Here is a 57,671-nt window from a genome sequence, read left to right on the forward strand (position 1 = left end):
GGGTGAGAGCACAATGATTGGTGAAGAGTAGGTGTGGCTGCGACATGAGATATCAACGGCATGGAGAGAGCGAGGGCAAGCGGCCGAGAGAGCGGCAGAGCCAGAGCAAGAGCCAGAGCCAGAGCCAGAGCCAGAGCCAGAGCCAGAGCCAGAGCCAGAGCCAGAGCCAGAGCCAGAGCCAGAGCCAGAGCCAGAGCCAGAGCCAGAATTGCAGTTTCAATACTCGGAGCCGGAAACTTACCAGTGTCAAGAAGCGTACCCGCCAGAATTGGAAGCCCCAAATCTGGAAGATGTGCAAAGGTTATTAAGTCAGCTTGAAGCAAGCAACCCTGTAGCCGAGTTAGATATTGATAGTATTCTTGAACAAAATACGATTGATATTGCAGCAGAAATAAAAGCGGCTGAGCCAGACGTACAAACCGTTAGTGAGGCGCCCGAGTTACAAACAGTTGAAGAGATACAAGACTGGGTGATTGATGCGCCAGTTTTTGAGGAAACTCAGCCAGAACTGGTTGAACCTCAATCGGTGATTGAGCATGATGTCAATATAGAATCGAACGTTGATACCGAGCTCGAGACACAAACAGGTTCCGAAATACCAACTGACTGGGAAAGCACGAAGCGAAGTGAAGATTTTCAAGTGCTTTACTTTGATGTGAATGATGTCACGTTTGCCGTACCGCTTGATGAGTTAGGTGGTATTCATCGCATCAGCGAGCTTAACCATTTGATAGGAAAGCCCGCCTGGTATTTGGGGCTACAAACAAATCGTGAGCAACAGTTTGATGTCGTCGATACCGCGAAGTGGGTGATGGCAGATAAGCTTCGCGATGACAGTTACAAAGATAATTACCAATACGTTGTCATGCTTGGAGAGAGCATGTGGGGGCTGGCCAGTAACCAACTAATGGGGACGGAAACGCTCAATATCGACAAGGTTCGCTGGCGTGAACAGGCGGGTAAGCGCCCTTGGCTAGCGGGCATGGTAAAAGAAAAAATGTGCGCCTTAATTCATGTCCAGGCGCTCATTGACATGCTAAACGCCGGTTTAGATGTCAAATCACTGAATTAGATTTAAGTCGGGAACGACATTAACGAGGATTAACTATGTCTCAAGCTTTTGAAGTAGAAGTGAAGAAAGATGCATCGAATGACGAAGTTCTTCAGTGGGTGACGTTCCAGCTAGAAGAAGAAACGTACGGCATCAACGTAATGCAAGTTCGTGAAGTACTTCGTTATACTGAAATTGCACCCGTTCCAGGTGCGCCAGATTATGTTCTGGGTATCATCAACCTGCGTGGTAACGTGGTTACTGTTATCGACACGCGTTCGCGTTTCGGCCTGATGGAAGGCGAAGTTACAGATAATACTCGTATTATTGTGATCGAGTCTGAGCGTCAAGTGATTGGTATTTTGGTAGATAGTGTGGCAGAAGTGGTTTACCTACGTTCTTCTGAAATTGACACGACGCCTTCTGTCGGTACTGATGAAAGCGCGAAGTTCATCCAAGGTGTGAGCAACCGTGACGGCAAACTTCTTATCCTTGTGGATTTGAACAAGCTCCTAACGGATGACGAATGGGACGAGATGGCTCACCTATAATGGGCTGAATAATGATGGCTGAAGAGACTCTTTTATCTGTTCCATTCCTTGCGGGTGGCGTCGCTTTTATCGTGTTGGTGTTGGTTGTTTTGCAACTGCGCATTCGCTCGGGGTTGCAAAAGCAAGTAGACCAGCAACGAGCACAGTCTCGACATGTAGATAAAGAAGTACAAAAGTTGAGTAGGCAGTTACTCGAAGTGCGTTCGGTTGTCGTTGGTCTTGGACAAAAAGTAACGGAACAACAAGACATTATTCAGCACCTAAACGAGAGAATTCGTGAACTCGAGCACGCTGATACTGATGGTCGCTTGTACAGTCGAGCTTCTAAAATGGTACAGCTTGGTGCAGATATCAATGAGCTCATTGAAGAGTGTGAACTGCCAAAAGCTGAAGCGGAATTGATGCTTTCACTACAGAAAAAACTGGCGGGAAAAGAGAAAATTCCACCACTAAGCGGTCAGCCATCAGATGATGCAGAATACCCGGCGCGTGGACGTCGTCGCCGTTAAAGGTTTTAAAACGATAAAAAGAGGCGATAAGCCTCTTTTTTTGTATTCGGTTACTAATTATCTTTTTGCAATACAGCCCTAGATTACCTTAAGCTATTTTCATTCTTAGCACTCGCTCCCCAAGTTAAAATGAAAGCTTATAACTACTTATAGTTAATTTTATTAAAGTGTGACGATTAATTAACAAAAATACATGAACTTACATACATCCCAGCCCTCTTATCCTGTTTTGTCATAACTAAGCTGTGCTAATATAGCGCTTCGTTCATTTTTTAGTTGAAGCTCTATGTTAGAAGTATCTAACCTGACAGCGATCCGTGATGAGAGGGTCCTGTTTGAAAACCTGCAGTTTGAAATAAAGCCTGGTGAATTGGTCCAGATAGAAGGGCGCAATGGTACTGGCAAAACTACGTTACTACGTATTGTGACAGGTTTAGGTGATAGAGAAGAAGGCATCATTAAGTGGAAAGGAGAAGAGGTTGAAAAATCTCGTGATGTTTTCCATCAAGATCTGCTGTTCTTAGGGCATCAAACTGGAGTGAAACGAGAGCTTACCGCACTAGAAAACTTACGTTTTTACCAATCTATTCAAAATAACCGCTCTTCTGACGAAGAAATCTTCACTGCTTTAACTCAAGTTGGTTTAGCCGGTCGAGAAGATGTGCCTGTAGCACAGCTTTCCGCAGGTCAGCAACGACGAGTGGCACTAGCAAGGTTATGGCTCAGTAAGCAAATTTTATGGATTTTAGATGAACCGTTGACCGCCATCGATAAGCAAGGCGTCAAAGTGCTTGAATCTTTGTTCGCAAGTCACGCTGATAATGGTGGTATTGTCGTGTTGACGACGCATCAAGATATGTTTTCGGACAGCCCGAAACTTAGAAAAATAAAGTTGGGTGATTGATATGATTCCATCTATGACCACCATCATTCGCCGCGAGCTATTGATAGCATTTCGCCGTCAGGCAGACATTCTGAACCCGCTTTGGTTCTTTATTATTGTTATTACTCTTTTTCCTCTTAGTATCGGGCCTGAACCAAATTTGTTAGCACGTATTGCAGCGGGCATTGTTTGGGTTGCCGCATTGCTATCCGCCTTATTATCATTAGAGCGTCTATTTCGTGATGATTTTCAAGACGGTGCATTGGAACAAATGATGCTAATGCCGATTCCATTGCAACTTGTAGTGGTTTCAAAGGTCATAGCACATTGGTTGTTAACAGGGTTACCTCTGATCCTAATTAGCCCATTATTGGCGGTTTTACTTTCGCTCGATTTCAATACTTGGCTATCTGTTGTACTAACCTTGATGATCGGTACACCGACACTAAGTTTTATTGGAGCTATTGGTGTGGCTTTGACGGTTGGGTTGCAAAAGGGTGGCGTTCTTTTGAGTTTGCTTATTCTTCCGCTCTACATCCCAATTTTGATTTTCGCAACATCAGCAATTGATGCCGCCGCGCTTGGTATGGCGTATAACGGTCAACTAGCAATTTTAGGTGCGATGCTAATGGGAGCGATGACGTTAACGCCTTTTGCCATTAGTGCCGCATTGAGAGTTAGTGTTAACTAACTCAATAAAGTGCCAATGAAGCGGCGCTTGATCAAAGAATTATTATTAAAGCACTGCTACGGTCTCAACCTTTTAGACAGTGTCCCTGAAGTAAGAGTGAGAACAAAACATGTGGAAATGGCTACATCCTTATGCCAAGCCAGAAACCGCTTACCGTTTGAGTGGTAAGTTTCTGCCTTGGTTTTCTGTATTGGCCCTCGTATGCTTATCGGTTGGTACGGTTTGGGGGCTTGCATTTGCGCCTTCAGATTACCAACAAGGTGACAGTTTCCGAATCATCTACATTCATGTCCCATCAGCTATTTGGTCTATGGGCGTTTATATGTCGATGGCGATTGCGGCATTTATTGGCTTAGTATGGCAAGTGCGTCTATCTGATATGGCGGCGCTTGCGATGGCGCCGATTGGTGCGGTATTTACCTTCATTGCTCTACTTACTGGTGCCATTTGGGGTAAGCCAATGTGGGGCACTTGGTGGGTATGGGACGCCCGTCTTACTTCAGAATTGATTCTTCTATTTCTCTACCTTGGTGTTATTGCGCTTTATCACGCGTTTGACGATCAGAAAACAGCCGCAAAAGCGGCGGGTATTTTAGCGATCGTAGGCGTCGTGAACCTACCTATCATTCACTTTTCCGTAGAATGGTGGAACACGCTTCACCAAGGCGCGACGATCACGAAATTTGAACAACCTTCTATTTCATCCGACATGCTTTGGCCGTTATTGCTAAACATCTTTGGCTTTGCGTTCTTCTTTGGTGCAGTGACGATGGTACGTTTTCGTAACGAAATCATCAGCAAAGAAAGTCACCGCCCTTGGGTGCGCAAACTCTCAACAGAACAAACTCAGTGAGGTAATTGATTATGCATTTTGAATCTCTGAGCGACTTTTTTACCATGGGTGGCTACGCATCATACGTATGGAGTGCGTTTGGTATTACTTTCTTATCCATGCTGATTCTTCTGATCACTAGCCTTCGCCGCGGTGATGCATTATTGAAAGAAGTGAAAGCAAAAATTGACCGTCAAGCTCGTATCGACGCAGCGAAGAACATGGAGAACACCTTATGAACCCGAGACGTAAAAAGAGGCTAGGTATCGTACTAGCGATCTTTATCGGTATTAGTGCCACCATTGGTTTGATACTTTATGCGCTTAACCAAAATATGGACCTTTTCTACACTCCAACGGAATTGGTTAATGGTAAGCCAGATGGCACCAAACCAGAAGTAGGCCAGCGTCTACGTATCGGTGGTATGGTGGTTGTGGGCTCGGTTCGTCGAGATCCTAATTCTTTGAAAGTGAGTTTTGACCTGCACGATGTCGGTCCTAAAGTGACGATTACTTATGACGGTATTCTTCCTGACTTGTTCCGTGAAGGGCAGGGTATTGTGGCTCAAGGTGTACTGAAAGATGCCACGACAGTTGAGGCATTTGAGGTCCTAGCGAAGCACGATGAAGAATACATGCCACCAGAAATTGCGGAAGCGATGAAGAAAACGCATGAACCGCTTCAATACAGCACCGAACAGAAACAAGGAAGCGGCCAATGATTGCTGAAATCGGTCACTTTGCTCTCATTCTTTCGCTTGCAATGGCAGTGCTGCTGAGCGTATTGCCATTGTGGGGAGCATCGAATAATAACACCATGCTCATGAACACAGCGCGACCGCTATCTTGGTCTATGTTCCTAATGCTGTTGTTCTCTTTCGCCATTTTATGTTGGGGATTTTATACCAACGACTTCACGTTACAGTATGTAGCGAGCAACTCGAATAGTCAGCTTCCTTGGTACTACCGTTTAACCGCAGTATGGGGTGCACACGAAGGTTCACTGTTGCTATGGGTGTTAATCCAAGCTGCTTGGACTGTCGCTGTAGCGACATTCAGTCGTGGTATGCCGCAAGAGTCGGTTGCACGTGTACTTGCCGTAATGGGCATGATCTCAGTGGGTTTCCTACTGTTTATCATCCTAACGTCAAACCCATTCCTACGTACGTTACCGTTCTTCCCGGTTGACGGACGTGATTTGAACCCTCTGCTTCAAGACCCTGGTTTGATTGTTCATCCGCCAATGCTTTACATGGGCTACGTTGGTTTCTCGGTTGCCTTCTCCTTTGCGATCGCATCCCTAATGACCGGACGCCTTGATACGGCTTGGGCCCGTTGGTCTCGTCCTTGGACAACCGCTGCATGGGTATTTTTAACACTCGGTATCGCACTAGGCTCTTGGTGGGCTTACTACGAACTTGGCTGGGGTGGCTGGTGGTTCTGGGATCCAGTAGAAAACGCATCATTCATGCCTTGGTTAGCGGGTACCGCATTAATGCACTCTCTTGCCGTGACAGAAAAACGCGGCACATTTAAGGCGTGGACGGTACTATTGGCAATCTCTGCATTTTCGTTGAGTTTGTTGGGCACATTCTTAGTCCGTTCCGGTATTTTAGTATCGGTGCACGCGTTCGCGTCTGACCCGTCGCGCGGTATGTTTATTCTAGGCTTCCTTGTTTTCGTTATCGGCGGCTCTTTATTGCTGTTTGCCGTAAAAGGGGCAGCAGTACGTGTACGTGGTAACTTCGACTTAGTCTCTCGTGAAAACGCGCTCCTAGCCAATAACGTATTACTTATCGCAGCACTTGTTGTGGTGTTAGTCGGGACATTATTGCCGCTCGTGCATAAGCAGCTTGGTTTGGGGTCGGTTTCTATCGGTGCGCCATTCTTCGACATGCTGTTTGCGTGGTTGATGATGCCATTTGCTTTCCTACTTGGTATTGGTCCACTTATCCGTTGGAAGCGAGACAATTTATCTAAACTTGTGAAACCAATGCTCGTTTCAGGTGTGCTTGCTTTTGCTTTGGCCGCGGTATGCATATACCTGTTTGCCGACTTCTTCTCAACTATGGCTTACATTGGCTGGGTAATGGCGATTTGGATTATTGCAATGCATGGCTTTGAACTATATGAGCGTGCAACGCACCGTCATAGCTTTAGTGAAGGCGTTCGCAAGCTGCAGCGTAGCCATTGGGCGATGATGTTGGGTCATGTTGGTCTGGCGGTATCTGTTATCGGTATTGCGATGGTACAGAACTACAGCATCGAGCGTGATGTACGTTTAGCACCTGGCGAACACTTCCAAATTCAAGGTTATGATTTCTACTTCTCAGGCCTGCGTGATAAAGATGGTCCAAACTACGATGGCTACATCGCGGATTTTGAAATTACACATGATGGCAAATACGTGAATACGCTTCACGCTGAGAAGCGCTTCTACCGTACGGCTAAGTCTATGATGACCGAAGCTGCCATTGACCGTGGAATTAGTCGTGACTTATACATTGCAATGGGTGAACGTTTAGACGACAACCGATCTTGGGCTGTTCGTATTTACTATAAACCGTTCGTTCGTTGGATTTGGGCTGGTTCTTTGATTATGGCGTTAGGCGGTGCATTAGCGATTTCAGATAAGCGTTATCGCTTCCGTAAATCTTCAAAGAAAAACGCGAAGTCAAAAGAGCAGGAGGCATAACATGAATAAGAAAATCTTATTTATTCCGCTCGTCGCTTTCATGATTTTGGCGGGCATTTTCGCAACCCAGTTAATGCGCAACCAAGAGGGCGATGATCCAACGAAATTGGAGTCGGTTTTGGTTGGTAAGCCAGTTCCTGAGTTTCACTTAGAAGACTTAGCTGAACCTGGAAAACAATACGACCAGTCAATTTTTAAAGGTGAGCCGTTGCTCTTGAACGTTTGGGCAACGTGGTGTCCAACATGTTATGCAGAGCATAAATACCTAAACGAATTGGCGGGTAAGGGCGTTAAGATCATCGGTATGAATTACAAAGATGATCGTAACAAAGCGGTAGTCTGGTTGAATGATCTCGGCAACCCGTACTTAATTAGCCTATTTGATGGTAGTGGTATGCTTGGTCTTGACCTTGGCGTTTATGGTGCACCAGAAACATTCATTATTGATGCAAATGGTGTAATTCGTTATCGCCATGTGGGGGATGTAAACCCACGTAATTGGCCACAAACACTGGAGCCGCTTTACAACAAATTGGTTGAGGAGGCGAAGCAATGAGAAAGCTGATCCTTGCAGTTTTTGCTGCCATGACATTATCTCTTGCTGCTCACGCTGCCATTGAAGTGTACGAGTTCGATAACTTGGAACAAGAACAGCAGTTCAAAGAGTTAAGCCATACGCTCCGTTGCCCTAAATGTCAGAACAACACGATTTCGGATTCTAACGCTGAACTTGCTCAAGACTTACGCCATAAGGTGTACGAAATGACCAAAGAAGGTAAGTCCAAAGATGAGATTGTTGATTACATGATCGCCCGTTACGGTAACTTCGTGACTTACAACCCGCCATTTACGGTTGCTACTGCGATCTTGTGGCTAGGGCCACTCGCTGTGGTATTGGGTGGTTTTGGTTTGATTGTGCTGCGTAGCCGTAAATCTAGAGTTAAGGCAAAAGCAAGCAGTGACGAGCAATGGGATGAGCAAAAAGAAGCTCGTTTAAAAGCATTGCTTGAAGAAGAGAACAACGGAGATAAGAAGTAATGACACTATTTTGGATTTCCACCGTTGTTCTTACGCTGATTGCTTGTGCGCTGGTGGCTTTGCCGCTGCTTAAACAAAAAGCGAACAATGATGATGTATTACGCGATGAGCTCAACAAGGCATTTTATAAAGACCGTCTATCTGAGCTTGCAGAAGAAACCGATGAAGGGCTGGTTGAAAGCGAAGACGAACTGATTTCTGATCTAAAGCAGTCTCTCCTTGACGATATTCCTGGTGATAAAGCGCAAAAAGAAACCAAGGTTTCACCAATCGCGGTTTTAGTCCCATCGGTAATTCTGACGGTGGCGTTGAGCTATGGCTTGTATTACAAATTTGGCGCGTCAGACGATATTGTTCAATGGCAAGAAGTGTCTGCAAATCTACCTGAGTTATCGAAAAAGCTGATGTCGGCTTCTTCTGAGCCGTTGAGTGACGATGAAATGGCGGATTTGACCCTTGCCCTTCGAACTCGCTTACATTACCAGCCGGAAGACTCGACAGGTTGGTTACTGCTAGGTCGTATTGCGTTAGCAAATCGTGATGTCACGACTGCTATCGATGCGATGGAAAAGTCATATCGCCTAGAGCCCCAAGATCCTGATGTGATGTTGGGTTATGCACAAGCTCTGATGCTGTCTCAAGAGGAAATGGAGCAAGCGACGGCTCGCTCATTACTCGGCAAGCTGATGCAGCAAGACTATGTCGATCTGCGTGTGTTTTCTTTGTTAGCGTTCGATGCGTTTGAGCGTCAAGACTTTCCGGCAGCCATCAAGTACTGGGGAATCATGCAGCAAATGATTGGTCCAGAAGATAGCCGCTACGAGATGTTGTCACGCAGTATTGAGAGTGCTCGTAAGCAAATGGGCGAAGCGGTTTCACCGGATAAGAGTGTAGCTGTGACAATTAATGTGGCACCAAATGCTCAGCTGGATCCAAATGCAGTTCTCATTGTATCGGTACATCGTGCAGATGGCTCACCAATGCCTGTTGCTGCAGCTCGCTATCCGCTAGGTACTTTCCCTCGTACAGTCGTATTAGATGATGGTAATGCTATGATGCAGGGGCAAAAACTATCTTCACTCGACAAGTTAATCGTCCGTGTGCGTGTGGACTCTGACGGTAACGTAGCAACGCGTGACCAAGATTGGCACGGAGAGAGTGACGTCGTTGAATTTGGCACGCCGGTTGAAGTGACCATTGACCAGCAATATTAATCGTTAGCGTCTGTCTCTGAAATATGACAACGGGGTAGAGTCTGTTGCCTTTAGTGGTATGACTTTAAACGATCGAGTAGAATACCGAAGGCCAGCGACTGCTGGCCTTTATTTATTCCCATATCTGAGTCATCTTTACTACGTATACTGCTCAACATACGTACAACTGTTCATTGGGTGACTTAGGTACATTAATAGTCGTTATGGAAAATAAAATGTATAACAAGGGTAAATCTACCTTCTTGTTACTGCTTGCAGTTGGACTGGTTGGCTGTTCAAGTGCGCCTGATGAAGCAGTAACAGGACAAGAAACAAATCAAACGACTTCTGATGTGTATGACCCGTTGGAAGGCTTTAACCGAACCATGTGGGAAATCAACTACGAATATTTAGATCCGTATTTGGTTCGTCCTGTATCACTTGCGTATGTGGAATACACGCCAGTTCCTATTCGTTCCGGTATCGCTAACTTCTTGTCGAACTTAGATGAGCCAGCCAGCATGGTTAATAACTTAGTCATGGGTAACGGCACGAAAGCCGTGGACCACTTTAACCGTTTTTGGATTAACTCGACGTTTGGTATTTTCGGTTTATTCGATATTGCAAGTGCCGCGGGTATTACGAAATACGACGAGAAAGCGTTCAGTGATGCAGTAGGCCACTATGGTGTTGGAAATGGCCCTTACTTCATGATTCCAGGTTATGGCCCGTATACCTTACGTGAAGTGACAGATACCGTAGATAGTACGTATTTACCCCTCTCTTACCTCAACTTCTGGGCGAGTTTGGGTAAGTGGGCGTTTGAAGGCATGGAGAAGCGTGCTTTATTAGTACCGCAAGAAGCACAGTTAGACTCGTCGCCGGATCCATATATTCTTACTCGCGATGTTTATATTCAGCGTCAAAACTTTAAAGCAGAAGTTGAAACCGTTGAAGAAGTGAACATCGAAGAAGAAGAGTATTTAGACGAATACCTAGAAGACTTTTAAGCGCTGTTCTTTACAATATACAAATAAAAAAGGCTTAGCTGTTGCTAAGCCTTTTTGTATTTTTGCTGTTTGGTTAGAAACGGTAGTTTGCTTGAACACCGATTAGCCAAACATTACCCGTAGTTTCGCCTACGAATTGGCCGCCGACTTGTTCTGCAGCGTCGTCTGACTTGTAACCACGAGACTCAACGATTGGTGCGTCTTTCGCGAAAATATAGGTGAAGCCAGCGTCTAGGCTGAAGTCTTTCGTCCAATCGTACGTTGCGCCAATACTTAGCCACGTACGGTCAGTTTCTGGAATAGTGATCGTACGGTTTTTGTCGCTTACCGCTGAAGTATCGTATGCAATACCAGTACGTAGCGCTAGCTTAGGATCAAGCTGGTAAGTAGCACCAACAGCAAAGCGGTAGTTATCTTCCCAGTTTTCTACTTTAACCATATGCGTGCCAGCGGTATCTAGACGTGCTTCCAATTTCTCGAAAGAGCTCCAATCCGTCCAGTTAAAGCTTGCGTGTAACGCAAGTTGGTCTGTTACTTGGTGGAAGCTTGCCAACTCAGCCGTTGCAGGCAGGTTTAGGTACATGTAGCCGTTGTCACGTAGTTGTGAAAGCTTAGTACCGAAGCCAAAACCTAGACCTTCAGCATGGCCTTCAAGCTTCAGTTCAACTTCAGATTTGTACCCGAAGCCGATACGGTTATTTTCATTGATCTGCCATGCAGTACCAACTTGCCAGCCCCAAGCGGTATCGTCACCTTCCATGTATTTTAGAGCGGTACCTTGAGGAACACTGATAGGATCGCCAGTGACAGGGTGCTGTCCTACAACGTTATTCTTAGGTGCTGCTGCGCCAAAGCTGCCTTCGCCGATGATGTAACGGATACCACCACCAACGCTGATTGATTCATTGACTTTGTAAGCTGCGTTTAAGTTCGCTTCCATTGTCGTTACGCTTGCTTCGTTACCGAAGTGTGATGCACCAAAGCCTTTACCTAAATCGGTTTCCATGCCGTAGTTGGTGCCAAATGCCAAACCAATCGCGAATTTCTCATTGTATTGGTGTGATAGGTAGAAGTTTGGAATGATTGCATCATGTGCGAAATCATCTGAAGATGCAGAAGAAGTACTACCGTGGAAGTTTACATCACCTTCAATATCAATATTTGGGTTCACATAGATTGCACCAACGGACACTTGAGTGCCTTCCAAATAAGTTAGCATTGCTGGGTTACGCCATTGTGCACTTGCGTTGTCAGCCATTGCTGCTTCACCAGCATATGCTCGACCTAGGCCTGTTGCAGAATATTCAGCAAGTTGGAAACCTGCAGCGTTAGCCATGCCCGTTGTGCCAAGTAGGCTTAATGCCACTGCTGTTGATAGAAGAGTCTTGTTGGTTTTCATTCGAATGTTCGCTGATTTGTTTATAACGTGGGACGAAAGTTTAAAGGTAGAGTTTTTACTTTAGAAATGAAAATCCAGCACAAGCAGTCATTTGGAATGTTATGCTTTCAAGTGTTGTTTGGGTGGTTTAATAATCTAACTGTGAAGGGCTTGTAAATGGAATTCAGCGAACAGCTGTGCGTCCTAATTGTGAGATTTAGATACACGTGTTCACTCAAATTGAGTGAGCAATAAATTGTAGATATGAAAAAAGGCTGGAAATCCAGCCTTTTATATAAAGTATTTTTCTACTAACTAACAGCGAAGCGTTTAGAAGCTACGGCTGTATTGTAAGCCGAATAGAATTGCGTCAGCATGAGTTGTTGCTGTTACACCGGTAGAAAGACCAGGAGCTAATTGAGTATTCTCATTAACTTTTACATCTTCACCTAACAAGTATGTGAAGCCAAAATCGATGTTTGAGCTATTATCAATATGGTAAGAGAAACCTGTTGAGAACCACTGGCGATCTGAATCTGGTACCGAGATAGACGTTACTTTATCTTGAGCGCTTGTATCGTACATGTAACCAGCACGAAGTGTCCAGTTGTTGTTTAGGTAGTAAGTACCACCAATTGCGTAGTGCCAGCCATCTTGCCATTGATAGTCTTTCGAGTAACCACCTTTAAGTAAACCCTGATTTAGGTTCTCAAAATCAATTTGGTCGAAATCTTTCCAACCGATGTATTGGATGCTGTAGTGTACAGCAAACTTAGTGTCTTGGATTTTGTGGAAACCAGAAAACTCGGCCATATCTGGTAGAGGTAGCGTGATTTCCTGACCTTTGTCGTCTTTCGCCGTAAATTCAGGGCTGTAACGATACGCTAGACCAAAACGGTTGTTTTCATCTAGTTCGTACACAGTACCAACGTTGAAACCAACAGCCCAACCATCAGCTTTATCTACGTCCAGAATTTTTTGACCGCCAACCCCTGGGACTGAAGAGCTAGTTGTACGCTTCATTGTGCCTTGGCCGTAGATTAAATCTAAACCAGCACCAAAGCTCCATTGTTCGTTTAAACGGTAAGAACCCGCAAAGCCAAAGTTGAAGCTTTTTACATCCGTAAGACCACCGTACTCGGTTGCGGTGTAGTTATCTGAAAATTCAGTTTTAGTGCCGAAATTAGAGTATGCGTTTACGCCCCATGCAAACTTGTCATTTACTGGAACGATTAGGTGAATGTTTGGAGCTATTGACGTATCACCCACATCATCAGTGTCAGCAACATTTACAGTACTGGAACCCAAAGGAGTATTAACGTTATATTTCGCATCTTTCACTTCAATCATTGAAGTAATGCTTTCGAAACCTAGCGAAAGCTCCATTTTGTCAAATAGAGCCATTGCTGCTGGGTTACGAGCCATTACTGCGGCGTTATCTGCGATTACTGCATCACCAGCAAATGCACGGCCGATGCCAGTTGCTGATTGAGCGTTGATTTGGAAACCCGCTGCCATCGATTGACCTGAGGCAAAAGCTACCGTTACTGCTAGGAGAGTCTTTTTAAACAGACGCGTGTTCTGAGTCATTTGTTTTTCCTTATTAGATTCGTCTCTTTGGACGATAAATTGAGCTTTTGCTCAGTGGCGCAGATAGTAGTATCAATAGTTGCTTGGACAAATCCGACCATTGGATAAAATTGAATAAAAATTGCAGAAATGATATCTAAAAGACGGGAAATTGCACTTAAAATGCATAATTTAGAGTTTAAGCTCTAAATGCCATAGCAATGGTGAATGTTTTGTGTTCTATTTATACAGAAATGCCGCTAAATAAGACCATTTAGCGGCATTTAACCTTTTGAAGGCTGGAAATCGTCGAAGTTGTTACATCGGCTTAATCATTGATGCAAGAGTCGTAGCGATCGCATCAATATTTTCACCTTCTTCTCCGACTAAAATCAGGCTTGAACTCCCGACGGGCTGAACGATTCCGGTCATGCCATCCTTATTAAAGTCGGTACTTTGTTCGCTCGGAATACCAGTAATAAATAACGTTACTTTACCTTTTGGACCTTGGAATACCATATGCACCGCATTGGATTCACCAAAACCGCAGTGGTTTAGGTAGTAAACGTGATATGGAAAGCTTTCACTAAACTGGTAATGAAATGGCGACATTTTCGCATTAATTTGCGAGCTCGGTACATCCTCATCAAGATGACGAACAAAAGGTTCTTCATGAATAACGTGTTTCATCGCGGTATCTGCTAAACTGGCTTGTGCTGGAGACACCAAAACATTTCCCCAGTTTACTTGACCAACTAATAACCCTGCGGTGAACGCAATAGAAGCGGCAAGTGCCATTGCTTTGCGGACAAAGTTTGGTCTGACGACCTTCTCTTCATCAAGTGCACTCGACGTCTGGCTAAATAAAATCTTATCTGCGAGATCTTCGGGTACATCCACATTCATGGCTTGTTTAATTTTTACATCGAGATCCAAAACGTCATCAACAAACTTATTGTTGGCGTCGCTACCAGCTAAAGCTTGCAGAATCTCTTCATCCTTTTGTTTTGGATCCGACAAAATACGACGACGAAATTCTAAATCATCCATTCTTTTGTCCTCTCTTAGTATCTTGAGAATCCAACATCTCTTTGAGTTGATTACGAGCGCGAAATAATCGAGTCATCACTGTATTTTTATTTAAATCAAGAATGTCGCCAATTTCTTCTCCGCTGAAACCACCGACAACTTGGAGAAATAAAGGTTCGCGGTATTCAACATCGAGTTTCATGATCTGTGCTTGCAGCCATTCTTGCTGATGATGTGGGTCATCGCTGACTTTAGCATCATTGCCGTAATCATCGATATCAACTAAATCAAATTGTTTACGTTCGAAGCGGCGCGCATTTTCTCGTCTCAATATGGTGATGAGCCAAGACTTGGCTGCTTTTTCATCCTGGAGACTATCGAGTGACTTCCAGGCTCTAAGACAGGTTTCCTGAACTAGATCTTCCGCTATCGCTTTATCTTTGCACAACCAGTATGCGTAGCGATATAAGTCACGATGGTACCCTCGGACGAGCGCTTCGTATTTTCTTTGCTTGTCCATATCAGAGTTGACCGGACTGTTGGAATTTTTCTTTCCAAACATTTTTAATATGGCCACAGGAGCCTCCATCCTCGCTCTGTGAGTTTCTTATTTGTTCTGAGCATGACTTTACTTTTCAATAGCCTCGCGGTTTCGGTTGAGCGTGTGTCGTAGATAACCTCTGACACAATAAGCTATGTGGTTACTTAAAAGTGTATACGCAAATGCCAAATATCATCGAACATGAATTGGTAAAGATTGTTAACAATATCATCATTAGTAATCAATGGTTTGGATAAGTTCATTCGATGGGACATAAAAAGAGACTGCTAGCGGTGAATTTTTGAATCGGTTTGCATCGCTGAGCCTTTTAGATGTGCTTAAAGCTCGTAAAATCACTATAAAATTGATCTATTTCAAAATATCAAGCAGTGAAGGGGTTATAGTACATCTTGTCATCTCGTTAGTCATTGCGACTAACATGTTGAGCAAGATGACACTTCCTTTTGAAGGCTGACTTTACTTTCTCCTAATCAGGAAACTGATTAATTTTCAATTGGCGTAAGTTAATTGTTTTATAGATATTCCGACCACACAGTTATGTGTGGTTTTTTTTTGCTTCGATTTTACCTTCCGTATACCTCTTACCGTTTTAACTCTCTATAGTTAATCATTATTAATCGCATAAGAATCAAAGAAGTAGAGTAATTGATCTACTTGCTTCACGTTTATTTAAACGCATGTTTGATAAATTTAACAAATTCATTACAATGCATCAGGTCAGACCTCTTGTATTTAAGGAGAAACAATGGGCAAGCAGGAAGTAAAAACACGCAATGGTGAGCGTGTCGCTATTGTCGCGGGGCTTCGAACTCCCTTTGCTCGTCAAAGCACGGAATTTAGCCAAGTGCCAGCGGTCGATTTAGGGAAAATGGTAGTAAGCGAAATGCTTGCTCGAACAGATATTGATCCGAAGCTAATCGAACAAGTGGTATTTGGACAAGTAGTACAAATGCCTGAAGCGCCAAACATCGCACGAGAAATCGTGTTAGGCACTGGTATGAACATCCATACTGATGCTTACAGTGTGACTCGTGCGTGTGCAACGAGTTTTCAAGCGGCGGTCAATGTCGCAGAAAGCATCATGGCGGGAACCATCGATATCGGTATTGCTGGTGGTGCAGACTCTTCTTCCGTCCTGCCTATTGGCGTATCAAAGAAACTGGCTGCTAATCTGCTTGCTCTTAGTAAGACAAAAACAATGGGTCAGAAGCTTAGTATCCTCAAAAACTTGAGCTTTAAAGACCTGATGCCAGTGCCACCAGCAGTAGCCGAGTACTCTACGGGTTTATCCATGGGACAAACTGCGGAGCAAATGGCAAAGACGCATGGTATTTCTCGTGCAGAGCAGGATGCGCTTGCACATCGCTCTCATACGCTGGCTTCCCAAGCTTGGAAAGAAGGTAAGATCCAAGGTGAAGTGATGACGGCTTTTCCCGAACCATACAAAAAATGGATTTCGGAAGACAACAATGTCCGTCACGACTCAACCGTAGAAGGGTACGCGAAACTTCGACCTGCCTTTGATCGCCAGTATGGCAGTGTTACGGCAGCTAACAGTACGCCACTGACTGATGGTGGTGCGGCAGTGATGTTGATGCGCGAAGGTAAAGCGAAAGAGCTTGGCATGGAGATTCTTGGCTACATACGTGGTTACGCATTTTCAGCGATCGGTGTGGAAAAGGACATGCTGATGGGACCGACTTATGCCACAGCGAAAGTGCTAGAAAATACAGGCTTGGAGCTGTCTGATCTGACGTTGATCGACATGCACGAAGCGTTTGCTGCGCAAGCATTGGCGAATGTGAAGATGTTTGCTTCAGATAAGTTTGCTCAAGAAAATCTAGGTCGTTCGAAAGCGATCGGTGAAATTGACATGGATAAGTTCAACGTGCTTGGCGGATCAATTGCTTATGGTCACCCATTTGCTGCGACTGGTGCACGTATGATGACGCAAACCCTACGAGAGCTAAAACGCCGTGGCGGTGGTATTGCATTGAATACCGCATGTGCAGCTGGCGGTCTTGGTGCGGCAATGATTCTGGAGGTTGAGTAATGAGCGAGCAAAAAGCATTTAGTCTAAAGGTTGATGAGCAAAATATTGCTTGGTTAGCGATTGATGTTCCTAATGAAAAAATGAATACGCTGCAGGCGGCTTTTGCTGATGAAATGAAAGAAATCTTTGCTCAGCTAAAAGACGCCAGTGGCATCAAAGGGATGATCATTCATTCCCTAAAACCGGACAACTTCGTCGCGGGGGCCGATGTTCGCATGCTAGAAGCGTGCACGACCGCAAGTGAAGCAGAAGCATTAGCGAGGCAAGGTCAAGAGCTATTCCAGCAGCTATCGGACTTACCATATCCTGTGATTGCCGCTATTCACGGTCCATGTTTAGGCGGTGGCTTAGAGCTTGCTCTTGCATGTGATTATCGCGTTTGTACGGATTCAGATAAAACGCGTTTAGGCCTACCAGAAGTACAGCTTGGATTGCTGCCAGGTTCTGGCGGTACGCAGCGTCTGCCGCGTTTGATTGGCCTGTTACCGTCGTTGGACTTGATCCTGACGGGTAAACAACTTCGTGCGAAGAAAGCTAAAAAACTGGGCGTTGTGGACACCTGTGTCCCTGACACCATTTTGCTCGACGTAGCCAAACAGTTTATCGACAAAGGTAAAAACAAGGGTACGAAAAAGCTATCGACGAAAGAAAAAGTGATGTCGGGTAGCGGGTTAGGGCGCAAGTTTGTGTTTGAACAGGCAGCGAAGAAAACCAATCAGAAAACCCGTGGTAACTATCCTGCAACGGTCGCGATTTTAGACGTTATTCAGCATGGTTTAGAGAAAGGTTTCGCCCAAGGACAAGAGCTTGAAGCGAAACGCTTCGGTGAGCTTGTGATGAGCTCTGAATCAAAAGCGCTCCGTTCTATCTTCTTTGCGACAACTGAAATGAAGAAAGAAAATGGTACGGATGCGAAACCCGCGCCAGTTCATAAAGTTGGCGTGCTTGGCGGTGGCTTGATGGGCGCAGGAATCAGCCATGTGTCTGTTGCAAAAGCGAAGGTGCCTGTCCGCATCAAAGACGTCAGCAACGATGGCGTTCTAAACGCACTCAACTATAACTACAAGTTATTCGAGAAACAGCGTAAACGTCGCATTCTATCAAAAGCCGATCTGCAAGCGAAAATGTTGCAACTGTCTGGCGGTGTCGACTTTACCAGCTTTAATCATATTGATGTCGTAATTGAAGCCGTTTTTGAAGACTTAGATCTTAAACAAAAAATGGTGGCGGATATTGAAGTGAATGCCAAGCCGGAAACCATCTTTGCGACTAATACTTCTTCGTTACCAATCCACAAAATTGCAGAAAAAGCGGAGCGTCCAGAAAACGTAGTGGGTTTGCATTACTTCAGCCCGGTAGAAAAAATGCCGTTGGTGGAAGTGATTCCGCATGAAACGACATCAGATGAAACCATTTCAACAGTCGTTGCACTTGCTAAAAAGCAAGGTAAAACCCCGATCGTAGTGAAAGACAAAGCGGGCTTTTACGTGAACCGCATTCTTGCGCCATACATGAACGAAGCGGCGCATATTCTGCTGGCTAACGAACCGATCGAAAAGATTGATACGGCGTTGCTTGATTTTGGTTTCCCTGTCGGCCCGATTACCTTACTGGATGAAGTCGGTGTCGACATTGGCGCGAAGATCATGCCGATTCTAGTCAACGAGTTAGGTGAGCGATTCAAAGGCCCGGACGTGTTCGATATCTTATTGAATGACGGTCGCAAAGGACGTAAGAGCGGGAAAGGTTTCTACACTTACAAAGGTAAGAAGAAAGAAGTCGATAAATCTATCTACAAGCTGCTTAAGCTCGATCCTGAATCTAAGCTGAGCGATAACGATATTGCGTTGCGCTGTGTACTACCAATGCTGAATGAAGCGGTACGTTGTTTGGATGACGGCATCATTCGCTCGCCACGTGATGGTGATATTGGTGCAATATTTGGCATTGGTTTCCCTCCATTCTTGGGCGGTCCATTCCGTTATATGGATCAGTTTGGCATTAAAGAACTGGTTGAGAAAATGAATGAGTTTGCATCGAAGTATGGCGATCGTTACGCACCGTGTGATGGTTTGCTTACTCGAGCTGGAGAAGGAACCACATTCTATTAAACGTTGCTTCGGTAAAGAAAAAGGCTTGCCAGTGGCAAGCCTTTTTCATAAATAAGAAATAGTTACTTCTTCTTGTCTTTCTTATCTTTATTGTGGCCTTTACCTGGGTTGTCGTCCCCGTGAACGCTGCTGTTGCCTTTGTTGTCTTTATCTTTCCACTGTTTTGAAGAGCAATCATCTGATTTGATAGAAACATTGTCTCCGCTTAGGCGGACACAGTCGTTACTTAGCTCAAAGCCATCACCTTTCACCGAGATTTCAGCGTGTGCAGATGCCAGTGGCAGTAAAATAGCCGCAAGTAGTAGTGCTTTTTTCATGATTACCTCATTAATTTATTTTTAGTGTGGTAATTAGAGCATAAGCCGCAATGGCGTAATTTCAATTTTCTGCCAATTATGGTGTCGATTCCATTTATGAGACCCACAACCTCATTGGTTTGTAGGTATATACTTACTAATCGATAATTTTATTACTGCGCAATTAGATCATCCTAAGCCGCAATCTTTTGGCCTAAGTTGGAACTCTTCAATCGATCCAATTTCTTGCCCTAAGTGGATGCGCGGAGCGTCCGAATGCGATTGCCCTTGAGAGTGCATGACCAATCGGTTTGCCGTGCGAGGTTTCAACTCATTAACGACAAAGCGAATCATGTCTGCTCGGGTCAATTTCTTCAGTTCAGCAAGTACCTTGTCACGTTGGTTAAACTCGGTGTCTTTGTTTCCTATTGCAACCCAAAGACGCTGAGCACGACCTCGCAGTGTGGTGTCCGGCGTCGCTATTTGATTCCACAAGCCGCGCTTACTGCTATGCCATTGGTAATCGTTCAGTTCTAACAGCACCATATAAAAGGCATTTAAGAACTCATCGATTGACGTAACCAGCTCGGCAGGCGCTGCATTGGGTGACTGCACATAAAGCACAATACCCGGATGACGATTAAGTGGCATATTGCCAGTGCCCACCATGTAACCTAATTGCTGTTTTGTGCGGATCTCGTGGAAAAATGTTGCCGACATGAGATGGTTCGCCAATGAGTATAGAGCAATGCTACGAGGCTCAATATCCTCACACTGGTGGTAAATAACGACCGCCGAATCTTGCTGGTTGCAATGTACTTCACGTTGAAAACTGCCGTTTTTTCCCAGCATGATGAGTGGGCGGAGCGCCTCTTCATAACGCTGCTCTTTTACTCTTAGGGCATCCTTTAAGGTCGTCGCCATGTCATGCGCTTGTTGACGCTGCCAATCTCCGTAAACAAACATTTCAACGTGCAGCTCTGCAAGAATTGATTCTACGAATACTGAGAGTTCATCGACTTCGATTTCTTCTAGCGCTTCGACTAAGGTTGCGAAAGGCGGGTTATTGGGTTGAAGTAGCCCTGTAAGTGCGTTAAACAGCTGCGAAATAGGACGATCTTGTGAAGCATTTCTCCAGTTACGTAACAGTTGCTGCTTGATGGTTTCAAAGCGTGCAGGGCTGAAATCTCGAGAAGCAAAACGGTGCAGGATCATTTCCAACAATTGAGGCAGTTTTTGGCTGAACCCTGAGAGGGTTAAGGTAACCCCGCCTTGGTGAGCGTACATGTTGTAACCCATCCCTGCGATTTCAGCTTGATAGGTTTCTTTTGCTAGCGAGTCGAGGAACATCTCGACACATAGGCGAGTTTTGACAATGTTCTTCGGTGATGCAACAGCATGAGAGCTGTCGATAGCGACATATACAACGCCTTTTGGCACGCGAAATTCATCATCTTGTAAATGCCAAAGTCGGAAGCCTTCGAGATCTTCAATTAACTCTGGTAGTGAACCACCATTTTCGAACGGCATGGGATCGAGATCGTAGCAAATATAAGGGTTCTTTTCTGGTAAGACGAACTGCCAGCTTGGATCGATTTGTTGATAGAAGCGGCGTTGCTCATCACTAAAAGGCGTGACGGAATACGGAGTAAAGTACCATTCGGCAGTACGATTGTATTCCAGTCCTTTTGCAATCAGGGTTACGCGGACATTATCGATGGTTAAGTATTGCAGCAACGAACGCTGCAGTTGTTCATCATAGCCCGCCATTTTGTAGTCGCCATAAATGGTATCGTCTGGCTGATAATGCTGCATATTGATAACAAGATGGCTAACCAAATCCATTGGTCGAGATGGTTCCTGGAAACGAAACGCCGACTCAAGCACCGCTTGTTTTTCGAGATAGCGCCATTCATCTAGCCCGTCTTGTTTGATCATCGAGAGGTATTGAAAAACCGCTTGGATGATGTTGTCAACGTGGTTGAGACCCAGCGGGGTGAGTGTGCAGCTAACCGTAAAATCTCGATAGTTGCTACCACTAGCGCCGCCTCCTGCAGAAAGTGACGTAATCCAGCCTTCATTTTTTAGCTGGAGCATTAAGCTGCCTTCGCCTTCATAGCCGAGTAAATGCGCGAAGTAAGAGAGTGGTTTAACGCCGTAGTGCTTATCCATTCCCGGCATTGGGAAGGTGAGAATGAGTTTTCGAAATTCTTTGATTGGTTCAACTTGAACTAAAATTCCGGTACTTTCTTTGGTGCTAATGGGGACATCAATCGATTTTCCACGAAGGTGGTGGTTTGGGATATTGGCAAACATGGCTTCTACCCACGCTTGCTGAGCATCGAGCGACTGCGGCCCAAAGAGCGTCAACGTCATGAGATCGGCAGAGTATTGAGAGTGGTGAAACTCGACAATTTCGTCGCGGATGGATTTACCCTCTCGGTCACCTAATGTATCTAGGTTGCCGACTGAGAACTTAGAGAAAGGGTGATCTGGATTGATGACTTCTTTGTTGACTTGATACAGGCGGCGAGAATCGTCATTAAGTTTGAGTTTGTATTCGGAGTCGACAGCCTGGCGTTCTTTGTCTAAAGCTTCTTCGTTAAACAATGGTGCGGTAAAAAATTGGCTAAATCGATCTAAGGCATTTTCAAAGGCATTCGGAGTAACATCAAAAAAGAAACAAGTGTGCTCAGTACCCGTCCAAGCGTTATTTGTTCCTCCATGCTGGCTAATATAACTTTGAAACTCGCCCACTTTAGGGTATTTTTCCGTACCCAAAAAAAGCATATGTTCTAAATAGTGTGCCAGACCTTGGCGATCGTTTGGGTCGTCGAAGTGTCCAACGTTCACTGCTAGAGCAGCTGCTGACTGTTGAGCTGTCTCGGAATGAATCAGCAGTACACGCAGATCATTGCTCAAGGTAATGTAGCGGTATTGATTTGAATCGTTAGGACTTAGATGCACGATGCGTCTCCAGATTTCGCATTACAGTAATTATGAACCCCTAGCTAGGGGGCGCAAAGTTTGCGTTTCGACAAATACTGCTTGCCGTATTTTTGTTATTCGTAGACTTCTGCACAGGCCCATCGCGTTTGCGTATGGGGAAGAACTGTTTGAATGAATGCTCTGAACTCATAGCACAGTTAAATACTGTGATGAACTGAGTACATTCTTTTTAATAGATTGTTAAGAAAGTCGCTATCTTTAGCAAGCGAATTGGTATAATGAACAGATAATTATATCAGTATTTTTGTTTCGTCATTATTAAAGTTAGCCCCGTCTATCTAATAAAGATAGCAGTCAACCTTTTGGTAGCGTTAGCTATCCCTAGGAAATAACATGAAAATATTCATCATGCGTCACGGCGAAGCCGAGCATTTTGCAGATTCAGACGCAGCACGACAATTGACCCCAAGAGGCAGAGTCGAATCAGAAGCGGTTGCGAGAGCCTGTAAAGAACAAGGTTTTGCGCAATTCGATAAAGTGTTGGTGAGTCCGTACATTAGAGCTCAACAAACTTGGCAAGAGATCAGCGAGTATTTTGCTGCAAAAAGCATCGAAACTTGTGAAGATATTACACCTTACGGCCAATCTGAGCATGTATTTGATTTTGCAAGTGCATTGATTGAAGTGGAAAAACTAGACTCGCTTCTGCTTGTCTCTCACTTGCCTTTGGTTGGTTATCTCACTTCAGAGTTTGTAAAAGACATGGCACCACCGATGTTTCCTACATCAGGTCTAGTGTGTATTGAATACGATCTACAAACGCAAAACGGTGAAGTGCTGTGGCATATTACGCCATAAGCGTCGAAACCAAATAAGCATTTAAACATTAGATATAGAATGAAGAAAGGCAGGAAATTTCCTGCCTTTTTGTTTAATTGCTTCTACAGTGAGCTAGTTACTTTTCTGGAATCGAGAGCAAAACTAACAACGCACCATCACCGCCGAATTCTAGTGGCGCTTGGTGGAAAGCCATTACGTCTGGGTGTTGTGCTAACCAAAGTGGCGCTTTCTGTTTCAGGATGTGTTTACCAATGCCATGTTGCACACACGCACAGTGAATCTCGTTTTTGACGCAGTAGGCGATCATCGCACCAAGTTCGCGTTTAGCTTCTTGTTGTGTCATGCCGTGCATATCGAGGAATACGTCCGGTACATACACGCCGCGACGTAGACGTTTAACTTCATAAGTGGAGACGTCGTCACGTGCATAACGAGTTGGGCCATCTTCATTTAAGAGAGGGACAAACTCGTCGGAGAAGTAAAACTCAGAATCACGCGCTTCACGGTTGGAGCGCTTGATTTCTTTTTGCTTAGTATTTTTTTTTGGTTGCTGGATTATGGTATCCTGTCGCAACTTTTTTACGCCCTGTACTGCTTCCTGAAACAAGGCGAAATCGTCATCGTGTTCGGTGTCTTTTTTGCTCATTAGGTAAACAATTTCATTAATAAACTTTTATTGGCAGTATTGTAGCGCTTTTCGGAGGCAATTTTGGATAAGATTTTTGTAGAAGAAGCGGTATCGGAGCTGCATACCCTTCAAGATATGATTCGTTGGACGGTAAGCCGCTTTAACGCAGCGAACCTGTTTTACGGTCATGGTACTGATAATGCGTGGGATGAAGCGGTTCAGCTTATCCTGCCAACCTTATACTTGCCGATTGATGTGCCTCCGCACGTATTAAACTCTCGCCTAACGACCAGCGAGCGTCTGCGTATTGTTGAGCGTGTAGTAAAACGTATCAATGAACGTACACCAACTGCATATCTAACCAACAAAGCGTGGTTCTGCGGTCTTGAATTCTTCGTTGATGAGCGCGTACTCGTGCCACGCTCTCCAATTGGTGAGTTGATTCAAGCAGAATTCCAACCTTGGTTGGTGGAAGAGCCTACGCGCATCATGGACCTATGTACGGGTTCTGGTTGTATCGCGATTGCTTGTGCGCACGCTTTCCCTGAAGCTGAAGTGGATGCGATCGACATCTCTACAGATGCTCTACAAGTGGCTGAGCAAAACGTACAAGATCATGGCATGGAGCAGCAAGTGTTCCCAATTCGCTCTGACTTGTTCCGCGACTTACCAAAAGAGAAGTACAACTTGATCGTGTCTAACCCACCATATGTGGATGAAGAAGACATGAACAGCCTGCCAGACGAGTTCACACACGAACCTGAGCTTGGTTTAGCAGCGGGTACGGATGGCCTAAAACTTGTGCGTCGTATTCTTGCAAATGCACCAGACTACCTAACAGATAACGGTATTCTTATCTGTGAAGTTGGCAACTCAATGATTCACATGATGGAACAGTACCCAGAGATTCCTTTCACTTGGATTGAGTTCGAGAACGGCGGTCACGGCGTATTCATGCTAACGCGTGACCAGCTGGTTGAGTGTGCAGAAGAGTTTAAACTGTACAAAGACTAATAGGGTCTTGCACTAAATGTCAAAACACCGAGCTTTATGCTCGGTGTTTTTTTATGCATACCTCGCCGATATTAACTCTTTACATCAAAACGTAATAAAGCCACTATGAATCCACGAAGAATTGGAAAGCAGTTGCGCTCTGGTTTGAGAGGGCGTAGCGATAAAAACTTGAGGAAGTAATGGCAGGAAACAGTATCGGACAACATTTCCGAGTGACGACATTCGGGGAAAGTCACGGTATCGCACTGGGATGTATCGTAGACGGATGTCCTCCGGGGTTAGAAATTACAGAAGCAGATCTGCAAATCGATCTCGACCGCCGTCGTCCAGGCACATCACGTTACACCACACAACGTCGTGAACCGGATGAAGTTAAAATTCTTTCTGGTGTTTTTGAAGGCAAAACCACAGGCACATCGATCGGTTTGCTAATTGAAAACACCGATCAGCGCTCAAAAGATTACTCGGACATCAAAGATAAATTCCGTCCGGGTCATGCTGATTATACTTACCACCAAAAGTATGGCATCCGTGACTATCGAGGTGGCGGCCGCTCGTCTGCTCGTGAAACCGCAATGCGTGTGGCGGCGGGTGCAATCGCGAAGAAATACTTGAAAGATGAGTTTGGTGTTGAGATTCGCGCGTACTTGTCACAAATGGGTGATGTTTCTATCGACAAGGTAGATTGGAACGAAATCGAAAACAACGCGTTCTTTTGCCCAGATGTGGACAAAGTAGAAGCGTTTGACCAACTTATCCGTGACCTGAAAAAAGAAGGCGACTCAATTGGCGCGAAAATTCAGGTTGTGGCAACTAACGTGCCTGTTGGTCTTGGTGAACCTGTATTTGATCGTCTTGATGCCGACATTGCACACGCGCTAATGAGCATTAATGCGGTGAAAGGCGTTGAGATTGGTGATGGCTTTGATGTGGTAAACCAAAAAGGCAGTCAACACCGTGATACGCTTGCTCCTGAAGGTTTTGGCAGTAATCACGCGGGCGGTATTCTTGGCGGTATCTCAACTGGTCAAGACATTGTGGCTAACATTGCGCTTAAGCCAACATCAAGCATCACAGTTCCGGGTGAGACCATCACAAAAGAAGGTGAGCCAACTCAGTTGATCACCAAAGGCCGTCATGATCCTTGTGTGGGTATTCGTGCCGTACCAATAGCTGAAGCGATGCTAGCGATTGTGGTGATGGATCATTTGCTGCGTCATCGTGGTCAAAACCATGGCGTAACAACTGAAACACCGAAGATTTAAGCTTAAAAATAAGCTTGATAAAGAGACAAAAGGCTGCTCAATGGGCAGCCTTTTTAATGTGTTTTCATTACGCGTTTAGATAAGTTAATGGAGTGAGCCTTCCGTTTCCAAATTGAAAGAAGGGAGACGCCACTTAAAACGTACCGCAGCCATACGCAGCATATAACCGGTGATCAGCGTAATGATAGTGGCTGTTACATCGGGAATATTAAATTCTAATAGCGCTAAGTACATTCCTGATGCGATAAGAGCGACAGAAGCGTAAAGTTCTTCATGCAGTACCAACGGTGTTTGGCGACAGATTAAGTCGCGGAGTAGACCACCGAATACACCCGTTACTAGCGCTGAAACCATACAGATTCCAGGGTGTAAGCCCATGCCCATCGCAATCTTAGTTCCGATGATACTGAATACGATTAGACCTAACGCATCAAGGCGGATGAATAGACCTTTTAGCTTAATCACCCATTTCGCTAAGCCTGTGGTAAGTACACCCGCAACACACGTGATTGCTAGGAACTCTGGGTTTTTTACCCAACCAAGAGGGTAGTGTCCCAGTAAAATGTCACGTACGGTGCCACCACCAATGGCCGTTGCACTGGCCACCAACATAACACCAAACCAGTCCATTTTTCTTCTACCAGCACTCAACGCACCTGTCATGGCTTCAGCCGTGATACCAATGATATACAACACACTTAGCAACATAGGGAGACACTCAACGTAAAAAGTCACTACGTTCTACGTGAATCATCGTAGGCGCAGCAACAACACTTACAAAAGGTTTTATCATTCTTAAAAAGTGATTAAAACCAGCAACATGCCTGTAATCAAACCGCTTAAAAAACAGCAGTTTGAGCAGCATCAAAATAAGGCGAGAGTGTAGTAGCAAATGAGTACGCTGACGAATGAGAAATTATATGGAGAAAGCGATGTTCAGATAAATTCAACTAATAACCAAAACTGTGGGAGCACCTTTACCTTATAGATAAAAACAGCGACAATACGCATCGCATGTCAAACTGAAGTACAAACTCGACGATGACCCACGAATACCAAGACCTTATCACCATTTTCAATGACACCTTTTTAGACCAATTTAATACGAAATTGGAGTTAGGTGGTGATGAGCCTATTTATCTTCCTGCTGATGATGAGCATCCTCATCATCGGATTATTTTTGCTCGGGGTTTTTATGCCTCCGCATTACACGAAATCTCGCATTGGTGTGTGGCAGGGCCAGAGCGTCGTTTGCTGGAAGATTTTGGCTATTGGTATGAACCTGATGGGCGCACGGCAGAAGTTCAAGCGGAGTTTGAGAAAGTTGAAGTGCGTCCGCAAGCTTATGAATGGATTCTGGCACAAAGTGCTGGCTTCCCTTTTACGGTGAGTTGTGACAATCTACACGGCGATTTTGAACCAGATAGGCTCGGCTTTATGCAGAAAGTGCATAAAGAAGTGTTGGGTATTTTGGAAGCTGGCTTGCCTTTGCGAGTGAAAATGCTTTCGGATGCTCTGCGTGCGTTTTACCAAACCAAGCCGCTGGAAGCGTCAGACTTTTGCGTTAAATAACCTCAAATAACCTCAGAGATACACCATGATTATTGAATTTGAAGAAAAACTACTGGAACTGATTGATGCTCGAATTGAAACAGCATCTGACGATGAATTGTTTGCTGGTGGTTATCTACGTGGTCACATCTCTTTGTCTGCGGCATCTTGTGAAGAAGAAGGCATTAGCGATATTACTGAGCTGAAGTCACGCATTGAGAGCAGTTTGGAAGACGCTCGTACCGAATTAAGCCCAGCAGATCGCGTGATCGTCAGTGACTTGTGGCAAGAACTGCAGGCTCAGGCTTAATCTCCGAACGTCGTTCTCCATTTATTAGTCTAAGTCATTTACTACTTCGAAAAATTCGAACCTCTCCATAAAATTTTTGTGGTTGTAGCGAAACTGTTCAACTTTTATTCTGGTTAGCATAAAACGTGAACAAAGGATTACAACCATGAAAATTGTCGCATTTGGTGCTTCTACCAGCTCTACCTCAATCAACAAATTACTTGCTACATACGCAGCAAACCAAGTCGAAGACGCTCAAGTGAACGTTTTAGACTTAAACAATTATCAAGTACCGATGTTTAGCGAAGACAAAGAGAAAGAAATTGGTCAAGCTGAAGGTGCTGTCGCATTTTTACGTGATTTGGCTGAGGCTGACGCTATTGTTGTTTCCTTCGCAGAGCATAACGGCTCATACCCAGCAGCGTATAAAAACCTGTTTGATTGGGCGACGCGCATTGAGCGCAACGTATTTCAAAACAAGCCGGTCGTTTACTTAGCAACTTCTCCTGGCCCGGGTGGCGCACAGAGCGTTCTTGCGGCGGCAACAGGTTCCGCGCAATTTTTCGGAGCAGATGTGAAAGCATCGCTATCTGTGCCGAGCTTCTACGAGAACTTTGATGTGGAGTCTGGTGAGGCGGTAAATCCGGAAGTAGCAGAGCAAGTGAAACAGGCAATTGCACAGCTGAAGTAATTTCAACACGAGTGACTTAATGAGTTAGCGATTCCCGACACATACCTGCGTCGGGAATGTAAACGAGAGAATACTCTTACAGCTCAGTAATGGCTTTGCCTTTTCTTAGTTTACGAACCCACATTCGACTTGGATGAAGTTCGGTCAATACATCAACAGGTAATGGCAGCGGGTCTCCACAGATTTGCGAGGCCAACACTTCAGCTAACAATGGTGCAGAGCTCAGCCCACGAGATCCTAAACCTAAGAAGCAGAATAAGTTAGTGAACTGATGAACGGTTTCTACCTCTTCTGCTTTTTGATTTTGTAAGTTGGCGTATTGCGTTTTTATCGTCTCAAAGTCACCCACATTTCCGACAAATGGTAAGTGATCTCGGCTAACACAACGAATACCTTGGCGAGATTGATTACCAGTGATATCTACCTCTTTTGCCCATGTTTGATTCGGTACACATTTCACTAGCTTTTCCGCATTATCTTTTTGGGCGTTTTCATCAAATTCGTAGTCAAGGTGACTGCGGTCGTAGCTTGCACCGATACACAAGTGTTGATTACTTGGGTTAACAGGTGTCATGTAACCGTCGTAACACAACACCGTTTTCAGCTGACTCAGCGTTTCGGTTGCTGGCGCATGACTGACTTGTCCTTTCACTTGTCCCATTGGTAGGGAAGCGGTTTGACTCAATGTCTGGAACTCATGGCCGTTCGCAATTACAACCGTTGAGTGCTCAAATGTTTGACCACTCGCCGTTAGTAGCCAGAGCTGACGCTTTTCATCCCAATCTAATGCCTCAACAAGATGTTCAAACTTCGTTGAGAGTAACGACGTCTTCTCCAATTGTTTAATTAACCCGCGAGTTAACTCGGCAGGGCACAGCCACCCTCCCATTGGGTAGTGCACAGACGCCATATCAATAGGTAACCCGATAGTGTTCGCAGTTTCCTCGGCGGACAGCTTTTGAATGAGCTCTGGAGTGAAGTTACCCGCAAGCATTTTCTCCAGTTTGTCTGTGGATTTGTCATCCCACATCAACTGAGTTACGCCACACCAGTCATGATCAAAATCGATCTCTTGTGCTGCTTGTTCAACAAACTGACGTGCGAACAAAAATGCAGGAGCAAACACACGCGAAACGCCAGTATGGGGACCGTTCAACAATGGATACACGGCCCCTTGACGATTACCCGACGCTCCTTTGGCTGGTTGTTTGTCTTTACAGTAAAGGGTGACGTTTTGGCCACGACGAACTAACGTTTTCGCTAACGCCGCGCTGGCTATACCACCACCAATGATGGCAATCGAATCAAGATTGCTAGATGCTGTGCGATTGAACCAAGGGAGATGGTTCGACTGCTTTTCACCTTGCTCCATAGAGCCGGCGATCATTTCTCGCTTAGTGCCGAAACCTTTCACCTTTTTCATTGTAAAGCCAGCTTCGTTCAAACCACGACGTACAAAGCCTGCTGCGGTAAACGTGGCAACTGTACAATCTTGCTTGGCTAGCTTTGCCATGTTGTTGAACAGGCCTTGGTTCCACATCTCTGGGTTTTTGCTTGGCGCGAATCCATCTAAGAACCAAGCGTCAATCAAACCTTGTTCGTTGTATGGAACTTGCGGCATGCAGTCTTTAATGTCACCAAACCAAAGGTCGAGTGTGATTGCGCCGTCTTCTAAAACAATGCGATGACACTCCGGCACAGCGGCAGGGTAGTGCTTTTGTAACTTTTCCGCGTATTCAGCTAGCTCAGGCCAAGCTTCATGCGCCTTCTTTAAATCGGCTTTGCTTAATGGGTATTTTTCAAAGCTAATAAAATGCAGCTCTTTCAATGTTGCGTCCGGATGCTGACGACGAAACTCACTAAACCACTGGCATACTGCTAAGAAGTTTAATCCCGTGCCAAATCCGGTTTCACCAATGACAAAACGTCTTTGGTCAAATTCCTGCCATCTTTCTGGGAGATGATTTTGTTTTAAGAAAACGTAGCGTGTCTCTTCAAGACCGTTTACGTTAGAGAAGTAAACATCATCAAATTGGTCTGAAACCGGAGTACCAGCTTCGTTCCAACCAAGTTCTGCGTTTTTTATTGAAGTCATAATGGTGCAAATTTGTGATTTGGCGCGGTAAGAATGGGGCGATTGTACGAATTTATGGGAAAGCTGACCACTTTTGTTGACTATCTTAGTTATCATCTAGCGGATTTTTGAATTATAGGAATGTCATAATGAAACGAGTCGTAATCACCGGTATGGGTATTGTTTCAAGTATCGGTAACAACGTCGAAGAAGTTCTAGCGTCTCTTAAAGCGGGCAAATCTGGCATCACTGCATCTGAGCAGTTCAAAGAACACGGTCTTCGTTCGCAAGTATGGGGTGACCTAAAAATCAACCCGGCGGAACACATCGACCGTAAGCAGATGCGCTTTATGGGTGATGCGGCTGCTTATGCATACCTATCAATGGAGCAAGCAATCGCAGACGCTGGTCTTACAGAAGAGCAGGTTTCAAACGATCGTACCGGTATCGTTGCAGGTTCTGGCGGTGCTTCTGCATATAACCAAACGGTAGCGACAGACACGATGCGCGCAAAAGGCGTAAAACGAGTTGGCCCTTACATGGTTCCTCGTACTATGTCTTCTACGGTTTCCGCTTGTCTTGCTACGCCATTTAAGATTCGTGGTGTGAACTACTCAATGAGCTCTGCATGTGCTACTTCTGCACACTGTATCGGTCACGCGATGGAGCTTATTCAACTTGGTAAACAAGACATTGTTTTTGCTGGTGGCGGTGAAGAGCTTGATTGGTCTCAAACCATGATGTTTGACGCCATGGGTGCGCTGTCAACGAAATACAACGATACTCCAGACAAAGCATCTCGTACGTATGATGCGGACCGTGATGGTTTCGTTATCTCTGGCGGTGGCGGCATGCTGGTTATCGAAGAACTTGAGCACGCTCTAGCACGTGGCGCGAAAATCTACGGTGAGATCGTAGGTTACGGTGCGACTTCAGATGGCTACGACATGGTAGCACCATCAGGTGAAGGCGCGATCCGTTGTATGAAGATGGCGATGCAAGACGTTGACGGTGTGGATTACATCAACACGCACGGCACGTCGACACCAGTTGGTGACGTGAAAGAGCTTGGTGCGATCCAACAATTGTTTGGTGAGAACAGCCCAGCAATCTCTGCAACAAAAGCAATGACTGGTCACGCACTAGGCGCCGCTGGTGTGCACGAAGCGATTTACTCAACACTTATGCTAGACAAAAACTTCATTGCTCCAAGCATCAATATTGAAAACTTGGACGAAGCAGCTCAAGGTCTGGACATCGTGACAGAAGCACGTGATGCAGAGTTAACAACCGTAATGTCAAACAGCTTTGGCTTTGGCGGCACAAACGCAACTTTGGTTATTAAAAAGTACCAAGGTTAACTGAATTTGTTGGCGCGCCACGTGAGTGAGAACAGCGCCAACAATCCAGTTTCCAGAGCTTGATCAGTCACACTGATCGAACAGACGCAGACTCTATCCCATGGAGAGCGGGATAGGATCCTTTTGTTCTGGAACTTTGCCCGGCTATTTAGCCGGGCTTTTTCTTTTCTCAATTTCTGCTTATTACGTTGCTTCCCGTTAAACGATTTCTTTGGAGCCAATCTCCTTGAGGTTTATTAGGGTTATTTCTTGAGATTTTTCGGGAAAAGGGCACAATCGTTTTAGTTTCGCATCTTGCGAATAAACGAACTCATACAAATGGATGTTAAAACGCTGGCGCTATGAAAATTATTGTTGATGAAAATATGCCGTACGCTGAAGAGCTATTCAGCCAACTCGGTGAAGTGATTCTAAAACCAGGTCGTACACTGACGGCTGATGATTTAGTGGATGTTGATGCCCTAATGATTCGCTCGGTAACCAAAGTGAATGCCGATCTAATCAGCAAAGCAAACAAGCTAAAGTTTGTTGGTACCGCAACAGCAGGTATGGATCATGTCGACCAAGCGCTTTTAAAAGAGAAAGGTATATTCTTCACCGCTGCGCCGGGTTGTAACAAAGTGGGTGTGGCGGAGTATGCGTTCAGCGTAATGATGGTGCTCGCTCAGCAACAAGGCTTCTCGGTATTTGACAAGACGGTAGGTATTATTGGTGCAGGCCAAGTAGGTAGCTACCTAGAGAAATGTTTGAAAGGCATGGGGATTAAAGTTCTCATCAATGACCCATTCAAACAAGAGGCTGGTGATCCTCGTAGCTTTACTCCGTTGACAGAACTGATTGAAAGCTCAGACATCATTACACTACATACGCCAATCACCAAAGATGGCCTATATCCAACTCATCATTTAATTGATGAAACGGTTTTAAACTCGCTTCGTGGTGATCAGATTTTGATTAACGCCGCGCGAGGTCCAATCGTTGATAACGAGGCATTGAAGCAACGTCTTTTGAAAAACGACGGTTTTACCGCAGCGCTTGACGTATTTGAATTTGAACCAGAGGTTGATATGGAGCTTCTGCCTCTGCTAGCATTCGCAACCCCTCACGTTGCAGGCTACGGCTTGGAAGGGAAAGCTCGCGGTACGACGATGATTTTCAACAGCTACTGTGAGTTCTTAAATAACGAATTACGTGCGCATGCCAGCGATTTACTGCCAACCGCGCCTGTTCCTACTATGGTATTGGACAGAGCTTGGGATGAAGCAACACTGCATAACATCACGCAGTTAATCTATGATGTGCGTAGAGATGACGCTCTTTTCCGTCGTGAGATCAGTAAGCCAGGTGCTTTTGACCTGATGCGTAAAAACTACTGGGATCGCCGTGAATACAGCGCTGTCACGCTAGTGGGTAACAAAACATGTAACCTTGCTCCATTAGCAGAACTAGGTTTTCAGATTGAGGTAAGTCAATGAGCCAGCAATATAATGTTGCCATTTTAGGTGCGACCGGTGCGGTCGGTGAAACAATTTTAGAAGTGCTTCAAGAACGTAAATTCCCAGTGGGTGACATTCACTTATTGGCAAGTGAGCGTAGCGAAGGCAAGACTTATCGCTTTAATGGCAAAACGGTTCGTGTACAGAACGTTGAAGAGTTTGATTGGTCTCAAGCTCATATTGCGTTGTTCTCTGCTGGTGGTGAACTATCTGAAAAATGGGCCCCAATCGCGGCAGATGAAGGTGTTATCGTTATCGACAACACTTCACACTTCCGTTACGAGTACGACATTCCTCTTGTTGTGCCAGAAGTAAACCCAGAAGCGATTGCAGAGTTTCGTAACCGTAACATCATCGCGAACCCAAACTGTTCGACCATTCAAATGCTGGTGGCACTAAAACCAATTCACGATGCAGTGGGTATTGAGCGTATTAACGTATCTACATACCAATCCGTATCTGGTGCGGGTAAAGCGGGCATTGACGAACTAGCAGGTCAAACGGCTAAGCTTCTAAACGGTCTGCCTGCGGATAAGAAGCAATTCTCTCAACAGATTGCGTTTAACTGTATTCCGCAAATCGATCAGATGATGGAAAATGGCTACACCAAAGAAGAAATGAAAATGGTGTGGGAAACACAGAAGATCTTTAACGATCCATCAATCACAGTAAACCCAACGTGTGTGCGTGTGCCGGTATTCTATGGTCATGCTGAAGCGCTTCACATTGAGACTCGCTCTCCAATCGATGCACAAGAAGTCGTTAACTTGCTTGAGCAAACTGACGGTATCGAAGTCTTCCACGGTGATGACTTCCCGACACAAGTGCGTGATGCGGGTGGTAAAGATCATGTTATGGTTGGTCGTATCCGCAACGATATCAGCCACCACAGTGGTGTAAACTTGTGGGTTGTGGCGGATAACGTGCGTAAAGGCGCAGCAACTAACGCGGTACAAATCGCTGAAGTCCTGATCCGCGATTACTACTAAGTCACTTACTGTTCATTTCAAAGCCTCGCATTATGCGAGGCTTTTTTGTACGAACGGAACAAAATAGTGTGAGATTAGTACGAATATGGCGAGAGCCACACATTTTTTATTCTCAACGCTATAGTTTTGCATGTGATATCCGATATATTTAACCGATCACCATTTCAAATTGTATTTAGCACAAAACTGAGCCTTCTATGCGTCAAAATTATAAGCGTTTGTTAGCAGCCCTTGTGTTGATGAGCGCGACTCAGACATCATCAGTGGTTCAAGCCGAAGGAATTCGTCTTGTTGGACCGTCTGGTGAAGTGCAATCATCTCCGAGCTATGCTGAAGATATTGAGCGAGCATTACCTGCTCCTCCTGCAAATACTCAGCCGTCACGTTTCTTTGGTCCGACTGGTGAAAATCAAACACTATGGTCGATCGCTTCAGAATTAAGACCTTCACGCGGTGTTACCGTTCAACAAACGCTTCTTGCCATTTATCGAATTAACCCTCAAGCGTTTGAGAACCAAAACATTCATGAGTTGATCCCAGGGAGTCGACTACGAGTACCGTCTCTAGAGCAAGTGCAAAGCGCGACTACAGAGCAAGCTGTTGCGATTATGAAGGCGCACGAGGCTAAGTTAAAACAGCCGAAGCCGACAAATAGAGCCACGCCAGCGCAACGCGTCACCGAGCAACCAAAGCCACAAATAAAAGTAGAACCCAAGCCTGTTGCTCCTAAGCCAGAAACTACTGTAGCTGCGGAACCAAAACCGGTTCAAAAAACAATACCAGTTATTCCTGCGCCACCTGTGAACACCTCTCCGCAGGGTGAAAAGCAGGTCAGTGCGTTAAAAGACAAACTTCAAGGCTCACAAAGTGAATTAGAGTCATTGGAAGAGAAGAACCATCGTCTTCGCTTAATGTTGTCAGAAGTGCAAAGCGAAGTTGAAACCTTGAAAAATGAGCTGAATGACGAAGAACGCATTCGCTCGGAAGTCGAGAAACTGCTTGCTGAAGAGCGCCAGCGCCTTGCTGAGCAACAACGCATGCAGCCAAGTACGATTGACAAGATTTTGTCTAATGGTTGGCTTGTCGGCTTAGCGGCGCTTATTCCAGGTGCATTGCTGGCACTGTTGGTTGTGATGTTGCTTGGTCGCCGTTCTAAAAACAAAGAGGAAGAGCCTGCTGAGCAATCGCCGCAGGAAACCGATCCATTAGCTGCGCCAATTGGTTTAGCGGCGACGGACGAGCTGGATGAAGAACTCACACTTGATGATGAGTTGTTCGCAGATGAAGATATAAATACTCAGGCTACACAAGAAGAGAAGCCAGACTTAGAAGAAGACGTCTTTGCCAACCTTGACGATGAAGAACTTGATTTCAATCTAGAAGGGGACGATGACCCATTTGCGGGTATCGGTGATGATGGCGATCTGGATGTTGGTCTGGATGAGTTTGAGTCATCAAACAATGGTATCCAAGTTAACGGCGAAGAAAAAGCGCTTGGTTTAGAAGAGATGGAGCGAGCCTTAGATGAGGTTGCTCCAGAACTAGAAGTGCTCGATGACGATGAGGCTGGCTTCGATCTTTCAGATGATACGAACGAGAAAGCAGACTCGCTTTCAGACGACGCGTTTGCGGAACTACTTGCAGCAGATGAGCCGTCAGAAGAGTTACCAAGTGACACTGTCGATCAGGATATGCTTGATGACTTGTTTGCGGAACTTGGCAATGACGACTTCGACCTAGATACCGATGAACCTGAACTAAAACAGCCCGTATCGGATGATGATTTCAGCGCAGGAGAGGCATCTGATGACGATATCGATAAGCTATTAGCTCAATACGAGCAGCCTGTTACTGAGCCGACAGAAGTTGAAGGTGACGCCAGCGAAGACGCCGTTCTAGATGAAAACAGTACGGACTTACTCGATGAACTGATCGATTTTGACGAAGATGAAACAGACGACGAGTTTGACCCACTGAATGAGCTAGAAGCACTCTCTGGTTTTGAAGGTGATGACTCGATTGAAGAGTTAGATGCAGATAGCACAGATTTACTGGATGAACTCATTGATGACGTCACACCAGAACTTGATGAAGAGACAGGAACTGAGACTGAGTTAGACCCGTTTGATGATCTGATTCGAGAGGACGAAAGCCCTGCACAGACTAAATCGGAAGAGGAAGAGTTACTCGCTTCTCTTGGTTTTGGCGAACCAGACGGCGACGAAAAACCATCTTCAATAGCCGAGTCAGAGCCCGCTCATGAAGAGCCGGAAATTGAGTCTGGTTTGGACATCGACGCTTTATTAAGTGACAGTCAACCAGACCCACAACAAACAGCGCCAGAGCAACCATTAACCGAGCCAGAAACTGATTCAGAGCCATTTAGCAGCGATGAGTTTCTTGGTGATTTAGAGGATCTCTCACCAGAGAACGATCCTTTAATGAGCGAGCTAGACGACTTGTTTGAGTCAGACAGTGAAGAGCTTCAGCCTACAGAGCAAGAAAACGCGGACTTTTCTGCTGAACTGGATGCGCTATTTGATACTGAAGATGATTTAGCGCAACAACAAGTTGAAGAGCCGCAAGCTGAGATAGAGGAATCTTCGCCACAACAAGAAGAGGATGCCAATTCTAAGTCAACTCAAGATGCATCAGTAGAGCCTGATGCTAAAGTGCCGCCTCAAGTTGAGACAGTAGAAGACGCTCCAGCGTTCACTCCGACACCAAATACAGTAGAAAATGAATTTGGTGTTCCACAAGAAGAAGATTGGCTACTGGATGAGCCTGAACTAGAAAGTGAAACTCAACCAGAACAAGAACAAAACTCGGGTAACAAAAGTGAGCCAGAAAGTTCAGAACTAGCATCAGAAACTGATTCGGCCACCAATGCAGAAGAAGAGTTCAATTTTGATGAACTCGAACTACCAGAGTTCAGTGAAGAAGATGCACTGGCATCCATGGCCGACGAACCTGCGTTTGATGAACTCGATCTACCAGAGTTCAGCGAAGAGGACGCATTGGCGTCTATGGCGGGTGAACCTGCGTTTGATGACCCAGAGTCTATCGAGCCTGAGAGCTCTGAAGCTGAGTCGGCTACTGAAGCTGAGTCGGCTACTGAAGCAGAAGAAGAGTTCGATTTCGATGAACTCGATCTACCAGAGTTCAGTGAAGAAGACGCACTGGCGTCCATGGCGGACGAACCTGCGTTTGGTGAACCAGAATCTGTAGAGCCTGAGCGCTCTGAAGCTGAGTCGGCGACTGAAGCAGAAGAAGAACTCAATTTTGATGAACTCGATCTACCAGAGTTCAGCGAAGAGGACGCATTGGCGTCTATGGCGGGCGAACCTGAGTTTGATGACCCAGAGTCTATCGAGCCTGAGCGCTCTGAAGCTGAGTCGGCTACTGAAGCAGAAGATGAATTCAATTTTGATGAACTCGATCTACCAGAGTTCAGCGAAGAGGACGCATTGGCGTCTATGGCCGACGAATCTAAGTTTGATGACCCAGAATCTGTCGAGCCTGAGCGCTCTGAAGCTGAGTCGGCTACTGAAGCAGAAGAAGAGTTCGATTTTGATGAACTCGATCTACCAGAGTTCAGTGAAGAAGACGCGTTGGCATCTATGGAAGAAGAGCCAGAATTACCGAGTTCTGAAACCGCAGATATAGAACCAATCTCCGGTGAGGATGAAGAGCTAAGTTTTGACGACCAAGACCTTCCTGAGTTCAATGAGGAAGATGTTCTCGCATCAATGAATGAGAGTGCGCCAGAGACTCCTAATGTTGAAGCTGAGACATCGAGACCAACTCTTCAAGCCGATAACGATCATGATGCTTTGTTTGAAGTCTTTGCGCAGCAAAACGGTTTTGATACTGAACCAGAAGTGCAGCCAACGGCGACAGAGGGTGAGCCACTAAGTGACTTAGATGATGAATCTTCAATGGCTAACCTTCTTGCTGAAGACGCAAGTTCAGAGGTATTTGAAGGTCAGTTAGACAGTGACACCATCGCAAGCGCAGGTATGGATTTTGAAACCATGCTTGATGTTGGAGATGATTGGGATGGCTTTAAACCAGCTGCCGATAGTGTAAGTTCTACGGAAGATGTGCCTGAGGACCAGCGTGATGTTTGGAATTCGAGTGACGCACTAAGTCAGCCAGAGATCGCGCAAGAAAACTGGGCAGAGCAAAGCGACTTGGATGACTTCGACCCAAAGAAAAATCAATTTATGACGATTGATGAATTGATGGCTCAGGTCGATAAAGAAGGTGGTGAATTCGAAGAAGAAGATCTGAAGCTTGATGTCGGATTGAACGAGTTTCCAGATGTTATCGGTGAGATCGGCGATGTTGACGTAGATAGCAACGCTGAAGCTGCCGGAAAACTGGACCTTGCTAAAATCTATCTTGAGATGAATGATTCTCAAGGGGCGATAAAGCTACTAGAAGAGGCGATTGTTTACGGAGAAGATGATATTCGCCGCGAAGCAAAGAGCCTGATTGATGCCATTAATGGCCGATAAATCGAAAAGGGTAGCGTTGGCTACCCTTTTTGTGTCTCGCTAGTATGGTGATGCCTTTACGTCATCCTTGTTGAAACTGGCAACTTGAGGTGACTTGAGTATATACTTCCCGCCCCATTTTAGAGTTCGAAGGTTAAGATGAGAATCGCATTAGGTATCGAGTACAACGGTACAAACTACTTTGGTTGGCAGCGCCAAAGAGAAGTGAAAAGTGTCCAAGAAGAGCTAGAGAAAGCATTGTCCGTTATTGCTAATCACCCAGTTGAAGTGCAGTGTGCTGGTCGGACAGACGCTGGCGTGCATGGCACAGGACAAGTTGTGCACTTTGATACCAACGTTACTCGAAAAATGGTAGCTTGGACTATGGGCGCAAACGCGAACATGCCGAGTGATATAGCGGTTCGTTGGGCTAAGGAAGTCCCAGATGATTTCCATGCACGATTCTCAGCGACAGCGCGCCGTTATCGCTACATTATTTTCAATCATGCTTTACGACCTGGTATCTTAAACTCTGGTGTGAGCCACTATCATGGTGAGCTCGACGAGAAAAAAATGCATGAGGCAGGGCAGTATCTGCTTGGTGAAAATGATTTTACGTCGTTTCGTGCGGCGCATTGTCAGTCTCGTAGCCCATTTCGATACTTGATGCATCTGAACGTTACGCGCCATGGGAACTATGTGGTTATTGATATTAAAGCTAATGCGTTCGTGCATCATATGGTTCGTAACATCACGGGTAGCTTGATAAAGGTTGGACGTGGTGAAGAGAGCCCTGAATGGATCAAATGGTTGCTAGAGGCTAAAGATCGCAAACTAGCGGGTGCGACAGCGAAAGCGGAAGGTCTGTACCTGGTAGATGTAGACTATCCAGAAGAATTTGGGTTACCTGAAGTGCCGATCGGTCCACTGTTTTTGCCAGATAATTTGAACTAATTTTACAAACTTATTTCAAAATATCGGTAGTGTTTACATTGAATGTGAGCGGAAAACATACGCTATTTATGATATCAAAAATAGGTACAACCAGTTTTTTATCTACAGTAGCTGCAAGATATGGTTTAATCCGTCGGTATTATGTCGAATTTATATCTTTCGCAATGAAGCGGAAGAGTTGAGAGAAAAGGTCTTCCATGAGTTGGCTTGAAAAGATTTTAGAGAAAAGCAACCTAGTAAGTTCACGCAAAGCTTCTATCCCAGAAGGTGTGTGGACTAAATGTACCTCTTGTGAACAGGTTTTATACCATGCTGAACTAGAGCGTAACCTAGAAGTTTGTCCAAAGTGTAACCATCACATGCGCATGAAAGCGCGTCGTCGTTTGGAAACGTTTTTAGATGAAGGCAATCGAGTTGAATTAGGTACCGAACTTGAGCCACAGGATAAACTGAAATTTAAAGATTCTAAGCGATACAAAGAGCGCATCTCTGCAGCACAAAAAAACAGTGGAGAGAAAGATGCGCTAGTTGTGATGCAAGGTGAACTGCTTGGTCTACCCCTTGTGGCGTGTGCGTTTGAATTCTCCTTTATGGGCGGTTCAATGGGTTCAGTTGTTGGTGCTCGCTTCGTAAAAGCGGTGGATGCAGCCATTGAAAACAACTGTGCACTTGTTTGTTTCTCAGCAAGTGGTGGCGCTCGTATGCAAGAGGCATTGATGTCTCTTATGCAAATGGCAAAAACCAGTGCTGCGCTTGAGCGTCTATCAGAAAAAGGTCTGCCGTTTATTTCGGTTCTAACTGACCCTACAATGGGTGGTGTATCAGCAAGTTTGGCTATGTTGGGTGATATCAACATCGGTGAACCTAAGGCCCTTATTGGCTTTGCTGGTCGTCGTGTAATCGAGCAAACTGTACGTGAAGATCTTCCTGAAGGTTTCCAGCGTAGTGAGTTCCTACTTGATCACGGTGCGATTGATATGATCGTTGACCGTCGTGAAATGCGTCAGCGTGTGGGTGGTCTTATCGCGAAAATGACTAACCACAAGTCTCCTTTGGTGGTTTCGGTTAACGAATCTCCAAATGAAGAGCCATATTCTGTACCAGAAGCGGACGAAAAAGGGTAAAGTATCAACTAACATAAAAACCAAAGAATTTAATGGTTAAAGTTAGATGACCCAAAACCCAATTCCTCAAGCCACATCTTCATTAGAGATGTGGCTTGATTATTTAGCAAATATTCATTCTTCAGCAATTGATCTAGGCTTAGACCGTGTCCAAGCGGTAGCAAACAAAGCCAATCTTACCAAACCAGCTCCAACCGTAATCACTGTTGCCGGCACCAATGGCAAAGGCTCAACGTGTGCGTTAATGGAAGCCATCTTACTCGATGCTGGCTATTCAGTCGGTGTTTACAGCTCTCCGCACCTGATTCGTTACAACGAGCGTGTGCGCATTAATGGCGTCGACGTTGTAGATGCAAAGCACTGTGAAGCATTCGACTATGTAGAAAAGCAGCGTGGTGATATCAGCCTTAGCCTCTTTGAATTCGGTACGCTTGCTGCGCTACGTATTTTCCAAGTAGAGAAAGTTGACGTTGTGCTGCTTGAAGTAGGACTTGGCGGCCGTCTAGACGCCACCAACGTTGTTGACCATGATGTTTCTGTTATTACGAGCTTAGCTATCGATCATGTGGATTGGCTTGGTGATGACATCAATGTCATTGGTTTTGAAAAAGCAGGCATTTATCGTCCAGGGAAGCCAGCAATTTGTGGTCAACCAACGCCACCGGCGACCGTGGCGGCTCATGCTGACGATATTGGCTCTGAGTTCTTCCAAGTTGGTATTCAGTATGATTACCAACTAACTAATAATGGTTGGAAGTGGAGCAGTGGCGCATTTGCGTTAGAGGATTTACCTGTCCCATCGTTACCGCTACAAAATGCGGCAACAGCATTGATGGCGTTAGGAGCATCGGAATTGCAAATCACTGACATAAACATTGTCAATGGCTTGAATAATGCTCGCCTGGCAGGGCGTATGCAGGTACTGCATCACGAACCTGAAATAGTCCTTGATGTCGCTCATAACCCGCACTCTGCTGAGTATTTGGTAGAGAGAGTGAAGCAACAATATCTGGGTAAGAATATCCATATTGTGGTTGCAATGCTGCATGACAAAGACATTAAAGCAACCATTGAAGCGCTAACTCCAGTTGCAACACAATGGTATCCAGCGTCGCTTACTGGACCGAGAGCGGCGACAGCTGATGAATTGTGCCAATACTTACCTGATGGGCAAGTTCATTTTGAAAACCCTGTTGACGCCTTTGAGAATGCAAGAAGCCACGCAAAGCAAGAAGACGTCATTCTGGTGGTTGGTTCATTCCATACTGTCGGAGAGGTATTGGAACATTGGCAATCAAAGAATAAATAAGCAAAGGTATTTTGATGGCAAGTAAATTCCAAAGTCGTTTAGTCGGCACCATCATTCTAGTCGCAGTCGGAGTGATTGTTCTTCCCGATGTGCTAGATGGTAAGAAACTGCACTACAAAGAAGAATTTGCCAGTATTCCTATCAAACCTGAACTTGATAGTGATGTGGAAAACTTCGAAATATTAGAGCCAGTGGAAGACGACATAGCGTTACCGGACTCTCCAGTTGAAGCGGTGGTGCAGGAGCAAGAGGGCGCCCAAGTGGCTGCTTCTGAGCCTGACCCAACGCCGACGCCTAAACCAGAGGTCATCAAACAGCCAGAGCAAGTTGAGGTGGCCACTCGTCCTGTGCAAGAAAAAAATCAATATGAAGATTCTGCTTGGATCATTCAGTTGATGGCGCTTAAGAATCACGAAAATGCGGTCGCGCTTGTCGCTGATTTGCAAAAGCGTGGCTATCAAGCTCATACAAAGAAAGAAAACGAGTTTACGAGAGTGATTGTTGGTCCTGATGTGTCCAAAAGTAAACTTGAACGGCAAGTCAAGGAATTACAAAAAATTACAGGTTCAAAAGGTCAATTGCTTAAATTTAAGCCATTAAATCCATAAGAAAACGTTTGCGTCAGCATTTTTTCTGTTAAAATGCGCGCCAACTTAAGATGAAGAAAAGATGAATTGGATAGATTTTATCATTTTAGGTGTGATCGGATTTTCAGCTCTGATCAGTTTAGTTCGCGGTTTTGCTAAAGAAGCTTTGTCTTTGGTGATTTGGTTCGGAGCGTTTTTTATCTCCAGTAATTACTACGCCAAATTGGCGGTGTACTTCACCAACATCGAAGATGATATGTTTCGTAACGGAGCGGCGATTGCGGCGTTATTTGTCGCAACCTTGGTAGTTGGTGCAGTGGTGAATTACGTCATTGGCCAACTGGTACAAAAAACAGGCTTATCGGGTACCGACCGACTTCTTGGGATGGTATTTGGTGGTTTACGCGGAGTTTTAATTGTTTCTGCGGTGCTGTTTTTTATGGATGCATTTACTGCATTCCCAAGCTCAGATTGGTGGAAAGCGTCACAGTTAGTTCCTGAGTTCAAACGTGTGATCGCTCCCTTCTTTGAGCATTTACAAGCAACATCAAGTTTTCTGTCTGGCACTATCTAGTAGTGCCAGCTACTGTCGCCAAATCGAGGATTAGGACATGTGTGGTATTGTTGGAATCGTGGGCACTACGCCTGTAAATCAGTCTATTTACGACGCGTTAACGGTGCTACAGCATCGTGGCCAAGATGCCGCTGGTATTTGTACCATAGAAAGCAATCGTTTTCGTCTGCGTAAGGCGAACGGTTTAGTCAAGGATGTATTTGAAGCAAGACACATGCAGCGCCTGCAAGGCGAGGTCGGAATTGGTCATGTTCGTTACCCGACAGCAGGCAGTTCAAGCGCTTCAGAAGCTCAACCTTTCTACGTAAACTCTCCTTTCGGTATTACACTTGCCCACAATGGCAACTTGACCAACGCTAACGAAGTTCGTCAAAAGCTGTTTGAAAAAGATCGCCGTCATATCAATACCACTTCAGACTCCGAAGTATTACTAAATGTACTGGCACACGAAATTGACTCAGTAAAAGGAAATGTCACGACAGAAGACGTATTCCGCGCAGTCACCAATGTGCATCGCACAATTCGTGGTGCTTACGCTGTGACCGCCATGATTATCGGTCATGGTATGATTGCGTTTCGTGACCCACACGGTATTCGCCCTCTATGTTTAGGTAAGCGTGAAGTTAATGGCAGAGCGGAGTACATGGTTGCGTCTGAATCGGTAGCATTGGATGCGGTCGGTTTTGATTTTGTCCGTGATGTTGCACCTGGTGAGGCAATCTACGCAACGTTTGACGGTGAACTGTACACGAAGCAGTGTGCAGACAATCCTAAGCTGAACCCTTGTATTTTCGAGTTCGTGTACTTTGCTCGTCCAGACTCGTTCATCGATAAAATTTCGGTATACAGCGCTCGCGTTGAAATGGGTAAAAAGTTAGGCGAACGTATTCGTGAAGACTACGCAAATCTTGATATTGATGTCGTTATTCCTATCCCTGAAACGTCGTGCGACATCGCACTTCAAATCGCTCAAGCGATCGATATCCCTTACCGCCAAGGCTTCGTGAAAAACCGTTACGTGGGACGTACGTTTATCATGCCTGGTCAGCAACAACGTAAGAAATCTGTACGTCGCAAGTTGAATGCAATTCGTTCGGAGTTCAAAGATAAGAATGTGTTGCTGGTGGATGACTCTATCGTTCGTGGTACTACGTCAGAACAAATCATCGAAATGGCACGTGATTCTGGTGCGAAGAAAGTGTACATGGTATCAGCAGCACCAGAAGTTCGATTCCCGAACGTGTACGGCATTGATATGCCAAGTGCTACCGAGCTTATTGCTCATGGCCGCGACAACGATACAATTTGTAAGCAGATTGGTGCTGATGCATTGATTTATCAACGTCTAGAAGACTTGGTTGAGGCTGTCGGCCTTGGAAACCAAGATATTACTCAGTTCGATACATCCGTGTTTAACGGCGAATACGTAACGGGTGATATTGACCAACAATACCTAGACTTCTTAGATGGTCTTCGTAACGATGATGCGAAAACACAACTTGAAATCCAACAGGATTTAGCAAACCTAGAGCTGCATAACGAAGGCGCATAATAGGCGTTTTCTTGAGGCGTAAAAAAACCAGAGCTTCGGCTCTGGTTTTTTGTATTTGCTATCGAATTAGTGAATGTTATAAGCGATCACAAAGTCGATAAAGAGACGAACTTTCTCTGGCAGGTGATCTTTGTGGTTGTAAAGCATATAAATGTCGCGCGGGTTTGCACTCCAATCTGGCAGTATGCGTACCAAATCGCCGCTTTCGATGTATTCTTTGATCATGACATCTGGCATTAGCGTGATGCCTAAACCTTCGGAACAAGCACTGCGTACTACATTTAGTGCATTCGCCTGAAAGCGACCACGATCAACGTTTACGACAGACTCGCCTTTGCTATTAATTAAGGTCCACTTGATCAGAGGGTAGCCTTTTAGCAATGAATGGTTAGAGAGCTCTTCTGCGTGGTTTGGTGCTGGATTCGAGGCAAGGTAGTCAGGACTTGCGACAAGAATATCCTTCACTTCGCCAATCTTACGTGCGATCAGGCTAGAATCACGTTGGGGCCCCACTCGAAAAATGACATCCCATTCAGTCGGGTCAAGCTTGTCTGCATTATTTTCTGTCGTTAGTTCGATATTGATGTCCGGATACTGCTTCATAAAGCTGTTGAACATCGGCATCATCATGCGCTTAGTTAAGTTATAAGGCGCCGATATCTTAATCTTGCCTGATGCTCCTCGGCAGTCGTCAGTGATTTCCTCTGCTGCCGTGGTTAGCCTTTGTAGCAAAGGAGAGCACTCATGGTAAAAACGTTCCCCGGCTTCTGTAAGCGAGAGTTTGCGAGCGTGACGGTTCAATAGTCGAAGATTGACAGAGTCTTCTAGCGCTTGAATGCGTCGGGTGATGGTCGCAACCGGGATCATGGTTTTTCGCGAAGTTGCGGTGTAGCTCCCATTTTCGACAACCAGTCGAAACAGGTTTAAGTCATCTAATTTCATATTTCCAGACACATTAAATTACCGATTACGGCTAATTTATAATTAACTTTGTGATCAAAGCTTGCTTTAAGTCAACATGTTGCATCATTTGAACACAGCAACCCTGTTTGAGTAAATACTGTTATACCCCGTAATATTTGTATAAACGCCGTTTTCAAGCTACGTTTTATAACAAGGCGGAACGGCCTCAAGTCTTGCTGCGCAACGTTTCGCCGGATGTAAACACAACAAAAATAATGACTTAATAATAAATCTGTTTTTTGACTTAGCTTTGTGAGGTGTAAAGGTATGTTTAAGACTCACAGTCAAACGGCAATGGTCTCGGCACAGGAAGTGGTTAATCAAAAACTAATTATGTTGGTGGATGATGATCCAATATTTCGTAAAGTAACCAATGCTTATTTAGAAAGTCAGGGTTTTAAAGTAGTAGAAGCTGAAAACGGCCTAGAGGCGCTTCAACAACTCAGGGAATGCCAACCCGATCTTATCTTGTGTGATTTATCGATGCCGGTATTAGATGGCATTGAATTCGTCGAAGAAGTCAGTCTTGAATATCCATACTTGCCGCTTATCGTGGTATCCGGCACGGATGAAATGTCCGATGTCGCGAAAGCGTTGCGATTTGGTATTAAAGATTTTCTTCCTAAACCGATAGGTAATTATGAGCACCTATCTCAGGCGATAGACAATACGCTCGAAGATACCGATAGCCATTTCTCCGAACAGCGAGACTTTTCAAGTCAGTGGTTCCGAGTCGATGACGGTGGCGAAATCCCAGATGAGCAAGAGCTTCACTGGCATCTAGAGTATTTGCAGCAGAACCCGAGTGCTGCAAGAGATTTACTGCATGCTCTATTGCCAGAGAAAGATGCTTCTCAAGGTGATTGGCGCTGCTCATACCGTTTATTGCAATCGACGGACGTTATGCCACTGGTGTTCGATTATCGTTGGTTAATGAATGGGCAATTTGCGTTCTATCTCGTTGACTCTGCTTCCCAGAGTAATGATGGTGTCGCGACGACATTGCTTGTTAGGGCTTTGTTTGACGATTACCTGCGTAATTTGAAGAGTTTCAGTGCTGATCTGAAGGATATGGTAGGGATCATTGAAAAAGGAATCGAGTGTTCAGAGTGCGCTGGTGCGGTTAATGCTGTATTTGGTGTCGCCGATCTGGCTTCGTCCTCCGTTTCTATCCTGCCTGCGGGTTTAGATAGCCATTGGTCTGACGGAAATACTAATCAACATATCGCGGCAGGTAACTGTTTAGGGGCAGGAAGTATGAAAAACTTCATAACCCGAGATTTACCGCTAGGTGTTGCTGGTCAGTTATCCATCGGTTGTTTAGGCTCTTCAAGTTTTAGCTTAAATATTGCCCGGAAATCACGACTGGTATAATTCTGACTTCATAACACAATAAGCAGCGTCTTGGCGCTGCTTATTGTCTTTTTAGAACCACAAAAAAACAACAAATGCTCGAACAATAACCTTACTTTTTGCTGGTGTTTAGATTTGGCTGTTTAAGGTATAGTCAACGCCTAAAACAATAATGACCCATTTGTGCAACGATAATTTAACGCCGTGCCTTGGGAGAAGCAAAGTCAACTAGTGAGAAGATACATCATGGCAGACAAAGATTTTAAAGAGCCTTATAATATTTTTTACTTTTTAGGTTTCATTGCAGTACTTTTAATTCCAACACTACCTGCAACGCTAACCTGGCTTCGTGTAATGAATGGTTACGCAGGCTTTTAATCTAGCTATTTTGTACCGGAGTTCACCATTCGTATTAAGCGTTACTTTTTCAATACCGTTGGTGGACTCTGTATTGTGCTCGGCATTGCCGGCATAGCCCTTCCGCTTTTACCCACCACTCCTTTCATTCTACTTGCTAGTGCATGTTTTATGCGTGGTAGCCCCGCATTTCATCATTGGCTACATAACCACAAAACGTTTGGACCGATTCTCGATAATTGGCATAAGCACCGGGCTGTTACTTCAAAAGTAAAACAGCGTGGCGCCATTTTTATTGCACTTAGTTTCATGGTTTCAATCGTCGTTGTTCCCCTTGTTTGGGTGAAAATTGGTCTTTTAGTGATGCTAATCGTTTTACTCGGCTGGTTTATGCGTCTGCCTGTGATTGAGTTGGTTGCTGACAGAGAAGAAAATCACTAAGATTGTAGAGAATAGTGTGCCCGCTCTTCGAGTGGGCGTTTGTATTTTCAGCGCCTGTGACTGTTACGAAAATAAGCACATAGTGGTGAAAACCTATTGTTCGTTGCCCTCGTGATACTGCGATTAGAGAGGGCGATGAGCCAATCTAAGTAAATCGGTATTATGACTACAGAAACAATTTCACTGATCAAATCTAGCATCAAAAGCATCCAAGACTACCCAAAGCCAGGCATTCTATTTCGTGATGTGACGAGCCTTCTTGAAGACGCAAAAGCATATCAAGCAACGATCAACTTACTTGTTGAACGTTACAAAGATATGGGCTTTACCAAGGTTGTGGGTACGGAAGCTCGTGGCTTTTTATTTGGTGCGCCTTTAGCGCTTGAGCTAGGTGTTGGTTTTGTACCAGTGCGTAAACCAGGCAAGCTACCACGTCCTACTGTTGCTCAATCTTATGAGCTTGAATACGGCGTTGACACACTAGAAATCCATACAGATGCCATCGTTGAAGGCGACAAAGTACTGGTTGTCGACGATTTATTGGCAACGGGCGGTACTATTGAAGCGACGACTAAGCTGATTCGCCAACTGGGCGGTGAAGTTGAGCACGCTGCGTTCGTTATCAACCTACCAGAAATCGGTGGTGATAAACGTTTAGAAGCACTAGGTCTAAACGTATACAGCATTTGCGATTTTGAAGGACATTAATACATTCAATGAGTTATTTAGCTTTAGCGCGAAAATGGCGTCCTAATCAGTTTGACCAAGTTGTCGGACAAAAACATGTCCTGACGGCGTTGGAAAACGCACTGGCGCAAAACCGTTTACACCATGCTTATCTGTTCAGCGGGACTCGTGGTGTGGGTAAAACGAGTATCGGTAGGTTGTTTGCCAAAGGCTTGAACTGCGAAACCGGTATTACCGCGACACCTTGTGGTAAGTGCGATACTTGTCGTGAAATTGATGAAGGTCGCTTTGTCGATCTTCTTGAAATCGACGCGGCATCACGTACTAAAGTTGAAGACACTCGCGAACTGTTAGACAACGTTCAATACAAACCTGCTCGTGGACGGTTTAAAGTGTACCTCATCGATGAGGTACACATGCTATCGCGTCACTCTTTCAATGCGTTGTTGAAAACCCTGGAAGAGCCGCCAGAGTATGTGAAGTTCTTACTCGCGACAACCGATCCACAAAAGCTGCCTGTTACTATATTGTCGCGTTGTCTACAGTTCCATCTCAAACCGATCAGCGTTGATGATATTCATCAGCAACTTGACTACATTTTGGGTCAAGAGCAAGTATCGGCAGAACCAAAAGCACTGGGTATGATTTCACATGCTGCAGATGGCAGTATGCGTGATGCTCTCAGCTTGACCGATCAAGCAATTGCTTTAGGTAACGGTACGGTGCAAACCGATATTGTCAGCCACATGTTGGGGACGATTGATACCGACCAAGCGATTCACTTACTGGAGTCAATCAGCAGCAAGCAACCTCAACAAGCCATGGATAAAATCCAGCAATTAGCAGCAAATGGTGTTGAGTGGGATGGTTTGTTGCAGCAAGTCGCAACACAGCTTCATCGAATTGCGATGTATCAAGCGCTGCCAGCGTCGCTAGACCGAGCGCAGCCAGATGCAGAAAAAATCGAGTTGTTGAGTAAAGCACTAAGTCCGCAAGACGTTCAGCTTTACTACCAAATTGCATTGAAAGGTCGTGAAGATTTGACTCTCTCGCCAAATGGGCGAGTCGGTCTGGAAATGATTGTGCTGCGTATGATGGCGTTCCGCCCATCAAATAACAGTGGGGCAAATATTGTTTCTAGTAACTGCGAACAAGCTTCAGCCCCAGTTCAAAGTGCCAGTCAACCAAAGACTGCACCAGCTCAGACAGTAGCTGCTCCTCGAACTCAGCAGCCGAGTCCAGCGCAAAGCACACCACAAGTGGCGCCTCAACCTTCATCTAATTCACAACCTGAGTATCACGCGAGTGGATATGAAACGGTTCCGCCACAGTATGATATGGCGCCGCCGATGAGCGAAAACCCAGTGCCGCAGCATGAAACGCCACCTCAACAAGTGCAAGAGAGCGTTTCAACACCGGCGCGCGGTGGTCTAAGCGGTTTACGTCACCAATTACGTTCTCAGCGTCAAGGCCTACAACAGAACACTCCTCAAAATGGTGGCTCAAAAAAGCCTAAAGCGGCATCTGCACAACCAGAATCGGTTATCGACCGAGTAGCGCAATTGCATGGCAATTCCGCGCAGGTGTCGCCAAACTCAGCTCCGAAGTCGACGGAGCCACAAGTTGAGGAAGCGTATCGCTGGCGTCCAAGCAAGCCTGTTGAGACAAAAGTGAATACAAAACTGACACCTACGCAGCTCAAGCAGGCACTTGAGCATGAGAAAACGCCTGAAATGGCGCAAAAGCTCATCGATGAATCGTTAGAACATAATGAATGGGCGAAGCTAATCAGCTTAATGGAGATCCCTAAGCTGGTAGAGCAACTTGCGCTAAACTCTCATTATAGTAAGGAAGGAACAACCGTTTCGTTACTATTGAGAAGCAGCCAAGCTCATTTGAATACTGATAGAGCTCAAGCCGAATTGCTTAAAGCACTTAATACCGTGTTAGGTGAAGAGTGCCACATGAGCATCGAAATAGGGGAGAGTGGAGAAACACCACTTGAACTTAGAGATAGGCTCTATCAAGAGAAGTTACAGCAAGCTCTGAATAGTTTAGAAAACGATCCAAATGTTCAATTTATTGAACGTCGTTTTGCTGCAGAGCTTGATAAAGATAGTGTGCGCCCTATCTAATAATCGAATGGAATGGGGTTGAAAACCTAAGGTTATAACCCCATTAATTGATGCAACACCTCATTAAACCAGAGAGATAAACATGTTTGGTAAAGGCGGTATGGGCAACCTAATGAAGCAAGCCCAGCAAATGCAAGATCGCATGCAAAAGCTTCAAGAAGAAATCGCGAATATGGAAGTAACTGGCGAGTCTGGTGCTGGCCTAGTAAAAGTTACTATCACTGGTAGTCACAGCGTACGTCGTGTTGACATCGATGAAAGTTTGATGGAAGACGACAAAGAAATGCTTGAAGATTTGATCGCTGCGGCGTTCAACGATGCGGCCCGTCGTGTTGAAGAAACTCAAAAAGAGAAAATGGCTTCTGTAACTGGCGGTATGCAACTACCACCAGGTATGAAAATGCCATTCTAATCTGCTGATATTTAATTAAGCGGACTTTTAATGCGTACCAGTCATATGCTGGAGCAATTGATGGAGGCCTTACGTTGTCTACCTGGGGTTGGCCCCAAGTCGGCGCAGCGTATGGCCTTTCATTTGTTACAGCGCGATAGAAAAGGCGGTTTGCAACTTGCAGATGCGCTTAGCCAGGCAATGACAGAAATCGGTCATTGTACTGAGTGTCGAACCTTCACCGAAGAAGAAGTCTGTCATATTTGTACTAACCCAAAACGCCAAGAAAATGGTCAAATTTGTGTGGTAGAAAGCCCGGCAGACATTGCTGCAGTCGAAGCAACGGGCCAGTATTCTGGTCGATACTTTGTTCTTATGGGACATTTGTCACCACTAGACGGTATTGGTCCAAGTGATATTGGACTGGATGTGCTTGATTACCGCTTACGTCGCGGTGATATAGCCGAAGTGATTTTAGCAACAAACCCGACGGTTGAAGGCGAAGCCACTGCACATTACATCGCAGAGCTATGTAAAGAACACCAAGTTGATGCCAGCCGCATCGCGCATGGTGTGCCTGTCGGTGGAGAACTTGAGCTTGTCGATGGCACGACGTTGTCACACTCGCTGTTAGGTCGACACAGAATTTAATAAAAAGCCGCTGAATTCAGCGGCTTTTTTGATCTTGTGAGTTGGGAACGATTAATCGTTCGATTCTTTACCAAGAAGGTTTTTGTAGATAACTGCACCAAGTACACCACCCAAAATAGGCGCAATCCAGAACAGCCATAATTGAGAAACTGCCCAGTCACCCACATACATTGCGACTGCTGTACTACGAGCCGGGTTTACTGAGGTGTTTGTCACAGGAATGCTGATCAGGTGAATAAGAGTCAGACACAAACCAATCGCTATAGGTGCAAAACCTTGAGGTGCACGTTTGTCTGTCGCCCCCATGATCACGATAAGGAACATCATCGTCATTATAACTTCAGAAACTAGCGCAGCGAGCATGGAGTACTGACCCGGCGAGTGTTCACCATAACCATTGGCGGCAAAACCAGAACCCACAACATCGAATCCAGCTTGTCCTGTCGCGATGACATAAAGAATGCCACCAGCGATCAGCCCGCCGAGCACTTGTGCGATGATGTAAGGCGCAACGTCTTTTGTCTCAAAACGACCGCCAGCCCAAAGACCAACCGTCACTGCCGGGTTCAAGTGACAACCTGAAATATGACCGATTGCAAATGCCATGGTTAAAACGGTTAAACCAAAGGCCAGAGCAACGCCCAGCAGACCAATACCCACGTCTGGGAAACCTGCAGCCAACACTGCGCTACCGCAACCGCCTAATACTAGCCAGAACGTACCAAAAGCCTCAGCCAAATACTTGTTCATGTTATTTCCTAATTTCTACTTAAATGACCCGCTGAACATAGTCGAGAATTGTCAATTAAGTGTGAGGGAGATCGCGTAAAAACTGCAAATAGGACGGTATGTGGCAAGAGTTCTCAAGGATGAGATAAAAGCAGGGAGAAGAGAGGCTGAATCTTCAGTTTGCCTTGGCCATCACTACCTGAGTAACAGCCAAGGCAAAGTAGGTTTTAGCTAAATGCGACGAAAGGTGATACGCACAACAAAATACCAGTCGCAATAATCAAGTAAAGCGACGCGCCTTTGTATTTGTGTAAAGAAGGCACTTGGTAGACAAGGTAAGCTGGAATCAAACAGCCAATCAAACCAAAGATAGGGCTACATACTGATGTGAAGCTCAGAACTGGTAGATTCAATACAATTGCACCCCACGCCATGAGAATCGCAAAGAGAATGATTCCCTTGGTGACTAAGTCTTTATTGATCTTATCTTCAGGCATGACCTTTTTTAGAGCCAGCATCGCTAGACCTTGGCAAGAATCGCGGAAACCTAAGTACACGCCAAAAAACGCAGTCATTACTGAGAAAATATTCAGCATCAAACTCATTAGTTTTAGCGTCGTGCCGTCCATACCTTGCGCAACCATCGCAAGAGCAGAGATGTTCTCTTCTGCTGCTTTAACCGCTTGTTCATGTGACATCGCAAGCGTAAAGGAAATCGCGTAGAAGAAGACGGTCACAAACAAGATACCGAAAGCAATTTTCATTGCGCGCATGGCTTTAAAGCGAGCAACCTCAATCGATTTTTCTTTTGATCGGTATGAGATCACCATTGGGCTCAAGCTTTGAATAAAGAGAATAGACGTTAGAGTAAACGGCAGTAGCTCAATTGCATCTTTCAAACCAGCGCCTGTTTCTGGAATTGCACCGACATTCGCTACATCCCATTTTTCGATCATCATGACGCCAAGTAATGCAACGGTACAAAGTTTAATCAGTACAAGACCAGTACTGACCTTAAACAAAATCTTTTCACCACGAGATGCAATAGCGACCAGCGCGCACACTAAAGCCAGACCATATAGCGGATTTTCAGACAATAAACCTTCCGTGATGCCAAAACTATGTAGGAAAGATGCCGAGTCATTGTTGATAGCTGTTGAGTAAACAAAGACCCAAATCACCAACATGATGAAGTAGAGCACACCTAATAACGCCCCCCATTTGTTACCAAGGTAACCGGAAATGACGCCAGCGTAATCTTGGCACTTTGGTGAACTTGAGAGAGTGTTGATGAAAAGGCGTTGGAACAAGTACATCGCTGGGTAGCCGATCACGGCAGAGGCCAAGAATACCCAAAGGCCCAGTACGCCTACTTTTACTGGTAAAAAGACAATACCGGCACCGATTGCCATGCCGATACTCATGATCACCCATCCCCAGTCTGTGCTATCAAACTTGATGGCGGCTTTCCACTCGTCTAGGGCCATGCCTGCTTTTACGTGCGGTGGCTCTTTACCGATAGGTAAGGTTTGTGTAGGTGCTGTCACGCTCATTTTATTGTTTCTCTTGTTAGTATGAATTTTTCTCAAATTTAATTGAGAAAATGTATATCACCAATTTTTTTGTGGAAAATTCAGATAAATTTGAGATCTTGGCGAAGAAGTTCAAATAAATTGGAGTTTTTAACGAGTTTTGTGATCTGATCTAGTTGTTTTATTCATATTTAATTGAAAAAATAACGCTAATACGGAAGTTGAATTAGAAACTTCTTAATAAAAAATAAAATTTATGTGAGGATTTAAAAATGAAAAAATTGATTTCATCTGAACACGCGCCTGCTGCTATCGGACCTTATTCACATGGCACTAGCTATGGCGATTTGATTTTTACTTCTGGCCAATTACCCGTTGATAAGGCAACAGGAAAAGTAGTTGAAGGCGGCATCAGTGCACAAAGTCATCAATCTCTTACTAACTTGAAGCACGTTTTAGAGGCTGGTGGTGGCAGTATCGATACTGTTTTAAAAACAACGTGTTACCTATCGAATATTAATGACTTTGCCAAGTTTAACAAGGTCTACGCAGAGTTTTTCCAACAAGATTGTCCGGCACGCAGTTGCTTCGCAGTGAAAGATTTGCCTCTTGGCGTGTTAATTGAAGTCGAAGCGATTGCTCATAAAAAGTAATACGGAGAACAGAGCATGAACCAGCAATGGACACAATATATCCAAATCATTAAGCAAGTTGTGAAACCTGCATTAGGATGTACAGAACCCATTGCTGCTGCGTACGCGGCAGCAGTTGCTAGAAAAGAGTTAGGCACATCCGATATTGATGCGATAGAGGTGCGTGTTTCAGACAACCTATTTAAAAACTCGATGGGTGTTTTCGTACCCGGAACGGGCAAGATAGGCCTCAAAATTGCCGCCTCAGTTGGTGCATTAGCCGGTGACCCAACAGCAGAACTGGAAGTGTTGGCTCGGATTAATGAGCAGGATGTCGCTGCTGCGCAACAATTGATAGATGAAGAGCGAGTAACCATAGCGCGTATGGATACGCAAGAATTCATTTATTGCAACGTAACGCTCACCTCTGGTGACGATGTTGTTTCGGTCACGATCAGTGGCGGTCACACCAACATTCTTCAGATCATGCGTAATGACGACGTGATTTTTGATGCCCCATCACAGCAACGCGTTGCGACCGCTTCCGTTTGTGAAGGTGTAGATATTTCGATCAAACAAATCTATGAGTTTGCCACTCAAGCGCCTTTTGAAGAGATCAAATTCATTCTCCAAGCTGCAGAGCTCAATACCTTGCTGGCTCAAGAGGGTATCGACCGAGGTTACGGCCTAGAAATTGGACGCACGCTAAAAGGCAACATCGAGCAAGGCTTATTGGGTAATGACTTAATGAGTCGCATACAGATGATGACATCCGCGGCGTCTGATGCTCGCATGGGAGGGGCGACGTTGCCAGCCATGAGCAATTTCGGCAGTGGGAACCAAGGTATTGCCGCTACAATGCCAGTTGTAGTTGCCGCAGAAGCATTTCAAAACGACGAAGAACAGCTGGCTCGCGCGTTGATCATGAGTCATTTAGGGGCTATTTACATCAAATCTTATTACCCACCGTTATCCGCATTTTGTGGCAACACTGTTACCAGTGCGGCGGCATCTATGGCGCTGGTGTATTTAGCTGGTGGTACATTCGAGCAATCATGCTACGCCATTCAAAACGTCATCAGCGACAGTTCAGGTATGGTGTGCGATGGTGCGAAGTCCTCTTGTGCGATGAAAGTGTGTACTTCATCGACAACGGCGGTGCGCTCATATTTGATGGCGATGGGTAACCACAGTGTTAAGAATCAAGGTATAGTAGGCGAAGAAGTTGAGCAAACGATAAGAAATGTTGGCTCAATGGTTCGTTTCGGTATGCCGTATACTGACAAATCTATTATCGATATTATGTCGGCCTAACCTCCAGTTTTTGCTAAGGGAAGTAACATTGCTACTAAAGAAACTCACCAAGAGTGATCTCGATATTTTGAACTCTATGAAAAACGTCGTGGATGGCATTGCACGTATGTATGGTGAACACACTGAAGTGGTTCTCCACAGCTTAGATGCCGAAGCGCCGGAAATCATCAAAATCGCAAATGGGCACGTGACGGAACGCAGTGAAGGTGCCCCAATTACCAACTTAGCGAGAATGAAGTTAAGAGAGGGCAAGGACGTTTCTGATTCGTACCTGACGAAAACGTCGAACGGAAAGACCTTGCACTCCATTACGACAATTGTCAGAAATCCAAAAAACAAACCGATTGGTTTACTGTGTATCAACGTGGATATGGATGCACCGATGCAGGCATTTTTAAAGGCAATGCTGCCTCAGCAACACACCGAGTGTTGTGTTGGTGGTGCTCGCTCACCAGAAACGTTTGCGCGTAATATCGATGAAACCATCATCAGCACGATAGAAACCGTACAAACAGAAGTGTGGGAAAATGAAGCCATTGCGCCTTCTAAACGTAACCGTGAACTGGTGACGCGACTGCACGGCTTAGGCATTTTTAAATACAAAGATGCTGTTTTAATGGTTGCAAACCATCTTGGCATCTCGCGCGATACCATCTACTTGTACTTACGAGAGCTTGGTAACGACTAAACGGGGGCTCTGAATAGATTAAGTAAGTTGCTCTAGCTCAGTGATGTTGTCGAGCGCTTCTTGGTTGGTTTTGCCACACACAACCGGACACGGTTTGAAATCGTGACAAACGTTAGGGCGCTCAGGCTTACCAAACAGCTTACACAAATTATCATCGTTGAGTTGTACGCAACGAACACCTGCTGGTTTACCCTTGGGCATTCCAGGTATCGGTGAAGAGATACTTGGCGCAATACAGCAAGCTCCGCATCCTAGTCGACAATCCATAATGTAAACCTCTTAAAAATTGAGGGGCAATTATGGTCATTTTGACGTGGATTGGAAGAGTCGCCTAAGAAAAAATAAAAAGGAGCACTCAATAGAGTGCTCCTTTTGGCTTCTAAACCGTTGTGATCATCTCAAGAAGCGGTTGTAAACAAACAGCAGAATAAATGCGCCTAGCGTTGCGGTGATGATGCTACCGATATTTACGCCAGTTGTCCCGCCGAAACCCAGAATACCGCCAAGAAAGCCGCCGACAAACGCCCCAGCAATACCGAGTAGCATTGTCGCAATCCAGCCACCCCCATCTTTTCCTGGCATGAGCCATTTTGCGAGTGCAC

At 45.2% G+C, this 57,671-nt stretch carries 55 protein-coding genes (1 of these 55 running past the window's edge); 41 read left to right on the forward strand and 14 right to left on the reverse strand.

Annotated elements, in window-relative coordinates; genetic code table 11:
- Positions 1 to 49 precede the first annotated feature (49 nt).
- The 13 genes from FKN16_RS12980 to FKN16_RS13040 all read left to right on the forward strand — a co-directional run bounded on the left by FKN16_RS12980 (position 50) and on the right by FKN16_RS13040 (position 10,452).
- Complete coding sequence (locus FKN16_RS12980; RefSeq protein WP_346341427.1) at positions 50 to 1,072, forward strand: chemotaxis protein CheW; 1,023 nt, start codon at positions 50 to 52, stop codon at positions 1,070 to 1,072.
- Positions 1,073 to 1,107: 35 nt separating this feature from the next.
- Complete coding sequence (locus tag FKN16_RS12985) at positions 1,108 to 1,602, forward strand: chemotaxis protein CheW (protein WP_005380507.1); 495 nt, start codon at positions 1,108 to 1,110, stop codon at positions 1,600 to 1,602.
- A 14-nt stretch (positions 1,603 to 1,616) separates the two neighbouring features.
- Positions 1,617 to 2,111 (forward strand): DUF2802 domain-containing protein, encoded by a 495-nt coding sequence (locus tag FKN16_RS12990; protein ID WP_170903017.1) that lies wholly within the window; start codon positions 1,617 to 1,619, stop codon positions 2,109 to 2,111.
- Between the two features lie 286 nt (positions 2,112 to 2,397).
- On the forward strand, positions 2,398 to 3,015 hold the full coding sequence (gene ccmA / locus FKN16_RS12995) for a cytochrome c biogenesis heme-transporting ATPase CcmA (RefSeq protein ID WP_012841536.1): 618 nt from the start codon (positions 2,398 to 2,400) through the stop codon (positions 3,013 to 3,015).
- 1 nt (position 3,016) lies between these two features.
- The gene (gene ccmB, locus FKN16_RS13000; protein WP_006741714.1) at positions 3,017 to 3,685 is read left to right on the forward strand and encodes a heme exporter protein CcmB; all 669 of its coding nucleotides are present in this window, start codon (positions 3,017 to 3,019) and stop codon (positions 3,683 to 3,685) included.
- A 109-nt stretch (positions 3,686 to 3,794) separates the two neighbouring features.
- A complete protein-coding gene (locus FKN16_RS13005) occupies positions 3,795 to 4,538 on the forward strand; it encodes a heme ABC transporter permease (RefSeq protein ID WP_170902875.1) in 744 nt (247 codons plus the stop codon).
- 11 nt (positions 4,539 to 4,549) lie between these two features.
- Positions 4,550 to 4,756, forward strand: coding sequence for a heme exporter protein CcmD (ccmD, locus tag FKN16_RS13010; RefSeq protein WP_170902876.1), 207 nt, complete (start codon positions 4,550 to 4,552; stop codon positions 4,754 to 4,756).
- On the forward strand, positions 4,753 to 5,238 hold the full coding sequence (ccmE, locus tag FKN16_RS13015; RefSeq protein WP_005380516.1) for a cytochrome c maturation protein CcmE: 486 nt from the start codon (positions 4,753 to 4,755) through the stop codon (positions 5,236 to 5,238). The genes ccmD and ccmE overlap by 4 nt, the downstream gene beginning before the upstream one ends.
- Positions 5,235 to 7,211 carry a heme lyase CcmF/NrfE family subunit gene (locus tag FKN16_RS13020; RefSeq protein WP_170902877.1) on the forward strand — a complete coding sequence of 659 codons (1,977 nt, stop codon included), beginning with the start codon at positions 5,235 to 5,237 and terminating at the stop codon, positions 7,209 to 7,211. The genes ccmE and FKN16_RS13020 overlap by 4 nt, the downstream gene beginning before the upstream one ends.
- 1 nt (position 7,212) lies before the next feature.
- On the forward strand, positions 7,213 to 7,767 hold the full coding sequence (locus FKN16_RS13025) for a DsbE family thiol:disulfide interchange protein (RefSeq protein WP_170902878.1): 555 nt from the start codon (positions 7,213 to 7,215) through the stop codon (positions 7,765 to 7,767).
- Positions 7,764 to 8,249: a cytochrome c-type biogenesis protein gene (locus FKN16_RS13030; protein WP_114323329.1), complete on the forward strand. Its 486-nt coding sequence runs from the start codon at positions 7,764 to 7,766 to the stop codon at positions 8,247 to 8,249. The genes FKN16_RS13025 and FKN16_RS13030 overlap by 4 nt, the downstream gene beginning before the upstream one ends.
- Positions 8,249 to 9,463, forward strand: a complete 1,215-nt coding sequence (gene ccmI, locus FKN16_RS13035) for a c-type cytochrome biogenesis protein CcmI (protein ID WP_170902879.1) — start codon at positions 8,249 to 8,251, stop codon at positions 9,461 to 9,463. The genes FKN16_RS13030 and ccmI overlap by 1 nt, the downstream gene beginning before the upstream one ends.
- A 215-nt stretch (positions 9,464 to 9,678) precedes the next feature.
- Positions 9,679 to 10,452 (forward strand): MlaA family lipoprotein, encoded by a 774-nt coding sequence (locus FKN16_RS13040; protein WP_005394290.1) that lies wholly within the window; start codon positions 9,679 to 9,681, stop codon positions 10,450 to 10,452.
- Between the two features lie 73 nt (positions 10,453 to 10,525).
- Here FKN16_RS13040 and FKN16_RS13045 read toward each other — a convergent pair whose 3' ends face one another.
- From FKN16_RS13045 to FKN16_RS13060, 4 genes are all read right to left on the reverse strand, one after another.
- The gene (locus FKN16_RS13045; protein WP_170902880.1) at positions 10,526 to 11,851 is read right to left on the reverse strand and encodes an outer membrane protein transport protein; all 1,326 of its coding nucleotides are present in this window, start codon (positions 11,849 to 11,851) and stop codon (positions 10,526 to 10,528) included.
- A gap of 309 nt (positions 11,852 to 12,160) precedes the next feature.
- A complete protein-coding gene (locus tag FKN16_RS13050; protein WP_047010320.1) occupies positions 12,161 to 13,420 on the reverse strand; it encodes an outer membrane protein transport protein in 1,260 nt (419 codons plus the stop codon).
- A 297-nt stretch (positions 13,421 to 13,717) separates the two neighbouring features.
- The gene (locus tag FKN16_RS13055) at positions 13,718 to 14,449 is read right to left on the reverse strand and encodes a DUF3379 domain-containing protein (RefSeq protein ID WP_170902881.1); all 732 of its coding nucleotides are present in this window, start codon (positions 14,447 to 14,449) and stop codon (positions 13,718 to 13,720) included.
- Positions 14,442 to 15,017: a sigma-70 family RNA polymerase sigma factor gene (locus tag FKN16_RS13060; RefSeq protein WP_029836529.1), complete on the reverse strand. Its 576-nt coding sequence runs from the start codon at positions 15,015 to 15,017 to the stop codon at positions 14,442 to 14,444. Before FKN16_RS13060 ends, FKN16_RS13055 begins: the two co-directional genes overlap by 8 nt.
- A 718-nt stretch (positions 15,018 to 15,735) precedes the next feature.
- On the opposite strand from FKN16_RS13060, the gene fadI reads away from it, so the two are divergent.
- Together fadI and fadJ are read left to right on the forward strand one after the other, a co-directional pair.
- Entirely contained in the window at positions 15,736 to 17,043 is a 1,308-nt protein-coding gene (gene fadI, locus FKN16_RS13065) for an acetyl-CoA C-acyltransferase FadI (RefSeq protein WP_005394284.1), read from the forward strand.
- Positions 17,043 to 19,154 (forward strand): fatty acid oxidation complex subunit alpha FadJ, encoded by a 2,112-nt coding sequence (fadJ, locus tag FKN16_RS13070; protein ID WP_170902882.1) that lies wholly within the window; start codon positions 17,043 to 17,045, stop codon positions 19,152 to 19,154. Before fadI ends, fadJ begins: the two co-directional genes overlap by 1 nt.
- A 62-nt stretch (positions 19,155 to 19,216) precedes the next feature.
- Here fadJ and FKN16_RS13075 read toward each other — a convergent pair whose 3' ends face one another.
- Both FKN16_RS13075 and FKN16_RS13080 read right to left on the reverse strand, forming a co-directional pair.
- On the reverse strand, positions 19,217 to 19,471 hold the full coding sequence (locus tag FKN16_RS13075; RefSeq protein ID WP_005397900.1) for a hypothetical protein: 255 nt from the start codon (positions 19,469 to 19,471) through the stop codon (positions 19,217 to 19,219).
- Positions 19,472 to 19,639: 168 nt separating this feature from the next.
- Positions 19,640 to 22,417 carry an insulinase family protein gene (locus FKN16_RS13080; protein WP_170902883.1) on the reverse strand — a complete coding sequence of 926 codons (2,778 nt, stop codon included), beginning with the start codon at positions 22,415 to 22,417 and terminating at the stop codon, positions 19,640 to 19,642.
- Positions 22,418 to 22,792: 375 nt separating this feature from the next.
- Here FKN16_RS13080 and sixA point away from each other — a divergent pair, with 375 nt between their 5' ends.
- Entirely contained in the window at positions 22,793 to 23,257 is a 465-nt protein-coding gene (gene sixA / locus FKN16_RS13085) for a phosphohistidine phosphatase SixA (protein WP_005397904.1), read from the forward strand.
- 97 nt (positions 23,258 to 23,354) lie between these two features.
- On the opposite strand, the gene smrB is transcribed toward sixA, so the two are convergent.
- Positions 23,355 to 23,885 carry an endonuclease SmrB gene (gene smrB, locus FKN16_RS13090; RefSeq protein ID WP_170902884.1) on the reverse strand — a complete coding sequence of 177 codons (531 nt, stop codon included), beginning with the start codon at positions 23,883 to 23,885 and terminating at the stop codon, positions 23,355 to 23,357.
- A 63-nt stretch (positions 23,886 to 23,948) separates the two neighbouring features.
- Here smrB and prmB point away from each other — a divergent pair, with 63 nt between their 5' ends.
- Entirely contained in the window at positions 23,949 to 24,881 is a 933-nt protein-coding gene (prmB, locus tag FKN16_RS13095) for a 50S ribosomal protein L3 N(5)-glutamine methyltransferase (protein WP_005380541.1), read from the forward strand.
- 179 nt (positions 24,882 to 25,060) lie between these two features.
- Entirely contained in the window at positions 25,061 to 26,146 is a 1,086-nt protein-coding gene (aroC, locus tag FKN16_RS13100) for a chorismate synthase (RefSeq protein WP_005397911.1), read from the forward strand.
- An 84-nt stretch (positions 26,147 to 26,230) separates the two neighbouring features.
- Here aroC and FKN16_RS13105 read toward each other — a convergent pair whose 3' ends face one another.
- Entirely contained in the window at positions 26,231 to 26,854 is a 624-nt protein-coding gene (locus FKN16_RS13105) for a trimeric intracellular cation channel family protein (protein ID WP_005397913.1), read from the reverse strand.
- 333 nt (positions 26,855 to 27,187) lie between these two features.
- Between FKN16_RS13105 and FKN16_RS13110 the strand changes: the two genes are divergently transcribed.
- The 3 genes from FKN16_RS13110 (at position 27,188) to FKN16_RS13120 (ending at position 28,677) form a co-directional block, all read left to right on the forward strand.
- Positions 27,188 to 27,718 (forward strand): elongation factor P hydroxylase, encoded by a 531-nt coding sequence (locus tag FKN16_RS13110; protein ID WP_012841543.1) that lies wholly within the window; start codon positions 27,188 to 27,190, stop codon positions 27,716 to 27,718.
- 25 nt (positions 27,719 to 27,743) lie between these two features.
- On the forward strand, positions 27,744 to 28,007 hold the full coding sequence (locus tag FKN16_RS13115; protein WP_005380548.1) for a YfcL family protein: 264 nt from the start codon (positions 27,744 to 27,746) through the stop codon (positions 28,005 to 28,007).
- 145 nt (positions 28,008 to 28,152) lie between these two features.
- Positions 28,153 to 28,677 (forward strand): NADPH-dependent FMN reductase, encoded by a 525-nt coding sequence (locus tag FKN16_RS13120; RefSeq protein WP_053808780.1) that lies wholly within the window; start codon positions 28,153 to 28,155, stop codon positions 28,675 to 28,677.
- A gap of 76 nt (positions 28,678 to 28,753) precedes the next feature.
- Here FKN16_RS13120 and mnmC read toward each other — a convergent pair whose 3' ends face one another.
- Entirely contained in the window at positions 28,754 to 30,772 is a 2,019-nt protein-coding gene (gene mnmC, locus FKN16_RS13125; RefSeq protein WP_170902885.1) for a bifunctional tRNA (5-methylaminomethyl-2-thiouridine)(34)-methyltransferase MnmD/FAD-dependent 5-carboxymethylaminomethyl-2-thiouridine(34) oxidoreductase MnmC, read from the reverse strand.
- Between the two features lie 128 nt (positions 30,773 to 30,900).
- On the opposite strand from mnmC, the gene fabB reads away from it, so the two are divergent.
- The 10 genes from fabB (at position 30,901) to purF (ending at position 45,196) form a co-directional block, all read left to right on the forward strand.
- Positions 30,901 to 32,112 (forward strand): beta-ketoacyl-ACP synthase I, encoded by a 1,212-nt coding sequence (gene fabB, locus FKN16_RS13130; protein ID WP_170902886.1) that lies wholly within the window; start codon positions 30,901 to 30,903, stop codon positions 32,110 to 32,112.
- Positions 32,113 to 32,453: 341 nt separating this feature from the next.
- Complete coding sequence (locus tag FKN16_RS13135) at positions 32,454 to 33,587, forward strand: 4-phosphoerythronate dehydrogenase (RefSeq protein WP_005397938.1); 1,134 nt, start codon at positions 32,454 to 32,456, stop codon at positions 33,585 to 33,587.
- Positions 33,584 to 34,597: an aspartate-semialdehyde dehydrogenase gene (locus FKN16_RS13140; RefSeq protein ID WP_005397941.1), complete on the forward strand. Its 1,014-nt coding sequence runs from the start codon at positions 33,584 to 33,586 to the stop codon at positions 34,595 to 34,597. Before FKN16_RS13135 ends, FKN16_RS13140 begins: the two co-directional genes overlap by 4 nt.
- A 197-nt stretch (positions 34,598 to 34,794) precedes the next feature.
- On the forward strand, positions 34,795 to 39,117 hold the full coding sequence (locus tag FKN16_RS13145) for a FimV/HubP family polar landmark protein (RefSeq protein ID WP_170902887.1): 4,323 nt from the start codon (positions 34,795 to 34,797) through the stop codon (positions 39,115 to 39,117).
- Between the two features lie 138 nt (positions 39,118 to 39,255).
- Positions 39,256 to 40,050, forward strand: a complete 795-nt coding sequence (gene truA / locus FKN16_RS13150; protein ID WP_170902888.1) for a tRNA pseudouridine(38-40) synthase TruA — start codon at positions 39,256 to 39,258, stop codon at positions 40,048 to 40,050.
- 197 nt (positions 40,051 to 40,247) lie between these two features.
- On the forward strand, positions 40,248 to 41,174 hold the full coding sequence (accD, locus tag FKN16_RS13155) for an acetyl-CoA carboxylase, carboxyltransferase subunit beta (RefSeq protein ID WP_005397203.1): 927 nt from the start codon (positions 40,248 to 40,250) through the stop codon (positions 41,172 to 41,174).
- 46 nt (positions 41,175 to 41,220) lie between these two features.
- Positions 41,221 to 42,483 carry a bifunctional tetrahydrofolate synthase/dihydrofolate synthase gene (gene folC, locus FKN16_RS13160; protein ID WP_170902889.1) on the forward strand — a complete coding sequence of 421 codons (1,263 nt, stop codon included), beginning with the start codon at positions 41,221 to 41,223 and terminating at the stop codon, positions 42,481 to 42,483.
- 14 nt (positions 42,484 to 42,497) lie between these two features.
- Complete coding sequence (locus FKN16_RS13165) at positions 42,498 to 43,091, forward strand: SPOR domain-containing protein (RefSeq protein WP_005397207.1); 594 nt, start codon at positions 42,498 to 42,500, stop codon at positions 43,089 to 43,091.
- A 61-nt stretch (positions 43,092 to 43,152) separates the two neighbouring features.
- Positions 43,153 to 43,644 (forward strand): CvpA family protein, encoded by a 492-nt coding sequence (locus tag FKN16_RS13170; RefSeq protein WP_065645034.1) that lies wholly within the window; start codon positions 43,153 to 43,155, stop codon positions 43,642 to 43,644.
- A gap of 37 nt (positions 43,645 to 43,681) precedes the next feature.
- Positions 43,682 to 45,196, forward strand: coding sequence for an amidophosphoribosyltransferase (purF, locus tag FKN16_RS13175; protein ID WP_005397209.1), 1,515 nt, complete (start codon positions 43,682 to 43,684; stop codon positions 45,194 to 45,196).
- Positions 45,197 to 45,262: 66 nt separating this feature from the next.
- On the opposite strand, the gene FKN16_RS13180 is transcribed toward purF, so the two are convergent.
- Positions 45,263 to 46,138 (reverse strand): LysR family transcriptional regulator, encoded by an 876-nt coding sequence (locus tag FKN16_RS13180; protein WP_005397211.1) that lies wholly within the window; start codon positions 46,136 to 46,138, stop codon positions 45,263 to 45,265.
- Between the two features lie 288 nt (positions 46,139 to 46,426).
- Between FKN16_RS13180 and FKN16_RS13185 the strand changes: the two genes are divergently transcribed.
- The 7 genes from FKN16_RS13185 to recR all read left to right on the forward strand — a co-directional run bounded on the left by FKN16_RS13185 (position 46,427) and on the right by recR (position 52,174).
- Positions 46,427 to 47,533, forward strand: a complete 1,107-nt coding sequence (locus tag FKN16_RS13185; RefSeq protein ID WP_005397213.1) for a response regulator — start codon at positions 46,427 to 46,429, stop codon at positions 47,531 to 47,533.
- A gap of 225 nt (positions 47,534 to 47,758) precedes the next feature.
- The gene (locus FKN16_RS24800) at positions 47,759 to 47,890 is read left to right on the forward strand and encodes a hypothetical protein (RefSeq protein ID WP_005380608.1); all 132 of its coding nucleotides are present in this window, start codon (positions 47,759 to 47,761) and stop codon (positions 47,888 to 47,890) included.
- Between the two features lie 27 nt (positions 47,891 to 47,917).
- The gene (locus tag FKN16_RS13190; protein ID WP_041852909.1) at positions 47,918 to 48,310 is read left to right on the forward strand and encodes a YbaN family protein; all 393 of its coding nucleotides are present in this window, start codon (positions 47,918 to 47,920) and stop codon (positions 48,308 to 48,310) included.
- A gap of 162 nt (positions 48,311 to 48,472) precedes the next feature.
- A complete protein-coding gene (apt, locus tag FKN16_RS13195; protein ID WP_005380615.1) occupies positions 48,473 to 49,018 on the forward strand; it encodes an adenine phosphoribosyltransferase in 546 nt (181 codons plus the stop codon).
- An 8-nt stretch (positions 49,019 to 49,026) separates the two neighbouring features.
- Positions 49,027 to 51,132 carry a DNA polymerase III subunit gamma/tau gene (gene dnaX, locus FKN16_RS13200; RefSeq protein WP_170902890.1) on the forward strand — a complete coding sequence of 702 codons (2,106 nt, stop codon included), beginning with the start codon at positions 49,027 to 49,029 and terminating at the stop codon, positions 51,130 to 51,132.
- A gap of 82 nt (positions 51,133 to 51,214) precedes the next feature.
- On the forward strand, positions 51,215 to 51,544 hold the full coding sequence (locus tag FKN16_RS13205; RefSeq protein ID WP_005380618.1) for a YbaB/EbfC family nucleoid-associated protein: 330 nt from the start codon (positions 51,215 to 51,217) through the stop codon (positions 51,542 to 51,544).
- Positions 51,545 to 51,574: 30 nt separating this feature from the next.
- The gene (gene recR, locus FKN16_RS13210; RefSeq protein ID WP_031780610.1) at positions 51,575 to 52,174 is read left to right on the forward strand and encodes a recombination mediator RecR; all 600 of its coding nucleotides are present in this window, start codon (positions 51,575 to 51,577) and stop codon (positions 52,172 to 52,174) included.
- Positions 52,175 to 52,225: 51 nt separating this feature from the next.
- Here recR and aqpZ read toward each other — a convergent pair whose 3' ends face one another.
- The gene (aqpZ, locus tag FKN16_RS13215) at positions 52,226 to 52,924 is read right to left on the reverse strand and encodes an aquaporin Z (protein ID WP_161445248.1); all 699 of its coding nucleotides are present in this window, start codon (positions 52,922 to 52,924) and stop codon (positions 52,226 to 52,228) included.
- A gap of 206 nt (positions 52,925 to 53,130) precedes the next feature.
- Positions 53,131 to 54,390, reverse strand: a complete 1,260-nt coding sequence (locus FKN16_RS13220) for an amino acid permease (RefSeq protein WP_031780611.1) — start codon at positions 54,388 to 54,390, stop codon at positions 53,131 to 53,133.
- A 317-nt stretch (positions 54,391 to 54,707) separates the two neighbouring features.
- On the opposite strand from FKN16_RS13220, the gene FKN16_RS13225 reads away from it, so the two are divergent.
- Genes FKN16_RS13225 through FKN16_RS13235 form a run of 3 tightly spaced genes read left to right on the forward strand, consistent with a single transcriptional unit; the run spans position 54,708 to position 57,069 of the window.
- Positions 54,708 to 55,088 carry a RidA family protein gene (locus tag FKN16_RS13225; RefSeq protein ID WP_104974929.1) on the forward strand — a complete coding sequence of 127 codons (381 nt, stop codon included), beginning with the start codon at positions 54,708 to 54,710 and terminating at the stop codon, positions 55,086 to 55,088.
- A gap of 15 nt (positions 55,089 to 55,103) precedes the next feature.
- A complete protein-coding gene (locus tag FKN16_RS13230) occupies positions 55,104 to 56,381 on the forward strand; it encodes an L-serine ammonia-lyase, iron-sulfur-dependent, subunit alpha (protein ID WP_104974930.1) in 1,278 nt (425 codons plus the stop codon).
- Positions 56,382 to 56,409: 28 nt separating this feature from the next.
- Complete coding sequence (locus FKN16_RS13235; protein WP_005397228.1) at positions 56,410 to 57,069, forward strand: PAS domain-containing protein; 660 nt, start codon at positions 56,410 to 56,412, stop codon at positions 57,067 to 57,069.
- 18 nt (positions 57,070 to 57,087) lie between these two features.
- Here FKN16_RS13235 and FKN16_RS13240 read toward each other — a convergent pair whose 3' ends face one another.
- Together FKN16_RS13240 and FKN16_RS13245 are read right to left on the reverse strand one after the other, a co-directional pair.
- Positions 57,088 to 57,336 (reverse strand): YkgJ family cysteine cluster protein, encoded by a 249-nt coding sequence (locus FKN16_RS13240; protein ID WP_025574470.1) that lies wholly within the window; start codon positions 57,334 to 57,336, stop codon positions 57,088 to 57,090.
- 126 nt (positions 57,337 to 57,462) lie between these two features.
- Positions 57,463 to 57,671, reverse strand: partial view of a GlsB/YeaQ/YmgE family stress response membrane protein gene (locus tag FKN16_RS13245; RefSeq protein WP_140167622.1) — the 3' portion only. Its footprint extends 40 nt past the window's final position; the window shows 209 of its 249 coding nt (coding positions 41-249); its start codon lies off the right edge, out of view; it ends in the stop codon at positions 57,463 to 57,465.

This window comes from Vibrio sp. 11-4(1) (genome assembly GCF_013048625.1).
GTDB lineage: Bacteria > Pseudomonadota > Gammaproteobacteria > Enterobacterales > Vibrionaceae > Vibrio > Vibrio diabolicus.

Bases quoted from the DNA above. Each gene is read 5' to 3' on its own strand.
- FKN16_RS13225 (WP_104974929.1), top strand. From the start codon at position 54,708: ATGAAAAAATTGATTTCATCTGAACACGCGCCTGCTGCTATCGGACCT.
- FKN16_RS13140 (WP_005397941.1), top strand. From the start codon at position 33,584: ATGAGCCAGCAATATAATGTTGCCATTTTAGGTGCGACCGGTGCGGTC.
- FKN16_RS13145 (WP_170902887.1), top strand. From the start codon at position 34,795: ATGCGTCAAAATTATAAGCGTTTGTTAGCAGCCCTTGTGTTGATGAGC.
- FKN16_RS13110 (WP_012841543.1), top strand. From the start codon at position 27,188: ATGACCCACGAATACCAAGACCTTATCACCATTTTCAATGACACCTTT.
- FKN16_RS13205 (WP_005380618.1), top strand. From the start codon at position 51,215: ATGTTTGGTAAAGGCGGTATGGGCAACCTAATGAAGCAAGCCCAGCAA.
- FKN16_RS12985 (WP_005380507.1), top strand. From the start codon at position 1,108: ATGTCTCAAGCTTTTGAAGTAGAAGTGAAGAAAGATGCATCGAATGAC.
- FKN16_RS13135 (WP_005397938.1), top strand. From the start codon at position 32,454: ATGAAAATTATTGTTGATGAAAATATGCCGTACGCTGAAGAGCTATTC.
- fadI (WP_005394284.1), top strand. From the start codon at position 15,736: ATGGGCAAGCAGGAAGTAAAAACACGCAATGGTGAGCGTGTCGCTATT.
- FKN16_RS13120 (WP_053808780.1), top strand. From the start codon at position 28,153: ATGAAAATTGTCGCATTTGGTGCTTCTACCAGCTCTACCTCAATCAAC.
- FKN16_RS13075 (WP_005397900.1), bottom strand. From the start codon at position 19,471: ATGAAAAAAGCACTACTACTTGCGGCTATTTTACTGCCACTGGCATCT.
- FKN16_RS13115 (WP_005380548.1), top strand. From the start codon at position 27,744: ATGATTATTGAATTTGAAGAAAAACTACTGGAACTGATTGATGCTCGA.
- FKN16_RS13180 (WP_005397211.1), bottom strand. From the start codon at position 46,138: ATGAAATTAGATGACTTAAACCTGTTTCGACTGGTTGTCGAAAATGGG.
- FKN16_RS13050 (WP_047010320.1), bottom strand. From the start codon at position 13,420: ATGACTCAGAACACGCGTCTGTTTAAAAAGACTCTCCTAGCAGTAACG.
- FKN16_RS24800 (WP_005380608.1), top strand. From the start codon at position 47,759: ATGGCAGACAAAGATTTTAAAGAGCCTTATAATATTTTTTACTTTTTA.
- ccmE (WP_005380516.1), top strand. From the start codon at position 4,753: ATGAACCCGAGACGTAAAAAGAGGCTAGGTATCGTACTAGCGATCTTT.
- fabB (WP_170902886.1), top strand. From the start codon at position 30,901: ATGAAACGAGTCGTAATCACCGGTATGGGTATTGTTTCAAGTATCGGT.
- FKN16_RS13020 (WP_170902877.1), top strand. From the start codon at position 5,235: ATGATTGCTGAAATCGGTCACTTTGCTCTCATTCTTTCGCTTGCAATG.
- dnaX (WP_170902890.1), top strand. From the start codon at position 49,027: ATGAGTTATTTAGCTTTAGCGCGAAAATGGCGTCCTAATCAGTTTGAC.
- FKN16_RS13220 (WP_031780611.1), bottom strand. From the start codon at position 54,390: ATGGCCCTAGACGAGTGGAAAGCCGCCATCAAGTTTGATAGCACAGAC.
- FKN16_RS12990 (WP_170903017.1), top strand. From the start codon at position 1,617: ATGGCTGAAGAGACTCTTTTATCTGTTCCATTCCTTGCGGGTGGCGTC.
- FKN16_RS13045 (WP_170902880.1), bottom strand. From the start codon at position 11,851: ATGAAAACCAACAAGACTCTTCTATCAACAGCAGTGGCATTAAGCCTA.
- recR (WP_031780610.1), top strand. From the start codon at position 51,575: ATGCGTACCAGTCATATGCTGGAGCAATTGATGGAGGCCTTACGTTGT.
- sixA (WP_005397904.1), top strand. From the start codon at position 22,793: ATGAAAATATTCATCATGCGTCACGGCGAAGCCGAGCATTTTGCAGAT.
- FKN16_RS13025 (WP_170902878.1), top strand. From the start codon at position 7,213: ATGAATAAGAAAATCTTATTTATTCCGCTCGTCGCTTTCATGATTTTG.
- FKN16_RS13230 (WP_104974930.1), top strand. From the start codon at position 55,104: ATGAACCAGCAATGGACACAATATATCCAAATCATTAAGCAAGTTGTG.
- smrB (WP_170902884.1), bottom strand. From the start codon at position 23,885: ATGAGCAAAAAAGACACCGAACACGATGACGATTTCGCCTTGTTTCAG.
- FKN16_RS13165 (WP_005397207.1), top strand. From the start codon at position 42,498: ATGGCAAGTAAATTCCAAAGTCGTTTAGTCGGCACCATCATTCTAGTC.
- ccmB (WP_006741714.1), top strand. From the start codon at position 3,017: ATGATTCCATCTATGACCACCATCATTCGCCGCGAGCTATTGATAGCA.
- FKN16_RS13240 (WP_025574470.1), bottom strand. From the start codon at position 57,336: ATGGATTGTCGACTAGGATGCGGAGCTTGCTGTATTGCGCCAAGTATC.
- apt (WP_005380615.1), top strand. From the start codon at position 48,473: ATGACTACAGAAACAATTTCACTGATCAAATCTAGCATCAAAAGCATC.
- FKN16_RS13055 (WP_170902881.1), bottom strand. From the start codon at position 14,449: ATGGATGATTTAGAATTTCGTCGTCGTATTTTGTCGGATCCAAAACAA.
- FKN16_RS13170 (WP_065645034.1), top strand. From the start codon at position 43,153: ATGAATTGGATAGATTTTATCATTTTAGGTGTGATCGGATTTTCAGCT.
- FKN16_RS13105 (WP_005397913.1), bottom strand. From the start codon at position 26,854: ATGTTGCTAAGTGTGTTGTATATCATTGGTATCACGGCTGAAGCCATG.
- aroC (WP_005397911.1), top strand. From the start codon at position 25,061: ATGGCAGGAAACAGTATCGGACAACATTTCCGAGTGACGACATTCGGG.
- fadJ (WP_170902882.1), top strand. From the start codon at position 17,043: ATGAGCGAGCAAAAAGCATTTAGTCTAAAGGTTGATGAGCAAAATATT.
- folC (WP_170902889.1), top strand. From the start codon at position 41,221: ATGACCCAAAACCCAATTCCTCAAGCCACATCTTCATTAGAGATGTGG.
- truA (WP_170902888.1), top strand. From the start codon at position 39,256: ATGAGAATCGCATTAGGTATCGAGTACAACGGTACAAACTACTTTGGT.
- FKN16_RS13185 (WP_005397213.1), top strand. From the start codon at position 46,427: ATGTTTAAGACTCACAGTCAAACGGCAATGGTCTCGGCACAGGAAGTG.
- mnmC (WP_170902885.1), bottom strand. From the start codon at position 30,772: ATGACTTCAATAAAAAACGCAGAACTTGGTTGGAACGAAGCTGGTACT.
- ccmI (WP_170902879.1), top strand. From the start codon at position 8,249: ATGACACTATTTTGGATTTCCACCGTTGTTCTTACGCTGATTGCTTGT.
- purF (WP_005397209.1), top strand. From the start codon at position 43,682: ATGTGTGGTATTGTTGGAATCGTGGGCACTACGCCTGTAAATCAGTCT.
- ccmA (WP_012841536.1), top strand. From the start codon at position 2,398: ATGTTAGAAGTATCTAACCTGACAGCGATCCGTGATGAGAGGGTCCTG.
- ccmD (WP_170902876.1), top strand. From the start codon at position 4,550: ATGCATTTTGAATCTCTGAGCGACTTTTTTACCATGGGTGGCTACGCA.
- accD (WP_005397203.1), top strand. From the start codon at position 40,248: ATGAGTTGGCTTGAAAAGATTTTAGAGAAAAGCAACCTAGTAAGTTCA.
- FKN16_RS13040 (WP_005394290.1), top strand. From the start codon at position 9,679: ATGTATAACAAGGGTAAATCTACCTTCTTGTTACTGCTTGCAGTTGGA.
- FKN16_RS13030 (WP_114323329.1), top strand. From the start codon at position 7,764: ATGAGAAAGCTGATCCTTGCAGTTTTTGCTGCCATGACATTATCTCTT.
- FKN16_RS13060 (WP_029836529.1), bottom strand. From the start codon at position 15,017: ATGGAGGCTCCTGTGGCCATATTAAAAATGTTTGGAAAGAAAAATTCC.
- aqpZ (WP_161445248.1), bottom strand. From the start codon at position 52,924: ATGAACAAGTATTTGGCTGAGGCTTTTGGTACGTTCTGGCTAGTATTA.
- FKN16_RS13005 (WP_170902875.1), top strand. From the start codon at position 3,795: ATGTGGAAATGGCTACATCCTTATGCCAAGCCAGAAACCGCTTACCGT.